This is a genomic window from Flavobacterium ustbae, assembly GCF_003946915.1.
In the GTDB taxonomy this organism is placed as follows: domain Bacteria; phylum Bacteroidota; class Bacteroidia; order Flavobacteriales; family Flavobacteriaceae; genus Flavobacterium; species Flavobacterium ustbae.
On sequence record NZ_RPOC01000005.1, the window covers coordinates 230,686 to 288,356 of the forward strand.

Sequence of the window (57,671 nt, forward strand, 5' to 3'; positions counted from 1 at the left end):
TTTGAAAAATGTTTCATCAACTGATTTTAAATATTGAAAGAGCTTGTTCAATTTTGCTTTATCTGCTTCGTCTTCTACGCCATAACTTTCAGAATCTGGAACTTCTCCCATTGACATAAAATTAAGATGCACTAACTCTTTGTCTGCTTTTCCTTCGGGAATAACAGAAGTTTTTAGCATTATTTTTCTACTTGTATCCATTTTATTTGCTATTAATCGGTTATTTTTATGAAAGGATCCCAGTAATAATATCCTAAAATATTGCTGCTTCTGTCCAAAATCATAAAATAGAAAGTATAAGTCATTTCTCCAGGACTTAAAGCTGTAGAATCCCAAAAATAATTCTTGATTTCCTGAATCTTAGGATGTAAAGGATCACTCATAACAGGCAGAGGAACTTTTACATCGGCAAGCAAAGGCATTGGCGGTGAAATGATTAAATCTCCAGATTTCAGTTCAAATTTGTATAACAAACTGCAATACACGCTTTCCATAGATAATGTGGTTGATCGCCAGCGAATTTCGTCCAAAGTCTTGATTTTTATTTTTAATTCTTTTGAGGCCTGTCCGAAAGAAACAAACTCTGAATTTGCGATTAAAAATATTAAAGGCGCCGGAATTACTGTTGGATTGGTAGCTGTTCCTCTTGGATACTTTTCTACCAAAGTTTCACCATCAAGCACAATTAAAATATCAACAATACTCTGAAGTTCATTTGTGTTTTGATTACTCATAATAGAAAAATTAATCTGTAATTTCGATAAATGGATCCCACCAATAGTATCCCTGAATATCACCAGAACGGTCTACGATCATAAAGCTGAAATGATAGGTAACTTCACCAGGTTCTAAAACCGTACAATTCCAAAAATAAGTTTCGATTGTCTGAGTTTTTGGCACTGTTGGATTTGAAGGATCAGGAAGCGGAGTCTGATCTTTTGCCAATAATGGAAATGGAGGTGAAATTAAATTTCCGCCTGAAGTTGCCACAAATTTGTATAGCAAAGCAGAATAAACCGCATTTAAAGAAAGTGAAGTTTCTCTCCAGCGTATTACATCTAGTGTTTTGGCGGCAATTTTCAATTCATTTCCTGCGTTCCCAGAAATGGCATCGGCACTTTTTGTAATCATAAAAATCAAATTCGGGTCTGTAATTTGAACTGGATTATTAGGATCGGTATTTTTACCGAATTTATTAATTATAGTTTCAGCATCAACTGCTACGAGTACATCTATTATTTCTTGTGTTGAAGTCATTATTGAATTTATTAAGATTTTTGTTGATTAAATGAATAGTGGATCGCCACCCAATTGTAAAGAAACATTGAGGCTCGCATAATCGAGTTTAAAATCGGAACTGTCAGTCCAGGTAATGGGGCTTACTGCATTAATTAATAATAAATCTATTGCAGGCGAATCATCTGTATTTACGGCTTCAATTACATCGGGAACAATCATATCTAAGCCTAATACAAGTCCAGCGATTAATCCCCCAACAATCAATGTGGCACCACCTGTTACAATGGTGAGTATAATCATGGCTACGGCAGCAACAATGGCAATTATGAGCTGCGTAATAATCGAACCTTCAGATCTATGAATTACATGCTGAATATCTGCCGGTTGAGACTCAACAAACTTAAGTGTCTGCCCTTTTTTTGAATCTCCCAATTCAACTTTATACCAATTTGTAGCAGTACATTGTGCTGTAATTCCAGCAGCAATTTCAGTTTCAGTATAACTTTGTAGCGTCAGAATTTGTCCGTCAGATTCTACACTCAATTGTTTTAAGACAGGCTGATAAGTAGAGCCGTCATGTTCTACAGGTTTAATATTAACAGCAACTCCATCTTTAAGATACAATTTGGTTCCAGCATCGTTCAATAAAAAATTAGATTCGTTAAGCCCAGGATACGCTTGCTCAATTGCTGGTCGTATTACATCTGCCAATGTTCTTTTTTGAGAAATAAGAAAACCCGCTTTGCTTTTTTCTGGAATAATATCATTAGAGATTTGATTCGCAAGATCATCTCCGGTTCTGTCTCCAGTCATAGTTAAAACTCCCAAAAGACAATCTTCTAAATTTTTCCCATCCAAAAAGGCATAACTGCTATAATTTGGGGTCACAAATTCCCAAGTACCTTTATCAACCATTCGGTTTAGGTCTACAACAGTAAAAATATGGCTAAATGTATTCAGATTATCATTTAACCACGATTTTAAACCTTCCTGAATTATAGCTTCAGAAACGGTTCCTAAATCCTGACTTAATTCTAAAGAGACCAAAACCACTACAGGTTCTGATTCTGAACTGCTGGTTGTTTTGAGAACCAACGCATGTGGATTACCGCTTGAAGCATTCTTCACTTTCGAATCTTTATGCGGTACATAATGCATATTAACTTCCATTATAGCAGTTCCTGAATCACATGTGACTATTTTTCCTGAACCAATATAGGTCAAAACAATTTTTGAAAGCGGAATTGAAAAACGAACATTCTTTCCTGATCCGCCTTTGCAAATTTGCCAGTCTCCAAAATTAGAGGTCAAAGAAAAATCAGTTTCTGAATAATTAAAATTAGAAGGAGATGATTTTTTGTCGACGATCGCTTTATTAGCATCTGGCACCGGGATACCAAAAGAAGTATCCCAGCCAAATGTATATACTGCATTACTATTACTAGCCAACATCGTTATTGTTTCGATTTTGTTTTTAAACCGACTTGTAAAGAGGAAGCCAATGTTGCGTTTTTTAAATCGTAACCATCAACACCAGGCCAGCTGTAAGGAACAATTGCATCATCTGCAAATTCATCAAAACCTGGAACATCTTCCCATTTGCCTTTTGCCATCGCTTCCATAGCGGCTTCTATAGCGGCTTGAGTAGCTACTCCTGCGCCAATTAGACCAGCAATACCTCCCAAAATTTTCCATCTTGTCGCTGTAAAAGCATTTTTAAATGCCGGCCATCCGCCTCTGGCTTGTTCAAGTCCATTTACCAGTGCGTTACCTTCATTAAATTCTTGTTCAACTTCAGATATATCTTCAAAAGCATCAGCAAAGGCATCAACTCCAATTACAGCAGAACCAGCATCTTCTGCAACCTCAACAATGGAGGCTGCCGCTCGAATTCCGTCAATAAGAGGTGCCACTACAGCAATCAAGCCAACAACTGCCATTACTGCATCTTCGACAATATTCACTGTGATTGATGCCTTTGTTTTAGTTACATTTACGGTCATATTTTTAGTAACCTTGTCAAACCAGAAAATTTGTTTTCCTCCTATAGCTTTTAATCCTAAAGATACTTGCTCCGTATAATTAATATGAACATCATATTCCCAGCTTTCAGGATACAATAAATCTATAAATTGAATTTCCAAATAACTATTAATCAAACTCATTTTAAACTGTTGTTTTTCGATCGTAAAAACCATTGAGTTGTACATTTTTATTTTGGTCGCGTCTTTATCATCAAGCTCCAAAAGGTATTGTGTTTTTAAATCTGGACTTGCCAAATACCAGCTTAATCCCTTCGCCGATACATGAGCAGCATACCCATTTACCATAATTCCTGGATCATAATAGCCTTCTCCTTGCTGACCTGTAGAAATCCATTTCCCTTTTAGTTCAGCAACTAATGCATCTGATAGTTTGTTGTTATCCAAATCTGCGATGTTGCTAGAAGATATAGTAGCAATAACGGTATCATCTTTTTTAAAGCGTCCCCAAGTCAATTTTTTGTTATTGGTAACAGTAAGTCCATCATTTGCAATATCAAATGATGTCGCTGCTTCATTATTAAAAATAACTTGAGCGCTGCTTAACATCATATTTTTCATAAAAGCTACGCCACTTATCAGGAATCCAGCGTTGGCACCATCTTTATCCGGAATTGCATTTGGAGAAACCTGATGACTAGCTGGAGAAGTATTGCCCTGAGTCATTGTTAAAACTCCAAAGACACTATTTTCCAACGTTCCGTTATCAGTAACAGCGTAACTTGTTCCAGTTGGTTTGATCCACTTGTATTTGTCACTATTTGACAAAGCAGGACTTAAATCCAGAGAACTAAATACATGGTTAAATTCTCCGATATTGGTATTAAACCATTCACTAATTATTTCTTGTAAAACTGCAGCTGCAATACCATCTGTTTTATTGTTTTTAATTGTAACGATTACTACTGCAGGCTCCTCTTCACTTATCGAATTTTCTAGAATTTTAAGGTTATTTTTCCAAGAATCTTCAAATTGATAGACTTGCAAAAATTCACTTTGGTATTTATCTTTATAAAAGAAAATATAATAATTTGCTTTCCCGTCTGTAATTACCCAGTCTTTATCAATATTAATAACTTCTACAGATGATGCTGGAGACAAAGTTTTGCCATGAGAGGTAAATTCAGCTTTAAGACCATCACTTAGAGAACTGTTATTTAGAGCATCTTTTATAGGATCTATTTTCTTATTGTCTCCTATAGAAAAAGCAAACTGATCAGGATTAGGAACCCATTGCATTCCTACCTCAATAATAACTTCATATCCTTTTACATCATATTTTTTTGAAGGGCCTGCATTAAAATTTCCACTTACAAAAGGACAATTCATTCTAATATTTTTACCGTCTCCCCCTATGGTTAATTGCCAAGGACCTAAAACCCCTGTCAGGTTGTAATTTGGATCATCTGTCGCGACTTGAGAAACATTTTTTGCTTTATCGTCTATTTTTGCCCAGCTATTGCTAATAGCTACATTGGCATCATTAAACCGAATCGCAAATACGGTATCCCAATCGTTGGTATCTGCATTTTTGTTCACTGGCAGTTCTTTCACTACCTCTGGAGCTGGGGCTGTTGGTGCGTCTGTTGTTGTGAGAGTGTTCATGTTGATTAATTTTTTGATTTGTTTGTTAATTTAGATTTCCGTTTACAAATAAGGCTCCGTTTAAACCGGCATCATTTGATATAAATTTTTCTCCGTCTTTAGTAGACCAATTAATTACATTCGAAAGATTGACAACTGATCCTGAAACGGCATCACTCAGATTTGAATTAATGTTTCCGATTCCCACATTATTTACTTCATCAGAAAAATCATTTATGCTATCTACAATAACTGAAATAAGTCCAGGCAAAGAAGTAATTCCAAGAGCAACCAGAATAAGCCAATCGTACCATGGAATATCTTGATCATGATGTGTAATGGGATTTGAGTCACCTAAAAATGTAATAGCAGCGTTAGAATATTGTAATGGACTGGTGTTTTGGCAACTCCAAGAATAGCTAGCGTTAGGAAGTTTTCCGAGTCCAAAAAAGAATTTTAACGGTCCTCCTCCCGATGTAATAGTTTTAAGACCATTTCCTGAATCACTTGCTGTAAGTTTGAAAGAACTTGCTGTAATAGTCCCCTTTTGTGTTTTAACATTAAAATCACCATTATTATGAATTACACAACTCTCATCTGTGCTTACATCTGTAGAAAAATTTCCAGTAGCGAAAGCACTTTTAATCGAAGGCAAAACAACATTCTGAAAAAATGATTCTTGAGAAACTAATATAATCGAGTTACTATTTGGCACCAAAGCCATTGAATCAAATGCGGGAGAAACGGGCCATTTTTTATCTGTAAGATTGCATAAAAAGCAAAGTGCATCATATGTTTTTCCAGTACTGTAATAGTAAATCCATTTGTAGGGAGATAGCCAAGAAGCAACTTTGCCTGGTTTTGGGAATACATCTGCAAAAATATAATTGATTTTCTCTCTGTTTTCAAACAAAATATTACTGGTATAACCGCGTAAAAGCCCAAGTCCAATTGTATCTAAATGCTTATCTGGATCCAAAATTTTTACTACCGTCACATATCCTGGATTATGAGGATCTGTGGTCGATGTTGGAGAAAAAATCAATTTTGTTATATCACCGCTTCCAGAAGTTTCTTGTATGTCACTCGAACCTAACCACCCCAACGTAACTTCAATTAATATAGTTACATTTTCAAGATCATAACTGTTAGAAATTGGACCTTCAATAGATAAATAACCATCAGAAAGAGGCATTGAAAAACGTAATAAAGAATTTTGTCCGCCTTTTATAATCTGCCAAGGATCCATTTTAGCATTCAGTGTTATAACAGAACCGCTTTCTGAATCTGTTCCCGAATATTTTAATTCTAAATCAAGTTTCTGGAGATTAAAAATCAAAATTTTATTGACTTCTTCTGTAGAAATAGCAAATGAGTAATCGTAACCGTATGTTCGCATATTTTTCTTTTTATCTTATTCTGTTATTAAACTTCTTTGAGAACAATCTAACAAGCCATACTACATGACTTTTAGCGATAATTTTTCTGACACCGAGAATGATTTGTGTCATAAAAATGAGACATAAAATTAAGCCTTACAAATGTTTACTATTTTCAGGACATGACATCAAGTATAAATACCTGATTATTAAATTTTTACAATTACATAACAAACAAGTACAAAAAGAGCAGTAAAGTAGAGCAAAATGTAGCTAAATAGTAAATTAGGATTTATACTTTTCTGCTACAAAAGATCGGAATCTCAAAAAGAATTTGGAGTAGAAATCGCTTTTTGATTAATAAAGTTGAAATAGAAATTTAGATTCTGCTATTTTATTTATAAATGAGGATTTTGGTGCTAGGAATGATATTCCGGCAGAAATTAAATAGCGGTAGAGAAAAAAATAATCAACTACAAATATTCCATAGGAATTAAATATCTATTGAAAAAAATAGAACATCTATAAATATTCCGTTAGGAATTAAATATCGGTGAAAAAAATAGAACGCCTATAAATATTCCGTAGGAATTAAATATCGGTGAAAAAAAAATAGAACGCCTATAAATATTCCGTTAGGAATTAAATATCGGTAGAAAAAAAAATAGAACGCCTATAAATATTCCGTTAGGAATTAAATATCGGTGAAAAAAATAGAACGCCTACAAATATTCCGTTAGGAATTAAATATCGGTAGAAAAAAAATAGACCGTCTAAAATTATTCCATAGGAATTAATATCGGTGGAAAAAAATAGACCGCCTAAAAATATTCCGTGAGAATCAAATATCGGTACAAAAAAAAAATAGACCTCCTAATAATATATTCCGCTAGGAATTAAATATCGGTAGAAAAAATAATAGACCGCCTAAAAATATTCCATTAGGAATTAAATATCGGTGGAATAAAATTATGTTACAATTTTATAATATGCGTAACGTTTTTTTCGACAAACTCAATCAAGTCTTTTATTTTTCTTTCTTCATAATCTTTTTTAGAAACGGAAATAATATAACCATTTCGTTCCTTTATGTAGAAAAACAAAAAATTTTTAGTCAGGATTACTTTTTCAATTTTAGACCAATTGTGTATTAGCCCCCCCATAGGCGAACAAATTGAGATTTCAGAGCTTGTAAAATTAAATCGGTACTTGTTTAGGAATCTTTCAAACTTCATCAATTTTTTTGTAAGCTGAAAAATCACTTTGCAAATGGTATCAGCTAAAGCATATCCAATTACAATAAAAAGAATAATGAGAATAGCACTTCTAATAAGCCATTGAACAAAATCAATTCCTTTATTAATATTAAAAAAATCAATTATTATTGTTAAAACCAGAATTATAAAAAAAGCAGTGACAATTCTGTCTTTAAACAAATGCTTAAAATACATTTTGTTTAATTTCTTAATTTCATTGATGTTCAATTCAAACTCTAATGAAAAACTAGAACCATTCATGGTATTTTTTGTTTATTAGTAATCTTCTTGGAATAATACAGTACAAAGATATTTTTAAGCAGGGTGTGTTTTTGCACTTTGAAGATTTTAAAATATCAGATTAAGACAGTTTTTAGAATAAAGAGCATAAGAAAAAAATGGTGTCTGAAAAAAGATAGAAAATCTAGTTTTTTACTATACAAAAACATCTAAATAAAACTCCTCTAAAAATCAAAAAAACAATAACATAAGACAAAAAATAAACATCTATTTATTTTATTTTCAAATAGTTAACAAAAAACCTTATTATATATTTTTAATACAATTAATTGGTTACATTTGACAAAAAAATTTAAAATAAATACACAAATTTCTTACAAATAAATAATGCTAGCTGAAGAAAATCTTAGAGAAAAAATTAAAGAATTGAGTTGCTTGTATGAAATCTCCAAAATAATATCCGATTCTAATTGTGTTAATCCTGAGGCATTATCTAAAATTATTTTAGCGACAAAAAATGCTTGGTTATTTAATGAAGATGCCGTAGTAGAACTCCAAGTAGATTCTTATAGTTTATCAACTTCGAACGAAAAAAACTTTCGAATCTTTCAACAAAGTAACATCCTAATCAATAAAATAGATTACGGTTACATCAGAGTATCTTATCCTGATTCTTTATATTCTCAAAAAGATTTTGCAGCAGATGAGCAAAAACTTTTAGATATGATTGCGCTTGAGATTGGCAATTATGTCGAGAAATATCAAATTTTAGAAAGAAAAGCAGCGCTTCAGAAAATAATTGAACGTATAAATCGTTTAAATCTTTTAGGAGAGCTCACAGCTGGCATGGCTCATGAATTGAACACACCTTTAGGAAATGTTCTAGGGTTTGCCGAATTAATTAAAGACCAAAATTCAAATCCTGAAATTGATACTGAAATTTCTGTAATAATAAATTCCGTTATATATGCTCGAGAAATCGTAAAAAAGTTTTTATTTTTTTCTAACGAAATGCCACAAAAATTTGAGGTACAAGAAATTAAACCTATTGTAGATTTTACGATATCATCATTAAATCCAACTTTTCAAAAAAAACAAATAAAAAACAAAGTTATATATAAAAACGAAACTATTACTGCAAAAATAGATGCTGTACAAATTACACAAGTTCTTTTTAACCTGCTTATAAATGCTATCTATGCCTCTCCAGAAAAAAGTTGCATAACAGTTATAGTAGAAAATGATAGCAAAAATTTATATCTAAAAATAGAAGATCAAGGAACTGGAATTCCTGACAATATCAAACAAAAAATATTTGAACCATTTTTTTCGACAAAGCCTTATCATAATGGAAATGGTCTCGGTTTGAGTGTTGTACACGGCATTATCAAAAATCATAACGGAGAAATTATAATTCATAATAACGTTCCAACAGGAAGCATTTTTACCATAAGACTGCCTTTAAGTTAAAACGAAATGAATAAAAAAGAAAATATACTTATTGTCGATGACAATAACGATATGTTAGATTTAGTCGAGCGTCAATTAAAAACTTTTAAATATCATACCTACAAGGCATCTTCTGTAAGTGAAGCCATTGAAGTTTTAAAAAATTTCAATATAGACTTGCTGATAAGCGATCTAAATATGCCAAATATCAATAGCTCCTGTTGCACCTGTCGCTCCAGTTGCACCTTTAAGACCGTCTAAATATTCTGTAATGCTTTTTCCGTCGTTGCCAGGAATCTCTTTCCAGATCTCAAAAGCAGATTTTCCGTCAGCTCCTGTTGCTCCTTGTGGTCCTGTTATTTCAGTCCAAGTTCCGTCAGCATTCTGAACATATACCTTTTTGGTCTTATTGTCCGTATAAATATTAACGCCTTCGCCTGGGTAGCCAGCTTCTCCTCTATTTCCAGGAGCTCCGTCTCCGCCAGCTAAGCCAACTTCTCCTTTATCTCCCTTATCTCCTTTGGCACCAGTTATTTCAGTCCAAGTTCCGTCAGCATTCTGAACATATACCTTTTTGGTCTTATTGTCCGTATAAATATTAACGCCTTCGCCTGGGTAGCCAGCTTCTCCTCTATTTCCAGGAGCTCCGTCTCCGCCAGCTAAGCCAACTTCTCCTTTATCTCCTTTATCTCCTTTGGCACCAGTTATTTCAGTCCAAGTTCCGTCAGCATTCTGTACATATACCTTTTTGGTTTTATTGTCCGTATAAATATTAACGCCTTCACCTGGGTAGCCTGCTTCCCCTTTGTTTCCAGGAACTCCGTCACCGCCAGCTAAGCCAACTTCTCCTTTATCTCCTTTATCTCCTTTGGCACCAGTTATTTCAGTCCAAGTTCCGTCAGCATTCTGAACATATACCTTTTTGGTTTTATTGTCCGTATAAATATTAACGCCTTCACCTGGGTAGCCAGCTTCTCCTCTTTTTCCAGGAGCTCCGTCACCGCTTGCTAAACCAACTGTTCCGTCTTTTCCATCTTTTCCGTCTTTTCCGTCTTTTCCGTCTTTTCCGTCTTTTCCGTCTTTTCCTGCTGTACCACTTCCACTAATTGGTGTCCAAGTTCCATCAGGCTTTTGTACGTAGACTATTTTTGTAGTGTTATCTGTATAAAGAATCACATTCGGTCCTGGATACCCTGGTTCTCCTTTTGCAGGAGGCACGATATCACCAGAACCACTAGTAGAAATTTCATCGGTTGTAGACAATTTTCTCCAACGTCCATCGTACCAGTAGTAATACCCTGGCTTGATATCTGAAATTAGTTCAGTGTTAAAAACCAACAAACTATTAACATTACCATTAGTTATAGTTGTTTTGTCAGTCGAATTTTTAAGCGCAACTCTCGGAATCATAATACCCTTGTCGTTGGCAAAAACTTCTAACTGTGTAGAAGGATTTGGATCCAGTTTTCCTACTCCTACCTGCGAGTAGGCTGAATATGCACCCAAAACAAAAAATAAAGGCAGTAATCTATTCTTCATTAGATTTGATCATTATGAATTATTAATTATTTAAGTTAATATTAGAAGTAGCAAATTTTCTGAGCAACTGAAAATGTATAATATAACTATTTGAGTCAAAGCCATTTTTTTTCGAAATAATTCTCAACAGAATTGTTTCTTTTTCTTTAGAGGCAATAAATCGTTTATCATATTGTTTTTCAATAGCATAACAGTTTTATTTTGTTACAACTAAATGATGATTTTTTATCATCTGAATTATGGTGCAAAGTTCCAGACAAATACTACTTTTATTGACCCATAAAAGTTTTTAAACTAATAACTTAAGACATTCTTAACAGATTTGATTACATTCAATACCTTGTTCTTTAACTACTTACGATATTACTTCGATCAAAACTGCCCTATTTTACAGGTATTCACGCTAATAAAAAGGAAAGATTTATGTTCTTTTTATCTTTTTTCACTATCCATACTTTTAGTTTATTTGCACTATATTTAAAGTATATATTTGCATTTAAAAGAATAGTAATGATACTAATCTATAGTTCATTATTGATAAAAGAGAGAGGCGTAGAGGAATTTTCGAGTTGCTACATAATAGCATTCTAGATTTTAGATATCTAAGCGTATAGATACTCGGTCTGGATTTGTCACCTTAAAAGCAACAAACGTAAAGGCAGATTAAAGGTAACTGCCACTTCTAAATTGGGTAGAAGAATCATAATACAGTTTCTTAACAAAAAAAAAAATAAGCAATATCAAAGCTTAAAGACTTTGGTTCAATTATATATTACCTTTTTTTCTTTTTTTAAACGTCTTGAATGCTGTGTTGGTTAAGGAAAAAATTAAAAAGCCTGAGAATAATTTTCACAGGCTCTTTTTGGGTTCAGATCATTCATTTTCTCGATAAAAATTGTTTCGAGTCCTGTTAGCACAATTTTTATCAAGGTATTTCAAATGAATAGCCACTTTTTTAGTGTGCTTACAATTTATATGACAACGTATCGCTTTTGATACCTTCGAACTTCGTTCTTGTCGAGTATCTAACGTTTTATAATGCAGAGGGACAAATTCAAATTTTATTGAACCTTCTCTGGTAAAGGTAATTTCCAAGTACCATTAACGGCATTAGAATCTGGCCCATAAATTCTCATTACAAAATTGAAATCTTGATTTTTAGGAGTTGGAAGCCAATTACTCTCTTTATCTTTTCCTGGAGAAGTTGCATATAAATAAATAATTAGGTCTCCGTTAGCTTCATATTTTAAACCTTTTGTGTTCTGGCCTATAGAATAGCGTTCTATCGGATTTGGAACTAAAAATCGCTTAGGCAGATTATATAATGTTATACTCCAAAAATATTTTGCCTTTGGAAGCTGCTGTTTCGAAAATCGAAGTACATAATTATTTTTTCCGTTTAATTGATTCTTATTATTGTCATCTTTAGTTCCGACATAAACAGCTTCTTCTTTTGTGTTTCCATAAAGCCCCATTGCAGCTGCTATAGCACGGTTTAGATAATTATTTTTAAGATATTCTCTTGTGCCAAATAAATTTCCTGCATCGGTAGTTTTACTTACACCGGCTTCAAGTTCTTGTTTTGCGTCTGCAATTCCTTTCTCAATAGCTTTGGCGGTTTCTTCATCTAATTTAGAACTGTCAAAAGGTACTCCTGGTACAATTCCGATCTTAGCAAACTGTGCTCTCAGTTCTTTTTCGCTACTATCCTCCTTTGTATATTGCAATAAGGCATTTAATACATTAATAAATTCTGGAGAGCTATAATCTGATTCATTCCAGACTGGGAGTGGCATATTATACTTTTTAACAGCTGGCGCTGCTTGGTTTGTATATTGATGCAATGGAATTAATTTATATTGATCCTGAATTTTTTTAAGATTAGGAATATCACTTGGACTATCCAATTCTGTACGTCCAAGTAGAAATATTAAGTTTGTTTCAGATTGCAGCACTTTATCAATTCCAGCAGGTTTTTCACCTTTCCAATCTGGTCCTGCAATTAGATATTTTCCTCCATTATTGCCAGATACACGTGAACCTAAATACTCATAATTGAAAGTATACAGATCTATAAATTGCATTACAAAGTAACGGTTTCCTTCAATTTTTGGGATTTGAAGCACAAGCGGTTCATCTGAAACATCAAGAGCAGCCATTGAATACGGAGTATCATTATTTATTGTAACAACCAAAGTATCCTTAGGCGTAGCACTAGCTGTTGAACTTTTAAATTTATTAAAACCTCCAACAAATGTTTTAGAATCTTTATTAACTGCATTGGCATAGATGGTCTTATAGTTATAAAACATTGGATATCCGTATATCCAGGCCTGTTTTGCAATTGCAGTAATAGAGTCCGAAGAAATTGCTTTATTTCCCGTAGCTGTGCTATCTTTTGAAGGATCTTTTTTGCAAGCCGTCGCCGCTAAAAATAGAATGGATAGCAAATAAGTTATTTTTTTCATAATCTAAAAGAATTTGTACACTCAAATTTAGATTTTAAAAAAAGACTTTAATTTATCAAATGATAAAAATTGGTTGCAAATTATAATTTGAAACCAATTTCTATCATTTAAGGCTAACAAAAAGCATCTCATATAAATAAAATCTTTATTGCAATAGCGGAAAAGATCTAATAAAAATTCTAATGAATTGTGATGTTTCTATAAAAAACCCGCCTTTATAACTTTAAAAAAGCGGGCGGGTTTTAGGAACATTGGGGGCTGTTCTTTAAATTTTAGAATTATATTTCAGACACAATTTTTACTAATGTCCATTTTATTCCCAGCGGATTTTTGATGATTTTATTTAACACATAGAAACATAGATTTTTTAGTCTCAGTTAAAGGATATCAAAAAGAAACTCGTTTCTTAACACATAGCTATGCGTTTTAATAGTAAGTGAAACGCCTTCTTAGCTATCCAAAACCTATGTTTCTATGTGTTAAATTCTTTTAACACAGATTTAATGTTTTTTAAAGTTTTGAGAAAAATCATTTTAATGCTTTTAATCTGTAGCAAAAACTACTTATACGTTTTCCTTCAATTATTTTAAAATTGAAAGTATTTTATGAAACACTTCATTATTTTCATAAACTCCTTGAAAATCTTGTGAATGCGGGCCATAAGCAAAAATTGGAACCATCGTTGCAGTATGATCATTGGTTATAAAATCTCCTTCTATTTCATGCTTTTTCACATTTCCCTGCGGAATACCAAATCCTGATGTTTCATGATCGGCTGTTACAATAACTAATGTTCCTTCATTTTGGTCTGCAAACATTAATGCTTGTGCGATCGCAGTATCAAAATCTATTGTTTCGGCAACAATTCCAGCAGCATTGTTAACGTGCCCAAAACTGTCAATCTGCGCACCTTCAACCATTAGGAAAAAAGGTTTTTTCTTCTTGCCTAAAAATTCCAAACTGTATTTTGTTGCATCTGCCAATAATTCGCCTCTTCCTTCTAAAACTGATGGAACTCTGCCCTGAGAAATAAAAACACCAACAGCATCACTATTTTCTGTTTGCATGTCTTTAACCGAATTCAATATTTTAAATTTAGAATTTACTGTAGTATTTTTAAATTCATTGGCTCCTCCAGCCACAAACAGGTTCAGTTTACTTTTTAATAAATCTTCTGAAATTCCTTTTGCATCAGATCTTTCTTCTCTGTGCGCATAAAAAGAAGCTGGCGTTGCGCCGGTAATTTCGTCTGTAGAAATTACGCCGGTTGAGAAATTTCTTTTTTGCAAAATTTCTGAAATATTTGGAATTGGTTTTCTCAAACTATCAGTTCCAATTGCTCTGTTATTGGTTTTCTGACCTGTAGCCAATGCGGTTCCAGCAGCTGCAGAATCGGTTGTAAAATCATCTGCTGATTGAGTTTTTATAAAACCAATACTCTTTAATTGCGTTAAAGACAAAGTTCCGTTATTGGCTAAAACTGCAGATGAAATTTGCGATAATCCATTTCCGTCTCCAATTAAAAGAATGACATTTTTTACAGGCAGATTTTTTTGATCTGTTTTATAAGTCGGAATATAAACTTTTGACGAAGTAGTAGCTGTTACAAATCTTTTAGGGAAAGATTCCAGATATTGAACGCAATTATAAGGTTTGTCGGTGTTTATAATAGCTACGCCTAAATTTAAAAAAGCTTTCCAGGCACTTTTTGTATCTGGACAGCCCCAAAATCGGAATGGTTTATTTAATGCTTTTCCTTTTGCAACAACACCGCTTACTCGATTATAATCATCATGTGTCAATCTTCCCAATCCGTTCCAAACAGAATATTTTTTGAAATCTACACTGATCATCGCAACTTTTTCCCAATTTTCTTTAGAAATGGTTTTATCTATTTCTTGGAAATCAAAGAAAATAAAACTCGGATATTTTATATATGTTGAAGCGTCTGGCCTATTTCCAGATATTATGATTTTAACATCATTATTATTGCTTATACTTTCATATTTTTTTAGAATCGAAATAAGCTTATTAAGAGTTGGTTCAGCTTCAGTCTTTATATCTATTAATAAAAATAATTGGTTTGCTTTTTTATAATTCATTTTTAAAGCCGTTTCTAAAGGCTTTAAATACAACTCTTCTAAAGTTCTAGAAGTACTAATGTTTTCTTTATTATGAGCGACATATAAATTATTGTCTTTCAAAAAAATATCGGCTTCGATAGATGTTGCTCCATTAGAATAGGCATCCCAAAAAGGAATAGTGTTATTGTAATCATTATGCGAATGCACTTTGACTGGATTCTGAGCGTGCAAATGAATTTCCACAAAAAAAGAGAAAAACAAAAGACTGAATATAAATGATGATTTCATTTTAGAATTTATTACTGAATTTTAGAAAAAAAGAGTAGGTTTTGGGGGCAAAAAAGGGAGGAGTATCGAGCTGCTATGGCAGACCGTAATTCGAAAAATGCAAAAAGCTTTTTGGGATCAAGCCTTTGTAATGTATAATAAAAACAGGGCTTTTTTATCAGCCCTGTTTTAACAACTAACACAAAAAAGACTGCCAATTTTTATTTGGTACAGTATTAAACGGCAGCCTTTTAATTCAATATAAAAAAAACAAACTTAAACTAGTATCCTTTATTCTGTACTAAATAGCCAGGAGTATTAGACGCTCCATCAATTGCTACTTGCGGAATTGGGAACAATCTCTTATTTACATCTGTATCCGATTTCTCTGTCCATTTATCTTCAAAATGGCTGAAACGAATCTGAGTATTTCTTCTTAAACCTTCCCAGTAAAATTCGAAACCGTATTCTCTATACAAAATATCTAAGTTGATTGCCGGAAGCGCCGCTGGAATTGGAGCACGAGCTGTTCTTGAAGTTCTTACTGTATTCATGTCTGCTAATGCACCTCCGTTATCACCTTTTCTTAATTTAGCTTCGGCACGCATCATATAAATTTCAGCATATCTTAAAAGAACCATATCTACACTACTGTAATTATTTCCGTCTGGAGAAGTATGGCTAAATTGGTATTTAGAAACTCTATATCCAGAATAGTGCATACTACCTTCTTTAGTAAAATCAACTTTCTCTGTCAAGTTTACATAACCTACATTTTTATCTGGTCCGTTACCTTTAATTTGTTTAACTGGATAAATTCTATAACCGTTATCACATTTGTAGAAAGCTCCGTTTGCATCTTTTCTTGCTGCCCACGGAATACCTCTCATAATTCCTCTGTCAATTTCAAATTCTTCTGCGTTTACACAATAGTAATGATTCTCATCATTTAGCGGTGAAAGTCCAGTAAGGTCTTTCAAATTAGCTGGAACTTTTGCATTGTTTTTATAGAATCTTGAATCAGCATCTGCTGGATCTACATTTCCATAAGCACTTACCCATGTTTGGTAAAAATCAGATGTAATTGCTGGACCGTCAGTTCCATCGGCATTGATAGATTCTGGTCTTGGAAACATTGATCCTGGAATTGACCAGTATGCCCAACGGTTGTGTTCGTCTTTTAAAACACCACGCTGATCCATTGCAAAAATTACTTCTTTATTCGAATTGTTATCATCATCAAATAAATCAAAATATTCTGGAGATAAACTGTATTTACCTGAGTTAATAATGTTATCTGTATATTTAATAACCTTGTCCATATCTGCTGCTGTAAACTGAGGTGTTCCGTAAGGATCACGATAAACAGCTGCATTAAGATTCAATCTCGCCAAAAGTCCCCAAACTGCACCTTGAGTCATTCTTCCTGGACCTTTAGTATTGTTGATAACATCGGCTACTGACAATAATTCTTCTTCTATATAAGTAACAGCATCTTGTCCGCGAAGAATTTCTGATGTAGTAGAAGAAGATTCTTTTTTAAACACCAATCCCCAGCTGTCTAATGTCATCATATTTAAATAAGCTCTAAGGGCTTTCATCTCGTAAAGTGCTCCTTGTGCTTCTGTATTTCCGTCTTCTGCAAGCGGAGTCAATACTTCAATAGCTGATAATGTTCTTGAAATATTTTTAGTCAGCTCATTCCAAGTACTTGTCACCAAGTCATTTGTAGGTGTAGTAGTATGTGCATGCACTGCTAAATATTTACCTCCATCGTACCAGTCTGTACCTCCTCTGTAAGGTAAGATACCTTCGTCACTTGCAATTAACTGTAATCCAAAATTGTTTGTATGTATCCAAGTTGCTTTTAGCTGACCATAAGCTGGTGCAATTGCCCCACTGATAGCCTCTGCCTGTCCTGCACCGTCTAGGGATTCGTCCAGTACGTTTTCTTCTAAATCTGTACAGCTCCAGGTAAATAATAAACCTAATGCAAGAGCTGCCACTATTATTTTATTTTTCATGTTTTGTTCTTTTTTATTAAAATGCTACGTTTAAGCCAAATACGATAGTTCTGCTTCTTGGGTAACTGAAATAATCAATACCAAAAGACTGAATATCACCAACTGAAGTTCCTGTGTTAATCTCAGGATCAAAGCCACTGTAGCTTGTAATTACAAATAAGTTTTGTCCTGTAATAGAAAGACGGATATTGTCCATTACGTTATCCAATCCAATCGATTTTGGACTTAAGTTATATCCTAAAGTCGCATTGTTTAATCTTAAGAAACTACCGTCTTCTAAATATCTGGTAGAAACTGTATTAGAATTTGTAGAAGCTTCGTTTAAATATTGTGTAGCTCTGTCTGTCGTATTAAATGAATTGGCTAAACTTCCTCTGTTGAATGATGTCATTGCCACGTGGTTGTAAATTTTATTTCCTTGTGCTCCGTTGAAATTAAAGCCTAAATCCAAGTTTTTATATTTAAAATTCAAGTAGAATGCATAGATATAATCTGGTAATGCACTTCCTGCAACAATACGGTCATCGTCAAGAATCTGTCCGTCTCCATTTGTATCTGCAAATTGGTTTAATCCGTCTGGACCAATTCCTGTAAAGTCAAGCATGTAGAAAGAACCGATTGGCTGCCCATTAAGTACACCATTAATTGTAGCTCCAGACTGTCCGCCTCCTTGCGCTCCACCTGTAGTCAATATTTTATAAGGAGAGTTTTCTACTTTATTATTAGTGAACGAAATGTTTCCACCAATACTGTACGAGAAATCTTTAGCTTTATCACTGCTGTAATCTAACGCTACCTCAATACCATTGTTTTTGATCTGCATATTTGGAATATTTGTCCAATATTTAGATGTTGGCTGAATAGGATCTGTAGGCGCTACTTCAAGTAAAATATTTTCAGACACTTTGTTGAAATAATCTACTGTTCCAGATAATCTGTTGTTGAACAAACTGAAATCTAAACCTATGTTAGCCTGTGTTGAAACTTCCCATTGGATGTTAGGATTAGCCAAACGTGTATAGATTGAACCATAAGGATATCCTGCCAAGTCTGTAGCCGATGGATCTAACGGATACGTGTCGCTTCCTGTATTACTTTCTGTATAACTTGCTTTTGTAATTTTTGAAGGAATCTCCTGAGAACCTGTTTGTCCCCAACTCGCTCTAAGTTTTAGATTGTTTAATGTTTCAGATTCTTTTAAGAAATCTTCTTTAGTAATATTCCAACCTAATGCAACAGATGGGAAATATCCGTATCTATTGTTTTTACCAAATTTAGAAGAACCGTCGGCACGCATTGTTGCTGTAAGCAAGTATTTATTATCGTATCCGTAGTTTAATCTTCCAAAGAAAGACTGAAGCTCATTTTCTACTGCAGATGATGACTGAGTTGTACGCTCACTTGCTGTTTCAATCTGATTTTTTGGCTCTACACCATTATCAGGGAAACCAGATAAATTATAACTTTTCTGATATACTTGTATTTTCTGATACGACTGACCTGCTAAAACCGTGAAATTATGAGCATTCTTATCGAAAGTATACGTTAAAGTATTCTCATACAAAACGTTATTATTATTTGTAATTACGTTATTTAAAGACCCTAAAGTAGTATTAGTTGCAGACGAATAAGGTAAAACTTGAATATCTCTCTCAGACATTGAATAATCTACTCCAAGATTAAATTTGTACGTTAATCCTTTTATGAATTCGTAAGATGGAGCAATATTAGCCAAAATACGATTGTTGTTTGTTTCATCAGAGTAAATTCTCTCACTGATTAAAGGATTTAAAACATCATTACTTAAGTTAACATTTGGTTCTCCGTTAACATATAATGCATCTGTAGGGTTCATTGTTAGCATGTTACCTACTACAGTTCTTGCATCTGGTCTTGAGTTTTCAAATTTAGTTGCTGTTAAATTAAACGCAACATTAAATTTATCGTTTAATGCTTTTTGAGTTAGATTTAAACGTCCAGAATAACGTTTTAAATTACTGTTTCTTAAAACACCTTCCTGATTGTCTCCACCAACAGAAGCAGAATAAGTAGATTTATCTGTTCCACCACTCATCGAGAAGTTAACGTTTTGAGAAACACCTGTTCTAGTCAATTCATCTTGCCAGTCTGTGTTGGCACCGCCATCTTGTAAATTTCCATTTACAGCCACAACTTGTCTTCTAAATTCATCTGCACTAAAAACATCTACTTTATTAGCTAAAGAAGAATATCCAGTAGTTACATTAAGATTCATTTGAGTTCTGCCGCTTTTTCCTTTTTTAGTAGTAATTACAACTACTCCGTTTGCTGCTCTAGAACCGTAAATTGCAGATGCAGATGCATCTTTAAGCACTTCAATACTTTCTATATCCTGAGGGTTGATAAAGTTTAATGGGTTTGAGGCAACACCATTATTAGTATTATCTAAAGCAAAACCATCAACTACATACAGAGGAGTAGTTCCAGAACGTAAACTTCCAACTCCACGAATAATAATATCTTGATTTGCTCCAGGCTCACCACTTGCGGCAACAACGTTAACTCCGGCAACTTTACCTTGAATTAACTGTCCTGCATTAGCAACAACTCCTTTATTAAAATTTTCAGCTTTTACAGAACCAATTGCTCCTGTAACATCAGATCTCTTTTGAGAACCGTAACCTACAACTACTACTTCGTTAAGAGTACTTACCTCTTCGGCCAATGAAACAGTCAAATTTTGAGCTCCAGAAAAAGAAACCTCTTTTCTTTGAAATCCTACATAGGAAAAAACTAAAACACCTGAATTTTGCTGTGATTTAATTACAAATTTCCCATCAAAATCTGTTGTCACAGCTCCTCTTGGTTCTCCCTTAATAAATACAGAGACTCCAGGAACTGGTACTTTTTCAACATCAGAAACTACAGCTCCCGATACATTTACTTGTGCATAGGAATATGACATACATCCTAAAACAAGAATTAAAAATGCATAAATTTTTTTCATTTAAAATACTTTTTTTGTTTTGCCAAAAGTATCTTAACGATCCCTCCAAAAGGAGGATTTTTGTTTTTCAAAAGAGGACTTTTAATTCAATTTAGGATAGAATTAACATCAAAAAAGGGGTGTTTTTGTTCATTAACTTTGCCCTAACTTTCTATAAATACAGTGCTAACAAAAAAAAACTAGACAGAAAGCTCCTTATATTCCTTCGGACTCTTTCCAAAATACTTTTTAAAAGAGCGTCCAAAGTATTTTGGGTCATTATAACCACACTCAAAACTGATTTCTGAAATGTTCAACTTCTTTGTTTTTAACAAGACTTCTGCTTTCTGGAGACGAAGTGACATTAGTATATCTGAAGGTGACTGATTTAAAGTTTCTTTAAATAAGCGATAGCATTTCACTCTTGAAATCCCTAATTCGTCTGCCAATAATTCTACATTAAATAAAGGATTCTGCAATTGATTTCTAATAATTTCTAATGCCTTTTTTAAAAGTTTTTCATTTGCAGTTATATGCTCATTGTTTTCTGTTAAGATTTCGAATATTTTCTGCTGAATTTTATATTCTCTTGCCGGTTCTTGATTCTGATGTATTAAACTGTCTACTTTTTTCTTTATAAACGAGGCACGAGCCGGAAGTTTAATATGAGTATCAATACCTAATTCTAACAACTCCTCATCGAGTTCGTAATTAATATCTTCAGAAATATAAATAAGTGGTATTTTTAGAGTTGTATTTTCTTTATTTGATTTTAAAAAATTAAAAAGCTCTTTTGAAAATTCTGCCTGATAAAAAACTATGGCCGAAACTTCACTATGTTTGATTACAGCATTTAGATTTGAAACCGAATTTTCAAAAATCAAGTTGTAATTTTCGCTTTCCAAAACCTGATTTGCCACAGGATTATTATAGGCATCACCAACAACTAGGAGACATTTTTTATCTTCAGAAAATTGCTCCTGAGAATTAAAATTTTTCCACGAAATGGTTTCTTTTAAATTTAAATCCTCAGCAATTTGTATCGGAATACGCAAAACTGCCTTAAAATGTTCTTCGGATGTCGACAATATTTCTCCTTCTAGATCTTGCAATAAAACCTGCAACGCTCTAAAATAAGGGCTATAATGAGAAATATTGTACCAATTATTCTTTAAAATAACGCTGTCTGAAGTGGTTTTGATTTCTAGATAGCCTTTTTCATACCCAATCATAATCTTTAAAGTACTGTCTTTATCAGAGTATTTGCTTAAATCATTAAAAAAATATTGAAGCGAAAGTTTTAAACGAAGTAAATCTACTGCTGCAAAGCAATCCATGTTCGTTATCTCGCAATTGAAATTGACCTGATTTATTTGCAGGTCTTTCTTTAATTTTTCAACATTATTCTTTAATACTGGAAACAAATCTGTTGCCGTTTTCTTCAAAGGGCCAAGTTCTTTAACATGTTCCAAGTAATTCCATTCCGATATAAGATTGACTAATTTGCCCGACTGAAGTGTCAAATCTTTGTGCGCTTCTGTATCCTTTTTAAAGGAACTGGAAATTTTAATTATTTGCGAAATTGGTTCCTGAAATTCAGCAAGCATAAACGTTTTGAATTTCTCAATTTCAAAATTTTCATTTTTTAAATTGCTATGCAAAATCAAGAGTTTCTCTTTTTGCTCTACTATTTTCTTATTCTTTTGATCTAGTTCTTCGTTAATTTCTTCCAGATTTTTTTTCTGATTTTCGATAACTGTCGTTCGTGCTTTTACGAGATCTTCCAAATATTTTTGCTGAGAAAGAACCGCTTTATTTTTAAGATACATTACAACAACACAAACAATAAGCACCGAACCAATTAAAAAAACATAAAACAATCCAGATTCATAAAAAGCTGCTCCAATATGAAGTTCAAAAAAAACAGGTTCTACAACGCCATTCTTACCTTGCTTTATTAAAAACCGATACTCGCCAGATGATAAATCTGTATATTCAATTTTATTATTTGATGGCAATAAAACCCAGTTTTCATCTTCTCCTTCTAATTTATAGTAGATGTTAGCCTTTTTATCTCTAGGAAAAAGAATCGGTATAACTTCTATTTCCAATTGATTATTGCTAAAGCTCTTTTCGATAGTTTTTAGATAATCTTCGGTACCATCTATTTTAAGCCTAATTTTTGCTTTCGAATTGTCGTAATATAGCGTATTTGGATTAAAGTAATTCAATCCGCCAACTCCACCAAAAAACATATTGCCTTTAGAATCCTGATAATAAGCTCCTTCAGAAAACTCTGGAGCTTGCCATCCGTAAGATGGATTATAAGAATCAACGCCGTAATTCTTTTTATCGATAGAAGCAATTCCTTTAGTAGTGCTAACCCAAATTTTGTCGCCATTGTCAATAAGTCCGTAAACCATATGGCTCGGAAGTCCGTCGTTTTCTGTGATATTTTTTATCAGCCCCTTCTTTTTATTAAAGATACTGACACCGCCAAGAGAAGCAATCCAGTAATTATCGGTTTGTTCGTCTATAAAAACAGAATAAATGCTATTGCCTAAGATTCCTTCATTTGCAGTAATATTTTTTAAAGTACCTGTATTTAAATCAAATACAAGCACTCCATTGTTTTCTGTTGCCAATATAAGATTGTGATTGTTTTTTCTAACGCATCGAATATGATATTTGTTTAGCAATTCCTGACCTCTAAATTTTTCAAATTTTCCTGACAGCATATTAAATTTTGCTAGACCTCCCCAGCAGCCCATCCAAATCTGTTTGTTCTGGTCCTCGCACATAGAATAACATCTGGCAATAGACAAACCTGGAATACCGCTATTTTCAATACTTGTAATTCTATTGTCTTTAATTCGTAAAATACCTTTGTATGTTCCCGCCCAAACTGCTCCGTCACTTGCCGTAAACAAAGTTCTTACACGCTCCCAATCTGGAGCAGAAACAGCTTGATCAATTTTGAATTTTGTAAAAAAGCCATTGCCTTCATTAAAATAGTAAATCCCTCTAGTATAAAATCCGAGCCACATTTTTCCTTTACTATCTTTGGTAACGGCTCTAATTGTTTCGGCGGGTAGATTGGGCTGCTTTACAGGATGCGGTGTTATCAAATTTATTCTCTCAGAACCGGTATAGGCCATACTTAGACCACCGTCCTTTTGCCCAAGCCAGATATTGCCGAAATCATCTTCATGAAGTGTTTCTATTTCGTTACTTTTAAAAGAATATGGCGTATATAAATCGGAGGTAAAATGCTTTATATTATTTACTTCGGAGTTATTGGTAATGATATATATTCCATTTTCGCGAGTGGCAAACCATATGTTGCCTTCCTTATCTTTTAAAACACCATTGATAATTAGTTTTGGATATTTTCTTAGCAGTATATTTTTAAGGCTGGTGTAATCATTTGACTTTACTTTGTTATAAGGAATTACAGAAAAGGATTTATTCTTGAATTCAAAATAACCATCATCTGTCTGAACTACTATATTTCCCTTTTCAGACAAATGAATATTTTTCGGAATACTTTTAAATTTGAAACTTTTAAACTCCTGTTTTCCTATATATTGATTAATATCTCCTTCTTTTGTAATGAGCCAAATATTGCCATCAGCATCTTTTTCTAATTTGGTAATGTAGTTGCTAGAAATGGTTTTATCGTTATTCTGGTCGTTTTTGTAAATCTTAAAACTGTAGCCATCAAAATAGTTTAGACCATCCCAAGTAGCAATCCATAAGCCTCCATTGCTGTCATTTTCTACATCATTTACCGAGTTGTTGGACAACCCTTGATTTGTTGTAAAATTTTCGAACTTAATCTCTTGCGCAAAGGCGAATACATTACAAATAAAGAAAAAAAATAAAGACCTGATCATTGTGTAGCATTTTAACCCGCAAGTATACAATCACAAGGTAAATGGAATATAAAGTCTAGGTTAAATTAAAAATAGACAGGCCAATATATGCCGTAAAACAACGGAGCTGTACTACTTTTCTGCGATAAAAAACTAAAATAATATGAGACAAAATATTTTATCGGTAAAGTCTTCTGATTTTCTTAGAACCTTTCTGCAATAATGAGATTAATTATTTTCTAAAATTTTATCCTCAATACGGAAATAATCAAAATCGGCAAAACCTCCGATTGTTTTGGAAGCATAATTAAACAACCCAAATCTATAGCCCATAAAATGAGGAATTGTATAAGGCATTTTTATAGCTTTTCCGATACCAATCCATTTTTTTCCGTCCAAACTGTAATAAAATCGTCCCTGATCTGCTTGGTTTCTAAAATCACATTCAGCTTTAAAATATATTTTGGTTTGATTTAATAAAACACTTTCAATTTCTTGATAACTTCCTTTTTCGGCATCTGCCATAACGATTTTTTTTACTCCATTATCAACTTTTACGCCAACTAAACCATAATCCTTTTGCAGCAGCGAAAGTCCAGCAAAGTCACCGCTTTTCATATTTGAAAGATCCACCATAGTATTTGCTGAACATACCGGTCCAAAAGTTCTTTGTGTCAAAATATTTTTTATCTGCGTAAAACTGCTGTCTATTCTAGCTGTTTTTAATCTTAAATAACCTTTTCGTTCTTTTACAGACCAATGTGCATTATCCGGATTATGATTCCACTGCCAAACCAAAGGCAGATCATTTTCTCCTTTTCTACGGGTAAATTCATCAGATTTTACAATTCCCGGAATAAGGCTTTTATTTGGCGGAAGATCTAAATTTGATGGCACTTTCCCGTTTTCGCCCAATACTGGCCAATCGTTTTCCCATTTTACGGGAACTAAATATGGAATACGGCCTACGCCACCCGCATCTTTAAATAAATACGAAAACCATCTGCCATCTGGAGTATCTACAAGTCCGCCCTGTGCAACGCCTAAATTCTGCAGTCCTATTTTTCCTTCCCACGGACCTGTAATGTTATCAGCTCTGTGTATAATTACGGTACGCATACCGTCTTTTGGCCAACATATATTAAATAAATAATATTTCCCCTTAATTTTAAATAGCTGCGAACCTTCTGCCGGAAGCATTATATCACTTTTCGCAGGCGCATTGGCATTTTCAATTAATATTCTCTTTGTTTCTTCTTTAACTTCTGATAGATCCTCTTTCAATTCTACAATTTGAAGCTTTCCACCGCCCCAAACCAAGTAAACTTTGCCATTATCATCGAAGAAAAGCGAATGGTCATGATACGAATTGTTTAAAACCGTTTTCTTCCAAGGCCCTTTTTCGATATCTTTTGTTGAAAAAATATAGGTTTTGCCCGTAGTTCCTGAAAAAGTGCTCACATAATACACCTTATTATGATAACGCAAACTACTCGCCCATGAACCTCTTCCGTAATCATTTTTTCCATGATCTAAATTCAGCCGATCATCATTTTTTTCTAAAATTTGGTAAGCATAATTAACTAGATACCAATTCACTAAATCTTTAGATTTCATAATTGGCACTCCAGGATTCATATGCATTGTTGTACTGCTCATATAATAAGCATCATGAACCCTGATTATAGATATATCGGGTACGTCTGCAAAAATAATAGGGTTTTGAGCTTCGGTTTTTTGAGCTTTAATTGTCGAAACACTCCATATAGCAACCAAAAAAGCATATATAAAATCTTTTGTTTTCATCTTATTTTTTTATTCTCAGTTTCTAAAATAACTAAGAGTTCACATGCATTTGCAATTTGAGTAGAATAATAGTTTTTCTATTCTAATACGCTATCGCTTTCAGGAGCTCCAAGATAAGAAGTTTTTAAGCCACCAGTATCGATTAATACTTTTTGAAGTACAATTCCTGGGTCTAAAACCCTAAAACGAAGAATATGTCTTCCTGATTTCAGAATGTTGTGTTTGGTCGAGGAATGAATTATATGTTCTGCCTGCCATTTTCCTAATTCGCCTTTATAGTGTCCATTGAAATTTACACGTTGTGGATTTTCTCCATCAAAAGATATTTCATATCGAAGCCCTTTATTGCTATTAAAATTTAGCGTTGGAGCCAGCAAAAGTTCTACAGTACATTCTCCTTTAGAAGAAAAATCAATCTCATATTCTACAAAAATGTTTTCTTGTTCTGAAGGATAACTATTTTGCGGAAATATAGTAATGCCACTCAACGTTTTTCCAAAATTGGGAATTATTTCCCAATGTGATTTTTTTGAATTATTCATTTTCGAAAAATGTTCTGCATCAATCGACACATAACCCTCTTTCTCGACAAATACTCTTGGCGCAACAATTTCATCATCTGAAAGATATTTTACATCAGGAAGAATGTTTTTTGCAGAATCGTGCCAAGCTTTATAGCCTATTCGCATTTGATCCATCATATGTGTCCATTTGCCACCCGAAATTTCATTATTATATTTATTTTGAAGAATAGAATCTCGTTCAAATTTAGCTTTAACCTGATCGGCATAATAATTGGCAAGCTTATTTTTAGCTTCTGCCATTTTTCTGTTTTTTGCTTGAGCAAAATACATTTCATAGAGGTTCGAGCAAGCATCTATTGGATATAAAACCAGCTGAAAATAGGAATCTTTATATTCATTCGGAAGTTCATTATAAATTCTATAAGCGTCTAATGCTAGATTTTTATAGTCATTTACAACGGTTTCAAATTCATTATAATTTTCCAAAGAATACGTTTTACTATCTAACATTTCTGGAGTAACACGACGATTGTATTTGGGATATGTATCTAATAATCTTGCGATTTCTTTTGAGAATTTCTCTCCAAATTGTTGTGCTGCCCACTTCTCTGTATACTGAAAGAGATTCTGAGAATTAAATTTTTCAGGATTCCAAGCCATGTCTAGAAAGAAACTAATCGGGAATTCCATTGGTTTTAAATCGCCCACATTTACAATCCATATTTTATCAACCCCATTTTGATAACTCAGATTCATTTGCTCCCAAACTCGCTGTATCGGACTTATATTAATCCATTTAGAATTTCTAGGTCCGCCCACATAATCAAAATGATAATACATCCCGTATCCGCCTTTATGCAAAGGCTTAGACAAATCTGGAAGTTTGCGTACATTTCCCCAATTATCATCGCAAAACAAAAGAATTACATCGTTAGGAACGCGCATTCCCTGATCGTAATAATCTTGAACTTCTTTGTACAATGCCCATACCTGCGGTGTTTTGTCTGCGCTTTTTCCTGTTTCTTTTTCTATAATTTTGCGCTGTTCCTTTACAATATTTTCAAGCAGGCTTATATTAGTGCCTTCGCTCATTGCTTCGTCTCCATCACCACGCATTCCAATAGTCACTAATTTTTCCCAGTTTTTACTTCGCTGAATTCCCGTTTTCCAAAATTCATCTAAAACTGTTTTGTTTTTGGAGTAATCCCAAATATTAGGCAAATTGTTTTTTTTAATATAACGTCGCCAGTCTGTCTGTGCCAAAGCCATTGGTTCATGATGAGAAGTTCCCATCACTATTCCCATTTCATTTGCCAATGAGCCATTCTCCGCATCATCATCATAAAATGCATTTCCCCACATTGCCGGCCACATATAATTGGCTTTTAGCCTAAGTATTAATTCAAAAACTTTTTCGTAAAAATGGCTATTAAATCCACCAAAAGTAGCTTTTGCCCAACCGCTTAAAGCTGGCGCTTCATCATTAAGAAAAATTCCTCTATACTTTACAGCTGGTTCTCCTTCTGTGTAAATTCCCTTAACGAAATAGATATTTTCTTCATGCTTCACTGGCACATCTGCCCAGTAATACCAAGGAGAAACACCAATCTGTCTCGACAATTCATAAATTCCATAAATAGTGCCTCGTTTATCGCTTCCTGCAACTACCAGCGCTTCTTCTACTCCTTTAAAAGGATTTTTAACCTGCTGTATGATAAATTTTTCATTCTTTCCTTTAAGTTCTTTTCCTTCTATCTTTTTCTGTTTAACTAAATCATCAATAATCGAATTAGATCCTATCATTCCAATTATAATAAGCGGCGACGAAACATTTGGATGCTGATTTAAAACTCTAGGGCGCTGACCTGTAACTTTTTCAAAATCTGATTGAAGATGATTTACAGCACGTAGAATTCCAGAATCTAAATTTGGATTTACAAAAAAAGAAAGACCTAGAGACTTTTCTTTTAGCACCATAACATTCTGATTTTTATCTTCGGTTATAAAAGGCTGCGTGGCATTTGCCATATTACTTAATAGAACAAAGATTACTGTAAGTAGAAATTTAAAATAATTTTTCATTTAGTGTTTCTTATTGGTTTCAGATTGAATTTATTAAAAACAAAATCTTTCAATTTGCATTAAACGGTTCTTTTTCGAATGTATAACCTTGTAACCAAAGCATTTTTACGGCATAGCGTTTTCCTAACTCTTTATAGCCATCTGAATTAAAATGTAAAAGATCTGCTGCAACTGTACAGCCTTTTGATGAAATAATATAAGATGTTGGTATCGTGATTGGCAATGTGGCAATTATGTTATTCATGCTCGCACATTTACCATTCTGATCTTCATTTACGGTTTCACCAGAAAGCAAAGGCACTTTTTTAGGGTCAAGATTCAGATCTTTTATTAAATTATCATAAACTATTTTGACTTTTTTTGGCCAAAGCGTGTCGCCGGTATTAGATTCTCCCTGATGCAATAAAATACCTTTTATTATACCACTTTTCTGTGCAATTTTTGCCATTTCGACCAACCTTGTATACGGACTTCCGTTATATTCTTTGATTATTCCTACCATCCAGTCTGGAGCAGTAGCGATATAACTTTCTTCTTTATCTTTATCAAAAAGCTCTATTTTACATCCGCCAACTGCAACATTGACAATACCTACTTTTATATTTTTAGGAAGATTTGCCACCATCGTTCTACCAAAATTATCTGTTAGAGTTAATCCTGTTTTACACCGGCACAGTGGCGGAATTGCAGTATACCAATTACCCATTTCACGATTCAAATCTGGGCAGTTTACAGCTTCTAAAACCTGGAAACGAGGATCGATATTCATTTTATCCTGAGATTCTATTGGTGCAGCTCCTTCCATATTTGATTGCCCAAAACTCAAATAGATATGAAAATTTGGATCTTGGGAATGTGCGTTTTGCGCTATCAAAATAATAGCCAATGCAAAAAATCTTATGATTGCGTTCATGTTATTTTTATAAATTTCGTTAGAAAACAGTAGAGCTTTATATCAAATCTGGCACTTCAAAATTCTGATTCTATTTAAATAAATTTAAATCTATCACTTCTCCCATTCGACGGTATCCAAGTTCATTTGGATGCAGAAAATCGCCGTCATGCATATCAGGCAAAATGGTTTTAAGATCTGTTTTGGAAGCCATTTCGCTGTCAAAATCTATAACAGCATCAAAGTCATTATTCCGAATCCAAGCGTTTACTATATCTCTAGCTTCTTGTTTAAATGGCGCATCGTAAAATGATTTTTGAAAAGGTAAAATCGTACATCCATACACTTTGATTCCTTTGGCATGTGCTTTATCAATCATAATTTTATAGGCATCTATAATTTCTTTTGTTTTTTGAGGCACTTCTTCGGCACGCTTAATTCCTCCTATATCATTTATTCCTTCTAGAATTACAAGCCATTTTACACCAGACTGCGAAAGTACATCTCGATCAAATCGGTCTAGTGCTGTAGGGCCTAATCCCCCTTTTACCACGCAGTTTCCGCCAATACCTAAATTTAGCACTCCTATATTTTCTTTGTTTTTATCTGCCAATAATCGTGCTGCCAAAATATCTGTCCACCGATTCTGTCTGTTAGTTCCCGAACCGCGTCCGTCTGTAATTGAATTGCCTAAACATACTATAGCAGCAGTTTTTTTGGAAGCCATTACGTCCAATCCCATTATAGAGTACCAATGATCTGTTTTTACTGCACCTTCAAAAGACACATTGTTAACATTATCTCCCTGCAAAATATAAGAAGTTGTTCTAGATCCTGGATGTCCCGTTGTTTTTTGAGATGCTGTTCCGTAATAAATAGTAATAGCCAAAAGCTGTCCGGGTTTCAATTGAAAATTAAGCACATCTGAAAATACTTCCTTTCCGGGTTCTATTGTTATTTCTTGATTTCCATTAAAACTTAATTCTTTTTGTGTGTTTTTATCAATTTCTGGCGCATTCAGCACATCGGCTATACTAACTTTTTTTAAAACCGTAGCTTCATCACTAAATAAATTTGAAAAACGAAACCGAATATGCGCTCCACCTATTGAAACTTTTACAATTTGACGAAGGGTATTTTCTGCTAAACCGGGCGGTGGTGGCATATTGTTTGGCTCTACGAGCATTTGCGCGCACGCCCACGATCCTACCCAGTTTTTAGAAACTGACAATGTAGAAGAATTCACCTCTTGAGTCGTTTTACATCCTGCAATTAAAATAAAAAGGCTGAAAAACAATCCATATTTTAAGTATCTCTTTATCATACAATTTTAAAAACTAATTCTAATTTCTTATTTCGGATTTGCATCATTGGATGCCGTTGCATATAAACCTATTAAAGCTCCTGTAAATCCTCCAGCTACATTTGTCGAAAGAATATCTCCTGAAATCAAACTTCCCAGATTTTTAAAATCAATACCATTCAAAGCGTAGCTAAACTGATAGTTATCTCCAACTGCTTCTACCTGAAGACGTACTGTTCCTTTAATGTCTATTTTTGAACTTGCAATAATTTCAGACTTTCCATTTTCTGTTCTCTCCAATACTATATAAGTGTCTTTGTCTTTTTGGGTTATGCCAAAAACATAATTAAAACGCTCGTTTTGCAGACATACAATTCCTGCAAGATCTTTTTCAGATTCTGGCTTATAGTCTAGTGCTGTAGAAAATGAAAAAGTGTTATGCTGCTGTCTGTAAAATAATGTTGACGTTGGTTTTAGTTCTTTTATACTTACTGGAAATGGATTAATCTGTAAGCCTTTTTTAACAATCGAAATAAAATGTTCTCGTGGCCCGCGCAATCCAATCCATCTGTAATCTAATTTTTCTGAAGTAAAATTCTCTGTAAACATAAAATTGCCATTAGGAAAAAAGCCATCACGACCTGTTTTGTTTACCACGCCTTTTGGCATTTTTAATTTTGGTTCTATTGGCACTAAACCGTTTTCAAATACAGGAAAAGTTCCAGACCAGTCAACTGGCAACATAAAGGTTTCGCGTCCTGTGTTTACTCTATCTTTTTGATTTGGACGAATTCCTAAAAATACGCCATAATATTTATTATCGGGCCCTAATACTAAATCGGCGTGTCCTACCCAGTCTACTTTATTGGGTCTGTTTTGCGGAAAATATCTTTGTGTAAGAATCGGATTATTTGAAGAGGGTTTAAATGGCCCTTTCGGACTTTCACTCATAAAAACGACTTCGCTATGATTTCCTCCTGTACCGCCTTCAGCACACATCAAATAAAAATGGCCGTCTTTTTTATATAAATGAGGAGCTTCTATCCAAATGGGCTTTTTAGAAAGATCTACACCGCCATTAACTATAATTTTATCTGTTCCAGGAATGACCTTATCATTTTCTAAATCATAGTCCCAAACTTTAATTACACGATGCCCGTTATACAATTCTTTTCCTTTATCTGGAGCATCGTTATGTACTACATATCCTTTTCCGTCATCATCAAAAAAGATACTCGGATCGATTCCGTTAAAATCCAATTTGATTGGGCTTCCCCAACCTTTTTTCGGGTCTTTTGTTTTTACTATAATGTTGCCCATATTTCCCGTAAAAGCAGTTACAATCATATAAAAAGTATCATTGTGCGGATTATACGTAATTCCTGGCGCATAAATTCCTGCACTTATTCCCGTATCATGCGGATTAAATTCAGAAACTTTATCCAATACGCCTCCTAGATCTGTCCAGTTAACTAAATCTTTAGAATGAAAAATCGGCACTCCAGGAAACATGGCAAAAGAAGAGCAGACCATATAATAATCATCGCCCTTTCTGGTAATCGCTGGATCAGGATAACATCCTTGTAAAACTGGTGAATAAAATTCATCTTCTTTTAACGGATTGTTTTTATACACCTGATCATCTCCTTTGTAAATGACGTTTGAAAAAATAGGAGACTTTCCTTTTTTTATTTTTTTTGAACTGCTCTGCGCCTGCATAAGCAGTGAGCATAACAGTGTAACCGCAGATAAAAAAAATATTTTTTTATTTTTCATTGCTTATTATTATAAAAATATTTTAAAAAAAATAGTAAAAAGCCGAGAGCAGAACTCTCGGCAATAAACAAAACTAACCAAAAATGAAAAATTAGTATCCTGGATTCTGATAGGCTGCCTTTTCATCTGCAGACATTTCCATTCCGTCCATTTGCGCTTGTGGAATCGGTCTCAGATAATGATGGGCATCAATTGTTCTCGTCACAACCTCTGGAGTATGCTGTCCGTAGTTAGATCCTCCTATTGAGTACTTGCCTGCAAGCTCATTCCATTTCTGAGTTCTTACTAGATCATACCAGCGATATCCTTCTCCAAAAAATTCTCTTGAACGTTCTGCAAGTATATAGTTCACATCAACCACTGTTGGAGTTGCGCTTGTCATTGCTGCGCTATTGTCTGCTGATTTAGCGATATTTCCGTTATTGTCCCATTTCCATTTTCCTGCTCTAGCTCTTAGAACATTTACAAGAGATCTAGCGCTTAAGCTACCTGTTGCTCCTTTAGCCGCCGCTTCTGCTGCCACAAGATAAAGCTCAGAGAATTTTGCTACAGGAAATGGTCTTGTACTTGCTGCATTTGGCTGCCCAAGTCCTCCCGCATTATCGGTTCTGTAAGGTCCCAATTTCCAAAATCCAGGATAAACAATTCTGCTTATTCCTTTTGGAGAGATAACATAATCTGCTCTGCCTGGCAAAACCCCTGCACCTACTCCACTATCTCCTTGTCCCGAAGGATAAGTTATTGCTGTTGCAGGCTCATCATTAAGGAATGTTAAAATAGCATCGCCTGGCCTAACTGTTAGACCATTTGCATTGGTTAAGGAGGCAACATTCGTTAACCCAGTTCCCAATAGATTCCAATTTCCTCTAAAAACGGTTGTGAATGTTCCGTCGTATCTAGAATCGTTGGTTTTATCTGCAAAAGTATTCGTAAATACTTCTATAGGAGGAGCCATTCTCGTCCACGGACGTCCTAAGAACTGGTTTGCTTCTCTCTGTACCGAAGAAACTGCAGCACTTCCGTTTTTACTTCTTATAGCAGTATAGTTCCATGTTACCATCCATCCCGAAAAGTTATCTGGAGAACCTCCATTTCCGTAAGTAAGACTTGATCCGTTATAATATTCACTGCTTTCGGTACGGTCTGCGTACAGCATTACTTCTTTATTTCTGTCATTTGATCCTGAATTAACTTCGTAAAATGAATCAAGCAATGCATACGGTCCTGGATTATTAATTCCTTCTACGGCCAGATTATAGGCTTCTTGAAAGTACCATTGTGCATTATGACCGTCGGGATCTGTTCGTGCAGCTTCAGGGTAAGTTGGTATATTATTAGGATTTTCAAGCCACCAAGCATAAGTAAGATACGCTTTGGCTAAAAATAAACGAGCTACTGTTTTTGTTACCGTTCCAGTTAAACGAGGCGCATCTGGAAGTTCTTTGACAGCCGCCACTAGATCTGGAAAAATAGCTTTTGTATAAACCTCAGGCACTGTATTACGTTTAGAATATCTTGAAGGCTTACTATTAAACTTAAGCTCTCCTGCACCTAAATCTAAAGGCACTCCTCCAAAAGTCTGCACTAATAAAAAGTAATCAAATCCTCTGAAGAATTTAGATTCTGCAACAAGATTGCTTGCAATTCCAACAGCAGCAGCATTTTCTATAATTCCGCTGGCAGTATTAATGTCGTAATAAGAGTTGTTCCACAAAACATCTGATCGACTCGACATAGGAGTAACTACGCCAACTCCTGACAGGTCATGATCTTTAAAATTTCCGTCGGCACTTTGTGCATACGTTGCTTCATCTGTACCAGTCTGACATGCATTATAAAAATAAGCTTGCCCATAAATCCAGCGCAGATGAGCATAATGTGAGGTTAATCCCTGTATAACACCTTGCTCTGTTTTGAAATAGCTAGGCTCATAGAAATCATGCGGTTTTTCTTCTAGTATATCAGAGCAGCCGGCTAAAGAGCATAAAACCGCTGACCCTATAATTAAATTTTTTAAAATATATTTTTTCATGTCTGTGTCTTATTAGAATGTTAAATTAAGCCCGAATAAATAGTTTCTGGTTGAAGGCGTATTGGTACCAATAACAGAAAATCTTCTTTGATAAGAGGCAACGGCCTGATTTTCGTCTCCAAATGAATTCGTTTCAGGATCCATTCCCGATTTATCATGATAGGGAGAAAATAAAACAAATGGATTCTGTGCCGTAAAATATACCCTTAATTTATCTATGCCTAAATTCCTTGTAAAATTCTGGTCAATGGTGTATCCTAGAGTAAGCGCTCTAATTTTTACATAAGAGGCATCAAAATATCCCATAGTGGACATGTATTTAGGATTGTCACCACTTCTAATACCTCTCGGATTAGGGAACTCAGCATCTCTATTATCTGGTGTCCAGTAATCAACGTCCACATTACTTCTTCGTCCGTTTAATAAATTCATATAACTTGCTCCGCCATAAAGTGTGCTAATTAAAACTCCTCCACTTTTAAAAGCTCCTACAGCACTAAAATCAAATCCTTTATAAGTTACGTTCGTATTGAAACCTCCTTGAAAATCAGGATCAGTTTCTATAATCTGGCGGTCACTTGCGTTTATAGCACGTGTTGGCGAACCATCTGCATTAAAATCTCCTGTATATTTCACTTTAATTGATCCTACGACTGTTCCCTGTTGGTCAATTCCTGTAGGTCCTGGCTCATAAATTGACATATGGGGATCGCCTTCTTGCCAGATTCCGACCTTTTCGTAATCATAAATAGAATTAATATTATACCCAACAAACCAGTTATTGCCTTCGTCACGGCTAGCTCCAGAAGCTAAAGCCACCAGCTTGTTTTCATTCTTATAGAAATTAACTCCAACAGACCAAGTCACTCCATTAGGATTATCCAAAATAACTCCGTTTAATGAAATTTCGTAACCTTTGTTTTCTGTTTCTCCCACGTTAGCCACATAACTGTTTACTCCAGATGTTGCAGGCAATCCAACACGTTGCAATAGATTTTTTGTATTCGTTTTATAGTATTCTACTGTACCTGACAAACGGTTATTAAAAAAACCAAAATCTAAACCATAGTTCCATGTCGTTGAAAACTCCCATCCTAAACTAGGATTGGGCAATTCTGTAACATATACTCCTGTAGAATTAGTACTTCCAAAATTGTAAGGTCTTGTACTTAAAGCTCCTAAAGTTGCATAAGGCGAAACGGCCTGATTAGATGTTTCTCCGTACCCTGCTCTCAATTTTAATAAATTAATATGTTTAACGTTTTTAAGAAACGATTCGTTTGAAATAGTCCATCCTGCAGATACTGCTGGATAAGTTACCCATTTGTTGCCTGGAGAAAGTCTTGAAGAACCATCAGAACGTACAGTACCTGATATGAAATAACGATTGTCATAAGAATACATTAACCTAGCCATATACGATATAAGTCCCCATTGTGTGTAATCTTGATCGGCAGGATTGATAACAGCTTCTTCTTCGCTTTGCCCTAAATTGTAAAACTGAAAAGCGTCTGAAGTAATACCATTTCTGCTTACTCTTGAACTTTGTCCTGTAAATTGCTCGTTTGAATACAATCCTACAAAATTGACAGTGTGTTTCTCTGCAAAAGTTTTATCGTAAGTCAACAGATTTTCTAAAAGCCATTGCGTAGACCATCCATTGGTAATTGATGCGTTTGATAATGTTGAAGGATTAACATCAAATACGCCCTGTCCTTCATAATATCCTGCGTTGGATGTACGGAAATTCAAACCTGTATTAAGTCTGTATTTCAAGCCGTCGATACCAGGAATTTTTACTTCGGCAAAAATATTATTGTAAGAACTAAAAGCTCTATTTAAATTAACGTATGCATCTCCTAAATTTTTTATGGACTGTCTCGTGTAAACCCATTGATCATCTGCAGCCATACTTACCGTTCTCTTCAAACTCCCGTCTTCATTATACGGATTTGCAAGAGGCGAAGTTGCTAAAATATTGCCCGTTCCGATATTATCACCGTTAGTAATACTGTAATTGCTGTTGGTATTAAATCCCATGCGGATTGACCTATTAATCTGCTGATCTAAACCTGCTCTAAGAGTAAAACGCTCATAACTTTGTCCAGGCAGAACAGACTCTTCTTTATAATATCCTAATCCAGCATTGTACGCACCAGCTTCGCTTCCTCCTGAAACGCTTACATCATGGCTAATCATTTCTCCAGAACCATAAAGAAGGCTCTGCCAATCTGTATTGGTATCGCGAGATTCACTAACGCCGTCTACATAAAGGCCAGTGTAATCACGAAGGGCGGCAAACTTCTCTCCATTCATCATAGGATATTTAGACCAAGCTTGTTTGATACCACTAAATCCATTATAATTAAATGTAGCTTTCTGATTTTTACGTCCTTTTAAAGTCGTTACCAATATTACACCGTTTGCACCTCTTGATCCATAGATAGCAGTTGCAGAGGCGTCTTTTAGAATGTCTACAGACTTAATATCTGAAGGATTTATATCTCCAATAGATCCCGCAAACGGAACTCCGTCTAGAACAACCAGCGGATCGTTACTGCCTGTGAGCGATCGTGTCCCACGTATTCTAATTTGCATCGCTGCTCCAGGTTTCGAAGAAGTTTGCGTCAATTCAACTCCGGGCAGCCTACCTTGAAGCGCTTGCGTAATATTAGCCGCAGGAACTTCGTTCAATTCCTTGCCACCAAGAGAAGCTACAGATCCCGTAACGGCTTCCTTAATTTGTGTTCCATATCCGATTACCACAACCTCTTTTAAGTTGTTTGCATCTTCTTCAAGCTTTACATTGATATTTTTTTGCCCGTTTACGGATACTTCTTTGCTTTTTAAACCGATGAAACTATAGACAAGTACCCCATTGGCTGGTACATTTATAGAATAAGTACCATCAAAACTGGTACTAACTCCATTTGTAGCGCCTTTTAAATTAACATTCGCTCCTGGAATCGGCCCGCTATCATCACTTACTGTTCCAGTAACTGTCGTCTGTGCTTTAGATTGAAATGAAAACGCAAACATCAGCATAAAAAAACAAAAACATTTTAAACGTTTCTGTTTACTTACAATAAAATGGTTAGTCATAAAAATTGATTTAAATATTAAAATTGGTTTTAGTTAGTAAGCTTTATTTAACATAAAATGAAGTCAGATAAATATCATATCATAAATGTATCTATCACAAATATAGAAAAATATCAATCAAACACAATCGGTTGTGTAAAATATTTTTATAAACTACAAAAAAATAGTCTTAAAAAAACAAACATTATACATAATTAAAGACAAAATATTAAATATTTATCAAATTTCACTACAACGTTGTAGTGAAATTTGATAAATAACACGTGTTTTTGACCAATTCTTAAATAAAGCATAAAAAGTTAAAATTCTTTTCATTCTTATTTTTATAGAGGTTAAAACTTACTAATTTGAACAATATGCAATTGCAGATATCCAGTAAATCGTATACTTTAAGAATAATTATACTGATTAACAAGCATTTAATCTATATATTACAGTCTGAAACAATCGATTGCACATAAAAAAACTCCTATCGTAAAATATACGAAAGGAGTTTTAATAAAATTGTCTGTCAATTTTAAATTCTAAAAGATTTATAACGTTCTTAAGCTATCATATCATAGATTTAAAAGGAAATTTTTAAAAGTTAAATTTCATATTCCAAAACATTTCATATTTCGACATGTTTAGACTATAAAATTTAGGCGCTCGATACGAAACTCCTTCTTCTTTTTCATCTAAACTTCGAACCAGTTTTCTCTGCAAAATCTTTCGTCTAAAATTAGTTTTATTGATTTCAATGCCTAGTATTTCTTCATACAACTGAATAATTTGAAGCAAAGTAAATTTTTCGGGCAAAAGGTTAAATCCCAACGCGCTGCAGCACATGTTTTTTCTCAGCTCTTTAATTCCAAAATCTAAAATAATGGTGTGCTTTTTATCCAAACCTGCCGTATCATTTATTTCTACCCAAGCAACGTCAGAATGCAGCTCTTTTTCTTCAAAATCTCTTTTATTATTAGTAATCATGGCATAACAACCAATTGAAATTCCATATTGAAAGGACAATAAAGAAGTGTAATCAAAAGCTTTTAGCTGCTCTAAAAAGAAATCATCTGAGGGAATATGTTTTTTTACAATTTTTTGTGCAGCTTCTAATATCGATTCTCCTTCTTTTAAAATGCTACTGGGCAATTTCCAGCTAGCATGCTCAACGTCATTTTCATTTTTGATTAGCAAGACTTTTAGTTTCTTATCTTCAAAACAAAATATTATACAATCAATCTCTATATTGTTTGTATGATATGAATTACAGCAAATTCCCTTCTCTGACTTCTCTTTTTTCATAGAAAATAAATTAAATTCTCTAGTCAAACAATCTTTTAATCCTGTACGGATCAATCGTAATAATCGAACCGTCTTCGAGATAATCGATCTTGGTTACTTTCATACTTCTTAAATGTGTAACGCCTTTCGACAAACTCGAATCATGATAAAATAAATACCATTCGCCTTCAACCTCACAAATCGAATGGTGCGACGTCCATCCCACAACCGGATTCAGTATTCTGCCCTGATATGTAAATGGCCCGTATGGATTGTCTCCAATTCCATAGCAGATAAAATGCGTGTCACCTGTAGAATAAGAAAAATAATATTTGCCATGGTATTTATGAACCCACGAGGCTTCAAAAAACCGACGATCATTATCGCCTGCAAGAAGTTCATTTCCATTTTCATCCAAAATCTTAATCTCTTTAGGAGCTTCGTCAAACTCCAACATATCTTCCCGAAGTCTTGCTACAATTGGCCCTAACTGCTTGTCATTGGCCTTTGGCTCTTCATTGTTTTCATCATAAATATTATTTCGGTATTTCTGAAGTTGTCCGCCCCAGATGCCTCCAAAATAAATATAATGCCTGCCATCTTCGTCTTCAAAAACCGCTGGATCAATGCTGTAGCTTCCTTTTATCGCTTCTTTTTCTGGAATAAAAGGCCCAACTGGCGAATCGCTAACCGCAACTCCAAGCTGAAAAACTCCACTGCAGTTTTTGGCGGGGAAATACAGATAGTATTTTCCATTTTTAAATGCAGCATCGGGCGCCCACATTTGTTTTTCGGCCCAGGCAACGTCATCTACATGCAACGCGACACCATTATCAACAGCATTAGAAGAGATATCTTCCATCGAAAAAACATGATAATCTTCCATTCCGAAATGGTCGCCATTATCGTTAAACGGAATTCCCGCATCAATATCATGAGAAGGATAAATATAGATTTTACCATTAAATACATGTGCAGAGGGATCGGCAGTATAAATATGAGATACTAAAGGCTTCGAAATAGCCAAATCATTAATTTCCTCAAAATTAATGTGTTCAATGCTGTCTTCAGGCATATTCTATTATATGTTTTTAATTAATTCAATTTCCTTATTCCGCTCCAATCAAAATAGGAAATGCGGAAAAATACCGATATTTTCTTCTGTGATTAAACTTGAGTTTTATAGCAAATCTTTTCTTGTTTTTAATTGTCTTTTTCAACCGTTGGCTCTTCTTTAGACAAATAGAAAATATTCTAGTAAAACTCCACAACGCTTTTCATTACCAGAGAATGGGAAGAACAATTTTCTGTCAATTGAAAAAGCAAGATGTAAAACAATCGGTTGTGTAAAATTAAATAAAAAAATATACTATGCAAATTTAATTTACTTTATTTAAAGCATTAACACATCACAATCGATTGCTGTCAATTTTATAAAAACTTTTTATGCCTCTAAAAATCAATAAACACAATTCAAAATTTATTTAGTTTTAATGCTAAAAAAAACTGCTATTACATAAAAATGCAATAGCAGTTTATCCTTTTAAGAAAGAAATTTTAAACTTTCCTTGAAGATTCACGAACAAGAACCTCTGTGTTAAGAAAGGTTATTTCCTTTGCTTCTTCTTCTTTATGAGATTTAATAGTATCTATAACAATATTTGCAGCTGCTTTTCCCATTTTCTCAGCAGGATGTGTAACTGTAGAAATATTGGGTTCTATTATCTCCGAAATTGGATCATTATTAAAACCAATAACGGCAAAATCCTGAGGCACTTTAATCCCTTTCTTTTTTGCAGTTTGTACAGCACTTACGGCGAGAATATCTCCTGGTGCAAAAAGTCCGTCTGGTGGCGTTTTTAAGCTAAACAGTCTATTACAGGCTTTGACTCCATCATCATAAGTCATTGTTTTCAAATTTATAATTAGCTCTTCTTTGAGTGGCAGGCCATGGTCTGACAGTGCATCAATGTACCCTCTTTTTCTTTCATTGTAAAGATTACCAAATTCTGCTCCTGCGGTCATATGTGCTATTCGTGTACAACCTTGATCTATAAGGTGTTTTGTAGCTTTATAGCCTGCAGTATAATTATCAATTACTACTCTAAAAGTATTAAATCCTTTAGGAACACGATCTACAAATACGAGCGGAATATTATTGTTTGAAAACTGCTGAAAATGAGTGGTATCTTTCGTCTCCATAGCCAGCGAACAAATAACGCCAGTTACCCTACTGCTATAGAGTGATTTCGCCATTTTAACCTCTTCCTCATACGAATCATGCGATTGCATAATTATAACCGAGTAGTCAGATTTTCTTGCCGCAATTTCAATTCCGCTAATAAGTGATGATAGGAATGGCTGGGTAATAGTCGGAATTAAAACCCCAATTGTTCTAGATTTATTACCTCTTAAACCCGCCGCCAAAGTGTTTGGGACAAAGCCCATTTCTTCTGCCGTTTTTTTTACTTTTTTAATGGTTTTATCACTTATACTATGGTGATCTTTCAAGGCTCGCGAAATTGTAGATGTTGCTAGATTAAGCCTTTCCGCAATATCATAAATTGTTACATGTCTATGCTCTTCCATAACTTTATACTATAAAGTAAATATAGCTATAATTAAAGAATCAATAAAAAAATCTACAAACGTTATTTTATCAATTATTCTAAATTTCAATTTATAAAAAATATAAAGCATAATATTTTTCTTAAAAAAATTAATTAAAACACACAAAAACAACTTTTTTATCAATTAAAAAATTCGCAGTTTGATTTATTTTTCTTTTCTTTACGCAATCGGTTGTATTTTATAATATTCTAAAACTTCAATATTTTATCCATTAAAACAAAAGTCGCTTTATGAAAATAAAAAAATTAAGATATCACATTCTTTTGCTAATCGTGTTCTGCTGTTCAGCACAAAATAAAAAGTCCGAATATCCATTTCAAAATATTGAGCTTACATTTGAAGAACGGGTAGAAAATTTAGTTAGCCAATTAACATTAGAAGAAAAAGTAGCGCAAATGCTAAATGCTGCTCCAGCAATACCGAGACTTGGAATTCCTGCTTATGACTGGTGGAATGAAACGCTGCACGGAGTAGCAAGAACGCCGTTCAAAACAACTGTTTTTCCGCAGGCTATTGCGATGGCGGCAACCTTTGATAAAAATTCGCTTTTTAAAATGGCAGATTATTCGGCTCTAGAAGGCAGGGCGATATACAATAAGGCAGTTGAGCTTAAAAGAACAAACGAACGTTATCTGGGACTTACCTATTGGACTCCAAATATTAATATTTTTAGAGACCCTAGATGGGGACGCGGACAAGAAACCTATGGTGAGGATCCTTATCTTACAGCAGTCTTAGGTGATGCTTTTGTAAAAGGCCTTCAGGGCGATGATCCTAAATATTTAAAAGCTGCTGCCTGTGCAAAACACTATGCTGTACACAGCGGACCAGAATCTTTACGCCATACTTTTGATGTTGATGTATCCTCATACGAACTTTGGGATACGTATCTCCCAGCTTTTAAAAAATTGGTAACAGAGTCTAATGTAGCTGGAGTTATGTGCGCCTATAACGCCTTTAGAACTCAACCCTGTTGTGCAAGTGATATTCTTATGAATGATATTCTAAGAAAAGAATGGAAGTTTAGCGGTTATGTAACATCGGACTGCTGGGCTATTGATGATTTTTTTAAAAACCATAAAACGCATCCTGACGCAGAATCAGCTTCTGCAGATGCTGTATATCACGGAACGGACATTGATTGCGGAACTGATGCTTATAAATCTCTAGTGAGTGCTGTTAAAAATGGAAAAATTTCTGAAGAACAAATTGATATTTCAGTAAAACGTCTTTTTATGATTCGTTTCAGACTGGGAATGTTTGATCCAGTTTCAGCCGTAAAATATGCGCAAACTCCTAGTTCTGTTTTGGAGTGCGATGAACATCAAAAACATGCTTTAAAAATGGCTCGGCAATCTATCGTACTGCTTAAAAATGAACAAAATACTCTCCCTTTGAGCAAAAAACTTAAAAAGATCGTTGTTTTAGGTCTAAACGCCGAAAATTCAATTTCTATACTTGGAAATTACAACGGAAACCCATCTAAACTCACTACAGTTTTGGATGGAATCAGAGAAAAAGTAAGCCCTACTACAGAAGTAATTTATGAAAAGGCAGTTAATTTTACTAATGATACTTTACTCGTTTATAAAGATCTGAAGAACCGTTATTCTTATGAAGGCAAACAAGGTTTTAAGGCAGAATATTTTAATAATAAAACATTGTCTGGCAAACCTGAAATTACAAAAACGGAATCTGAGATCAATAATTTTTGGCAAGAAGGAGAAATCGTTGGAAATAAAATTAAAGCGAACAATTTTTCAGCCCGATACACTACCAATTTTAAAGCAGATGAAAACGGAATTATCACTTTTGAAGTTCTAGCAGATGACGGTTATAAATTTATAATTGACGGAAAAGAAGTTTTAAATGCTTGGAATAAAAACCGATGGGGAGCAAAAACGTATAAATTGCAAACCCAAAAAGATAAAGTTTATCAACTAATATTGGAATATTGGCAAGGTGAAGGAAAAGCCGAAGTAGCGCTAAAAACAGGTAATTTTGAAAAAACAGATTTCAGCAATTTAATTGAGCGCCATAAAAATGCCGATGCATTCATTTTTGCAGGAGGTATTTCTCCGCAGCTTGAAGGAGAAGAAATGCCTGTAGATGTTCCTGGATTTAAAGGAGGAGATCGTACTTCTATCTTACTTCCTGATGTGCAGACAAAACTTTTAAAAGCGCTTAAATCTTCAGGAAAACCAGTCGTTTTTCTGATGATGACAGGAAGTGCTATAGCTGTACCATGGGAGGCCGAAAACATTCCTGCCATACTCAACATATGGTACGGCGGACAATCTGCAGGAACAGCTTCTGCCGATGTTATTTTTGGTGATTATAATCCTGCAGGTCGACTTCCTGTAACTTTCTACAAAAATGATTCTGATTTGTCTTCCTTCATTGATTACAAGATGGATAACAAAACCTATCGCTACTTTAAAGGTACTCCGCTATATGGCTTTGGCTATGGATTAAGCTATACAGAATTTAAATACAGCGAATTGAAAGCTCCACTCAAAATCAAAAAAGGACAGCCTATAACTATTTCTGTCAAAGTTACTAATTCAGGAAAAATGGAAGGAGAAGAAGTTGCGCAACTGTATCTTATGAATCAAAATTCATCTCTAAAAGCGCCTTTAAAAAGTCTTAAAGGCTTTGAAAGATTTAACTTGAAACCTAATGAAAATACGGTTGTAAACTTTAACCTTTCTCCAGAAGACCTTTCTTATGTAACAGAAAATGGAAGTTTAAAACAGTATGGAGGTAAAATTCAAATAGCTATTGGTGGTTGTCAGCCTGATGAAAAAAATCAAGTAAAAAACAATATTATAACCCAAATGATAGAAATAGAAAATTAACTATTCTTATGACTTTTCTGCTAATAGCGTTTTACCGCTAAACAATTTAGTTACAATTTAAAAAGCTTTATCTAGTAGAACAATAGCTTAAAACAGTTTGCTCAGCCAGAAGGATATGTAACAATTCGGGAAATTATAGCTATATTTACCAGTACAAAGACCATTTGGGCAATATACGTTTGAGTTTTCAGGACAAAGACAATAATGGCGCTGTTAACAGCGGAGAAATTGTTCAGGAAAACAATTATTATGCCTTTGGGTTGCAGCATAAAGGATATAATGGCGGTATAAATGGTGTGGATACTAAATCCCTGTTGGCGCAACCACCTTTCTCGTGAACACAAAGAAAATCGACAAAGAGAAATCAAATAAATACTAGTCGAAACCCCGCCATTGCAAGGGTTTTGTGCTTTTAAAAGGTTTGCAATTTTTTGAAAGAATGCACAAGCTCTCTCAAGTATTCCAACTGAAAAGCTGCACAAATATTTCTGACTTTGCAGATTTTTTATTATTATTTTTTAAATCCTAATTCCAAAGATTCCAAGCTACATTAGCTTTTATCTCTTTTTTTTCCTAACTTGTAAATACCAAACCAAAAAATATGTCTTTACAAAAGCCCATTCTTATCGTTTTAGCCTTTCTACTTTTTTCGTGCAACAACAAAAAAGAGCAGGAACTCATCAAGAGAGAAAATGAACTTTTACAGCGTGAACAGCAGTTTGCAGACAAACAAGCTGAATATGAATCTTTATTGAAAATGAAAGACAGTCTTTCGGAATTAGTACAGACCAAAGACACGATTACTGAAATTAAAAACTGGCCAGAAAATCTTGCAGTAGACTGGAACAGCAAAATGGTCTGTAAAGAATCTAACTGTAGCAATTATGTTATTGGTGATCAACGCAGCGAAACTTGGAAATTTGCTTCGGATTCTACTGGCATTTATGTCAATGTTCTCAATAACAACAAACTGATTCGCGTATTTAAGGCACAATACAGTCCCGAAAAAGTGCTATTAGAGTCTGTAAAAGACAGTACCGTTAAAAATATGACCAAATTTAATGTGACACTAAATGATATTAAAAAGAATGTCATAAAAGGTACGCAAACCATAACTGGACAGGACAACTGCAAAGCAGTATTTTCGGTTGAACTAACTCCTATCCAAAAAAAATAACGAATGTTTCTTAGTATACACCATATCACCCTGCCAATAGAGGATCCTCTATTAAAATTTCTAATAGAACTTATTATCATATTATGCATACCCTTATTGCTTAATAAAATTAAAGTTCCCCATCTTCTCGGACTTATTATTGCTGGGGCTCTAATTGGTCCAAACGGATTTGGCGTGTTATCCCGAGACAGCAGTGTAGTTGTTACGGGAACTACAGGACTATTGTATATTATGTTTCTAGCTGGTCTTGAAATTGATATGGGCGATTTTAAGAAAAATAAATGGAAAAGCATCACTTTTTCTATTTATACTTTTGCGGCGCCATTTATACTCGGCTTTTTAGGCGGTTATTACATTCTGAATTTTTCTCTGCTTACTTCGGTACTTTTTGCAAGTCTTTTTTCTTCTCACACTCTGGTAGTCTATCCGATGATTAGCACTATGGGAATTTCTAAAAATCTTGCCGTAAATATAACTGTTGGCGGAACAATGATTACTGATGTTCTTTCGCTTCTTGTCTTGGCTGTAGTGGTCGGAATGTCTCAAGGAGAAGTCGGCACGGCATTTTGGCTCAAATTATCTGTCTCAATGGTTTTGTTTACCCTGATAGTTCTGCTGGTATTTCCGATTATTGCGCGCTGGTTTTTTAAGAACGTATCAGACAAAATATCACAGTATATTTTTGTGATTGTAATGATTTATCTCGCGGCATTGCTTGCAGAACTTGCCGGAATTGAAGCCATTATCGGAGCCTTTTTTGCAGGTCTTGCTCTTAACAGGCTTATACCGCATACCTCATCATTAATGAATCGCGTAGAATTTGTAGGTAATGCTATTTTTATCCCTTTCTTTCTTATCAGTGTAGGTATGCTGATTGATTTTAATGCTTTTATTCAAAGTTGGGAAACGCTTGGTGTGGCAACAATCATGCTCATTGCTTCTATTGGTGGTAAATATGTAGCAGCATATTTAACCAAAAAGACTTTCAAACTTACTAATGATGAAGGACAGCTTATCTTCGGACTGAGTTCGGCATCCGCTGCTGCGACTCTAGCTTCTGTTATGGTTGGATATAACATTATTATTGGTGAAACGGCAACTGGAGAACCTTTAAGGCTTTTAAATGAGCATGTGCTAAACGGCAGTATTCTTCTTATTCTAGTTTCTTGTACAGTTTCATCCTTTGTTTCGATGGCTAGTGCACAGCGTATTGCACAGGCAGATAATGACAATACGGTATATGGAATTAATGAAGAGACAGAAAATATACTACTTGCGCTTAATCATAAAGATACAGTAGAAAAGATGGTAAATCTTGGAATGATGGTTAAAACAAGTAAAAACAAACAGCTCTTTGGGATTAATATTATTAATGAAGATGCCAATGAATCGTCAGTAAAAAATGCTGAAAAAATATTGGGCGATGCCGTAAACACCGCTTCGGCGGCAGATGTAAAACTCAATGCTATCACGCGTCATGATACAGATGTAGTACGCGGAATTAATAATGCCATAAAAGAACATAACATTACAGATCTTATAATAGGTTTGGAAGAAAACAAAGGTTTTTCTGCCTCATTTATCTATAATCTTTACAATGGTTATCTTCATAACAAGAATATCAATTTAATGGTTTATCATGGAGTTCAACCTATTGGAACTATTAAAAAATATATTGTCCTAATCCCTTCTGAAGCAGAAAAAGATGCTGGTTTTTTTCATTCGATGCTTAAAGTTTGGAATATTGGCCGAAATTCTGGAGCTACAATCAGTTTTTATGGGAATGAACGCACAATGCAAATTTTAACTCGAATTGCCAAAAAAGCAAATATTGAAGGAGAATTTAATATTGTACAAACCTGGTCGGAAGCCGAAAATGCGGCTTACAATTTAAAAGAAGACGAAGGGCTTATTATTCTTATGGCAGACAGAGGAATGCATTCTTATTTCCCTCAAATGCGTGAAGTGCCAGAATTACTGAATAAAAACTTGAATAATAATAACTACCTGCTGATATTTCCTTTTTCTAAAACACTAGAAAATACAACTGAAAAAAGAGCGGTAAGCAATGTTGATGATTTTGCTGAAATTGGAAAAATTATCGGAAAGATTTTTAAATAAAACTATATTTTAATTTTTATACTTTTTAAAGCGATTGATTTTTATCAATCGCTTTTTTTTATTTGTTCAAATCCATTCGTAACTATTATATAAAACCTCATTGTAATAATATAAATATCACGTAATCAGGTTTAGTACTTTTAAAATAATTAAAAAAGAGCTTAAGCAATTTAGGCTTTAGTATACATTAAGTAAAACATTAAAATAAAGAAATCATGGAAGATAATAAGCACAAGATAGAAAAAAATGATGATGAATCTATCAATGAAAATGCAAACAGTTCCTACAGCGGATCTGGCGATATGCAGCCTGGAGGAAGTACAGGTGAAGCAGGTCGTTTAACTGATTATGACAACCAAAATACAGAAGAAACTTCCTCTGAAAAGAAAAACAGTAATACGGAAGGAAAAAGCATTGAAGAAGCAACAGATCCTTCTAAACTTACTAAACTTTAAGTATAACATTAAAACTAAATAGTATGTCAAGAGAAAATTACGATAACTACGATCAGGAAGATTTGAGTTATCACGCAGCAGACCATTCGGCAAGCGATTCGATTAATTCTGAAACAATGGAAAAAAAAGATCCTGCTATCAATCAGCATCAGAATGAATCACAGAGACACAAGCACACGCCAGAGTATCAAGAAAGAGATGAAAATGATACTTCAGATCCATTCTTTCAAAAAAATGCTCCTATAGCACAAGATTTAGATGAAGATCTAAAAGATGATGATGATGACGATGATGATGTTTTTGACAATGATGCCAACAGAAGAACTTTAGACGAAACTAAAGCTGATGAAGATAAAGATGATTATTAAATCGCTTAAAAATCAGAAAAGTTTAAAAGAATAAATCCTGAATAGAATACTAAATAAGAATTCTTTTCAGGATTTATTTTTAATATGCTTTATCAGCAATTACAAATAGTTAGCAATTAGTCTGCAACATATTTATTATTCCAATACAACATCAGTAAAAGTGTTACAATTATACAAGAAGCCGTTCCTTCAAAAAATAAAGAAAGGCAATAAGACGTTACAGAAGGTTCTCCTCCAAACATAAAAGCTTCAGATAATGATTTTACGTAATGATCGCCTCCTTTTGCATAACTATAAATAAGCAGCGCTACGATACTTACAACAACAGCTGTAAATGAAGTAACCATAGCTGAGATGGCATTTGGAACAAATTCGTTTTTACCTTCAGCGAGATTCATTTTTAAAGTTCTATTTACACCATATATAATGAAAAGAACATTTAGAAGTCTTAGATAAAATAAATTGGAGAGATTTAAAAGTTCCATTAAAAGAAAGTACAGTGCAATTCCTGCAAATATTAAAAATCCGTTGATAATTTCTTTTGGCAATTTCATAATTACAATTTTTTAATTCGACAATAAAAAACTACTAAACAGTTTATTACAAATTAACTTAAGAAAAACTCAAAACGATTTTACGATTACTTTTTAAACTTATAAAATACCCATTACCATTAACGGCTGCCTTGTTTATTTTTTGATTGAATCTGTTCTAACGTTCTGATTTCCTTTCTGAGTTGATCCTGCTGTTCCAGAACCTGTAGTACCTTCTCCTGTGGCTCCTGTTGTTCCGTTCTGTCCATTTTGGTCAGAATTCAAAGTAGCAGATGAATCGAGTGCTGGCCCGATTGTATCAACCGACATATCCATGCTGTCAGTTTCTGTTTGATAATCATTTGGATCTGAATTGTTATTTTCATTCTTTTTGCAAGAAAATACAAAAGCTATTACAACGAGTAGCATAACAATAGTTTTCAAAAATGTTTTCATAATTGTATGTTTTTAAGATTACACATAGGATCAAAAATAAAGTACTCATTATCAATATATTTATATAATTCATTCTAGTATTTACAGAAGTTTTAGTCGTATTTTCTTGTAGAAATGAAAAATCTATAAATCAAACATTTAATCCTGTAAACATAAGTTTTACAAGAGTCGGAAATTTGCTTAGAAACTGAATATAAGCATCTTATTCAATGATGACTCAAAACATTTTAATAAAAACAAATAGCTATGAATACATCAACATTTACTAAAAGTTCAAAACCATTATTAAAAAATAATGTGTCAAAGCTTGAAAGAGTTTTAATGGTTACAAGTGGCGCTTATCTTTTATACAACGCATTATCGAAGCAAAACAAAAGCATTACGCAAGCAGGAGCTGGCGGAGCGATGCTTTTAAGAGGAATTTCAGGATATTGTCCAATATATGATGCTGCGGGACATTTAATGAACGACAAAGCTTCTAATGTAAACATTAGAGTCAATAGCGTAATTAATAAACCTGTAAGCGAAGTATATGATTTTTGGAGAAATCTAGAAAATTTACCAAAATTCATGAATCACCTTGATTCTGTGAGATCTATAAGTTCTACCATTTCAGAATGGACAGCAAAAGGACCAGCTGGAATTGGAAAAATATCTTGGAATGCCGAAATTATTAGAGATGAAAAAGACAAACTTTTAAGCTGGAATTCTATTGAAAATTCTACTATTAAAAATACTGGAAAAGTTGTCTTTAAACAAAAAGGAAATGCAACAGAATTGGATGTTACTATTTCGTATCACGCACCTTTGGGAATTGCCGGCGAAAGCGCTGCTAAACTTTTAAATCCTTATTTTGAAAAGTTAGTCAAAGATGATATTTCTAATCTTAAAGTTTATCTGGAAACAAATCAACAATAAAAAATGCTACTATTCTTGTATCTATTTTTTGTTCAAAACGCCTTCATTTATGAGGGTGTTTTTTATTTTATTGAATAAACAAACCGCTAGTAATCAATGCAAAAACTATAAAAAGCAAAATAAATCTTATAAAGTATTTTTTGATAAAATTTTGACCTTTGATAAAATGATCAATTACAATGAAAAAATTCTTTAGAAATAACGGATTAGGTATCTGCTTTTTAGTTCTCTTTGTAGCATCTTTAGTAGGTCAGGTACTTTTAGGTTTTGAAGAACATAACAAAGAACTGATCGACGAAGGAACAAGTGCTATAGCATTTGGTGTTTATCTCACTTCTGGACATTTTTTCCAATCAACTTTTGAAAATTGGGAAAGTGAATTTTTACAAATGACTTTATTTGTTGTTTTTACCATTTTTTTAAAACAGAAAGGCTCTTCAGAATCCAAAAAAATAGATGAACCCGAAGAAGTAGACCGCGAACCTGATTCTGAGAGAAAAGATGCGCCTTGGCCTGTCAAAAAGGGCGGTTTTATTTTAAAAATATACAAACATTCACTTACTATTATACTTCTGCTTCTATTTATAATATCATTTGTTATTCATTTTTATGGAAGCCTTAAAGACGAAAATGAACAGCTCTTTAGAAAAAATCAGCCATTAGAAACCACATCTTCTTATCTAGGAAATTCAAGATTTTGGTTTGAGTCTTTCCAAAACTGGCAGAGTGAATTCCTTTCTGTGTTTGCTATTATAATGTTATCAATATATTTTCGCCAAATTGGCTCTTCTCAGTCCAAACCTGTTGATGCTCCTCACATGGAAACAGGAGGATGATTTTTTACACTCCGATTCAAAAATTACAATTTCATGACTAAAAAGAGCTTTATATGAATACAATTTCGCCGTGGACAATAAATGCGCAAACCGATATTGACAGCAGTAATGCTTTAATTACTGTAGAAAAATCGGGATATACTTTTGAACTTTACAGCTGTCGCGATTCTTTTTGGATTGTTGCCATTGGCAAAAAAAAAGAAAGAATTGCTTTTCGTGCTGCGTATGCACTAAATAGCTTTTTTGAAATTAACAGCATCAGCGAATCTGAAAAAGAAATAATCGTAAAACTGAAAACAGAATTAGGCGATTACGAAATAAACATTAATTTTCCCGAGCCCGATTCTCATTTACTGCATTACAAAACTAATTTTAAAGCCAATTCGTCGATTTTGATTCCGTTTTGGCCTCACGATATATTGCCTTTAACCCAAAATGGAAATATTGAAAACACATCCGGAAAAATTCATGTTAAACAAGTGGGCACAAGATCTGGATTATTGTTTGCAAGTATCACAAAACCTAAAAAAAGCACTTTATTCTACTTTCAAAATCTAACTGCCATAGCTGCTTATTGCGAAGCCACAGAAACCTCGCTAAGCGATGCAGTAAACGGAACTTGGCCAGAAATTGGTTTTCAGCTTCCTATAACTATTGACAAACCTATTCCTGCAGGCAAAACATTTATTATTTCAGATGCCTATGTGCTATTAGGCGATGAGGTAAAAAATGATCCTTCAAAATTGTGCATAGATTATCTGGAAAATCTTGCAATCATTTATAAACTCATTACGCGCCCAGAAACTGAATACCATAACTGGATCGAAATTGCTCAAAAAACGATATCAGATTTGGAATATAATAAAGGCTGCTGGACACAAACTAACGGTATTCCGTACCTTAACGCTTACTTATGCGATTACGAAACACCAGCAGAGAGCATGGTACAGCTTGCCGTTTTAACTCCGCTTAAAGAATATGAAAGATGGAGTTCTGAAAGTTATCGTTTATCTGAAGATTTACGATCTGGCATATCCAATTTTTATGATCCAAAAATAAAAAGCATTACGCGCTGGCTTCCTGCACTTCATAATAAACTAGACCAGTCTGAAGAACAAAAAAAAGACACCACAATGGATTCCTGGTATTTGCATCATCCGCTTATTAACCTCGCAAGGCTTGCCATTTCCGGAGACAAAAATGCAAAGAAACTAGTTTTAGATTCGATAGATTTTGTGATAAAAGCCGCGCATCATTTTAAATACGAATGGCCCGTGTTTTATAATATTGAAACCTTTGAAATTATTAAAGAAGAGACCAAACCTGGAAATGGAGGTGAAAAAGATGTTCCTGGCGCCTATGCGCATTTAATGCTTTTAGTTTATCAGCTTACAAAAGAAAAACGTTATTTAAATGAAGCTAAAAGAGCTGCAAAACAACTTACACAATGTGGATTTGATATCTTTTATCAAGCTAATAATACTGGTTTTTCTGCAAATGCCTTATTGGAACTTTATAAAATAACCAATAAAGAAATTTATTTGAAAACCAGTTATATGTGCCTTTCAGCATTATTGAAAAACGTGCAGCTCTGGGATTCCCAATATGGCTTTGGAAAAAAGTATAATAATTTTTTCTCTATTTTTCCTTTAAATGATGCTCCGTACACTGCCGCGTATGAAGAAATGGAAGTTTATTCTATATTGACAGAGTACATGATACAATCTAAAGATGTTAATATTTTGCCTGGGCTTAGAATTTTGCTTCCAGAATTCGTAAAATATGCAATTAGTAGAATTCCATACTATTATCCTGTCTTTCTTCCCAAAGAAATGATTTCAGAAGAGGTAAAAACTGGAGAAATACAGTCTAATTTATTTGCTCCTCTTGAGGATTTATATGTTGGCTGGGAAAAAAGCGGGCAAGTGGGCCAAGAAATTTACGGTGCTGGAGCCGCTTTTGCGATTGTACCAAGACAATATTTTAAAATTGACGATAATCTGACCATTTTTATTGATTATCCTGTTGTGAGTTTTACAAAGAGAAAAAACAGTATTTTTATTAAACTTAACGGAAACAAAGAAATGTATTGCGATTTAATTATTATTTGTAATAAAAGTAAAAAAAATGTAGCGGTATTTCAGGATGATATTCCTTTAAAGCCCATACACAATACTGGCAATAAAAAATATAAAATTGCAGGCGAAGGAAATATTAAAATAAACTGGTAATTAAAAAGGTGAAGTTTTTCTTTAAACTTCACCTTTTTTCAATTACTTCCAAGGATCCAAAACCACTTTAACACATCCATCTTCTTTCTTTTTGAAAATATCATACGCATGTGAAATTTCAGATAATGGCAATCTGTGCGTAATAATATCGTCCAGTTTTACCTTTCCCTGAACCACATATTCTAAAAGTTTGTCAATATGTTTGTGCGCAGGTGCCTGACCTCCTTTTAAAACGATTCCTTTATCAAAAAACTGTCCTAAAGGAAAATTATCATAATTGGCAGGATAAACTCCTAATATAGATACTATACCATTTCTTCTAACGGCACTCATACAAGCTTCTAATACTTTGATAGAACCTTTTTCAAAATTGATTGTCGCTTTTATACGGTCGGCTATATTTCTGTCTGGTTCAAAACCAACTGCATCAATACAGACATCTGCTCCTCTTCCGTTGGTCATTGCTCTAATTTGTTCGATCACTTCTTTTGGACCGTCTTCCCAAAGTAACGTAACAGAATCGGTTGTAGCTTTTGCTTTGTCCAATCGGTATTGAAGTGTGTCTACAATAATTACCAATCCAGCACCTCGAAGCCAAGCACTTTTTGCTGCCATAATTCCAACAGGTCCCGCTCCAAAAATAGCGACTGTTTCTCCGCCCTTTACTTCTCCCCAATCTACACCTGTGTAACCAGTTGGAAAGATATCAGTTAGAAAAAGCACTTGCTCATCTGATAAATCCTCCGGTACCATTCTTGGACCATAGTTAGCATAAGGCACTCTAACATACTGTGCCTGACCACCATCGTAACCGCCATACAAATCGGTATAACCAAAAAGTGCGCCTCCTTTTTCTGTTAAGATACCACCTTCTGGACCATAATGTTCCGGATTACTATGTTCGCAATTTCCAGGAGAATCATGATCGCAGAAAAAACAGTTTCCGCAAGCAATAGGAAATGGAACAACAACACGGTCGCCACGTTTAAGATGTGTTACCGTTGATCCCGTTTCTTCTACAATACCCATAAACTCGTGTCCCAAAACCATAGGCCGCGGTTGCGGAAATCCTCCTGAATATATATGGAGATCTGAACCGCAAATTGCTGTAGAAGTTACTTTTAAAATTATGTCGTCTTTTTCTTTTAAAATTGGATCATCGACTGTATCATATTTGATGGATCCTGGTCCATGAATAACTGCTGCTTTCATAATAATAATCTTTAAATTTAAGTATAGCTAATTAACTATAAACAAAACAGTTGCGATTACAAGATTAATTTCAATTCTTACAAAATATTATAACTATAATTAAAATTATCTTTAAAACATTTTATGATCCATGAAATTGAAAAAAATAAAAGCCTGTTTAAAAAAAACAGGCTCATTAAAGTAAAATATAACACTTTATGGTTTTGTACTGTTAATACTATCTCTCGCAGAAGACTTTGCAGTTCCTTTCTTTTTGTCTGCAGGTTGTTTGGTATCAGTCTTTTTTGTAGATGGATATTGTTTATTCTTTTTATGATGAACAGTATCCGTTTTAGTTGTAGACTTTTTCTTCTGCTGAATGGTATCTTGTGCTGAAGCTAAGTTAAAAGCTAAAAGCATACATCCAATTAAAAATAAATTTTTCATAATAAATAATTTAGGTTAATACATTGTTTATAAAACACTTACATAGGTTTCACTGCAAATATTGTAAAGAAAACCAGTATTTTTTTACACTATAAATATCTCATTCTTATATGATTACCATAATATGACTGCCTTCAATTACTTTACAAAAAACAAAAACTTTTTAATCACACGATATCTATACATGGCAAGATAAAATCCAACCTCAACAAACTGTAAATTATATAATTACACTAGCAGTGTGTTATAAATTTAAAATAAAAGACAATCCTATTTTTACAGTATCACCATTTAAGAACTTTTAAAAAATAGAGATATGAATTTAAATGAAAGAGAAAATTACGGTTCAGAAGAAAAGTATTTTCAAGACGACGAAACACGATACGAAAATGACCATCAATATGATGATATCGATATTGATGCACCACCTTCAGACCATTCCATAAGCGATAATGCAGAACCAGATTACGGAAATGAATTTGATGAAAATGAAATCAAAAATCAAAATTTGGAAGAGGATACATTTGAAGACGAAGATGATGAGGATGATGAAGATGAAGATGAAGACGAAGACGAAGATGAAGATGAAGACGGAACAGATCCAAATCGAAATCTCTAAAAAGCAGCACCCGTTTAAGAATTCTTAAACGGGTTCTTTTTTTTTGTAACCTTCAGAAGCGAAATATTATAAACTTAACACCTTACTGGATCAAGGTATTATGAGATCTAAAAGATTCGAAAAACTCAAAAGCTCTTTTTTCTGCATAAGAATATGTCGAATCACGAAGCGGAAAAGCGCAATGCCCGCCGTATTTTGGCGTTTCTAAATAGACAAAAGCACTACTTTCGGCAATCGTTCTTGGGTAACATCTTTCACTCAAAAAAGGATCGTCGAGCGAATTTATAATTAAAACCGGTGTCGTGATATTTTTAAGAGAAAACTCTGGAGAAACACGATCATAATAATCGTCTTTACTGGCAAAACCATGCAACGGCGCGGTAAAATACTGATCTACTTCGTCAAAAGATGTAATTTTATCTATCTGATCGCGGTTGATGAAATCTGGAAATTGCGCTGCTTTGTATTTTAGCTTTTTCTTGATGTCAATGGTAAAATTCTTTAGATAAACTCTATTAAAGCCTTGCTTAAGCACTTCTGCACTGGTAGCGATGTGAGTTGGAACAGAAATAGAAACGGCAGCTTTTATACGCTCATCAATTTTTGTCCAGCCTAGATAATTGAGCAACTGTACGCCTCCCATAGAATATCCGATAAGATAAATATCCTCAGCTCCTTTTTGAAGAGCAAACTGAACCACCTCATCAAGATCGTCAACAGCACCATGATGATACAATCTTGGCAGACGATTCATTTCTCCACCGCAAGTACGATTGTTCCATGCAAAAACCGAAAAACCTTTCTGCTGAAAATAGGCCGCACAGCTATTATTATACGTTCTTCGCGAGTCGCCTTCTAAGCCATGACACAAAATAACCGCTTTTTTGGGATCATTTATAAGGTAATCGATATTGATAAAATCGCCATCTTTTAACTCATGTTTTTCTCTACTATATTCAGGAACTTCAAATCTTTTGATCAAGGCGGCATAAATGGTAGAAACATGCCTATTTCGATGAATAATAGAAGGAGAATTATATTCTGATTGTTCAATTAGTGGCATAACGAAAGTTTTAAGAGTACCTTAATACAAATCTAAGAAATCATTTAATATGTAACTTAATTCTTTCTTTCTATTTTATTGAAATAATTTTGTGATCGAATTTAAAATCCAAATAGAATTTAAGATAAAACCATTAAAATAAATAATCCATTTTTAAAAAACATTACAAATGCTACAGGCGCATCTCAAAGAAAACAAATTGTTAAATGTGCTATAATACCGCTCTTGTCCCGCCAACTCTGGCTTGAATGTTTACTTTATTCGTATATTTGCAAAATCGATTTTTAAAAAGTAAAATCCTTTAAATGTTTGAACTCTTACCAGTAGATCCAAAAACGATATTCCTACTATATTTTTGGGGCAATTTATTTACCTGCATTCTAATCTTCAGTTTTTCTTTTTCGTATGCCACTAGCGACAACAGAAAAACATTAAGATGGTTTGGCTTAGGTAAATTAATACTTACTGTTGCCTGGATTTTGGCGCTTGTGCGAGGCATTATTCCAGATTTTGTTTCTATTAACCTTGCAAATTCAATGATTTTTGGTGCTTGCTGTTTTGAGACAATCGCCA

Annotated in this window: 41 protein-coding genes (2 of these 41 only partly in view); 13 read left to right on the forward strand and 28 right to left on the reverse strand. The window is 34.0% G+C overall.

The genetic code is table 11. The features are described 5' to 3' along the window. From EG814_RS09625 to EG814_RS09655, 7 genes are all read right to left on the reverse strand, one after another. Positions 1-201, reverse strand: the 5' portion of a protein-coding gene (locus EG814_RS09625; protein ID WP_125721292.1) for a hypothetical protein. It extends 126 nt beyond the left edge of the window; the window shows 201 of its 327 coding nt (coding positions 1-201); the start codon lies at positions 199-201; its stop codon lies beyond the left edge, outside the window. An 11-nt stretch (positions 202-212) separates the two neighbouring features. Further along, on the reverse strand, positions 213-734 hold the full coding sequence (locus EG814_RS09630) for an AidA/PixA family protein (protein ID WP_125721294.1): 522 nt from the start codon (positions 732-734) through the stop codon (positions 213-215). Between the two features lie 10 nt (positions 735-744). Next, positions 745-1,257 (reverse strand): inclusion body family protein, encoded by a 513-nt coding sequence (locus tag EG814_RS09635; protein ID WP_125721296.1) that lies wholly within the window; start codon positions 1,255-1,257, stop codon positions 745-747. Between the two features lie 27 nt (positions 1,258-1,284). Then, positions 1,285-2,691 (reverse strand): TULIP family P47-like protein, encoded by a 1,407-nt coding sequence (locus tag EG814_RS09640; RefSeq protein ID WP_125721298.1) that lies wholly within the window; start codon positions 2,689-2,691, stop codon positions 1,285-1,287. A gap of 2 nt (positions 2,692-2,693) precedes the next feature. Then, positions 2,694-4,886, reverse strand: a complete 2,193-nt coding sequence (locus tag EG814_RS09645) for a TULIP family P47-like protein (RefSeq protein ID WP_125721300.1) — start codon at positions 4,884-4,886, stop codon at positions 2,694-2,696. Positions 4,887-4,911: 25 nt separating this feature from the next. Then, complete coding sequence (locus tag EG814_RS09650; protein WP_125721302.1) at positions 4,912-6,264, reverse strand: TULIP family P47-like protein; 1,353 nt, start codon at positions 6,262-6,264, stop codon at positions 4,912-4,914. 954 nt (positions 6,265-7,218) lie between these two features. Then, the gene (locus EG814_RS09655; protein ID WP_164515306.1) at positions 7,219-7,680 is read right to left on the reverse strand and encodes a YcxB family protein; all 462 of its coding nucleotides are present in this window, start codon (positions 7,678-7,680) and stop codon (positions 7,219-7,221) included. Positions 7,681-8,127: 447 nt separating this feature from the next. On the opposite strand from EG814_RS09655, the gene EG814_RS09660 reads away from it, so the two are divergent. Together EG814_RS09660 and EG814_RS09665 are read left to right on the forward strand one after the other, a co-directional pair. After that, complete coding sequence (locus EG814_RS09660) at positions 8,128-9,210, forward strand: sensor histidine kinase (protein ID WP_125721306.1); 1,083 nt, start codon at positions 8,128-8,130, stop codon at positions 9,208-9,210. Positions 9,211-9,261: 51 nt separating this feature from the next. After that, the gene (locus tag EG814_RS09665; protein WP_235830949.1) at positions 9,262-9,450 is read left to right on the forward strand and encodes a response regulator; all 189 of its coding nucleotides are present in this window, start codon (positions 9,262-9,264) and stop codon (positions 9,448-9,450) included. Here EG814_RS09665 and EG814_RS09670 read toward each other — a convergent pair. From EG814_RS09670 to EG814_RS09745, 16 genes are all read right to left on the reverse strand, one after another. Then, positions 9,382-10,728 carry a collagen-like domain-containing protein gene (locus EG814_RS09670; RefSeq protein ID WP_125721310.1) on the reverse strand — a complete coding sequence of 449 codons (1,347 nt, stop codon included), beginning with the start codon at positions 10,726-10,728 and terminating at the stop codon, positions 9,382-9,384. The two genes, EG814_RS09665 and EG814_RS09670, sit on opposite strands and share 69 nt — an antisense overlap. Before the next feature lie 1,061 nt (positions 10,729-11,789). Then, positions 11,790-13,196: a DUF1254 domain-containing protein gene (locus EG814_RS09675; RefSeq protein WP_125721312.1), complete on the reverse strand. Its 1,407-nt coding sequence runs from the start codon at positions 13,194-13,196 to the stop codon at positions 11,790-11,792. A gap of 581 nt (positions 13,197-13,777) precedes the next feature. Further along, complete coding sequence (locus EG814_RS09680) at positions 13,778-15,568, reverse strand: alkaline phosphatase (protein WP_125721314.1); 1,791 nt, start codon at positions 15,566-15,568, stop codon at positions 13,778-13,780. Positions 15,569-15,828: 260 nt separating this feature from the next. Beyond that, the gene (locus EG814_RS09685) at positions 15,829-17,571 is read right to left on the reverse strand and encodes a RagB/SusD family nutrient uptake outer membrane protein (protein WP_125721316.1); all 1,743 of its coding nucleotides are present in this window, start codon (positions 17,569-17,571) and stop codon (positions 15,829-15,831) included. Between the two features lie 16 nt (positions 17,572-17,587). After that, positions 17,588-20,557 (reverse strand): SusC/RagA family TonB-linked outer membrane protein, encoded by a 2,970-nt coding sequence (locus EG814_RS09690; RefSeq protein WP_125721318.1) that lies wholly within the window; start codon positions 20,555-20,557, stop codon positions 17,588-17,590. Positions 20,558-20,736: 179 nt separating this feature from the next. After that, positions 20,737-24,432, reverse strand: coding sequence for a two-component regulator propeller domain-containing protein (locus EG814_RS09695; protein WP_125721320.1), 3,696 nt, complete (start codon positions 24,430-24,432; stop codon positions 20,737-20,739). Positions 24,433-24,639: 207 nt separating this feature from the next. After that, positions 24,640-26,217, reverse strand: coding sequence for a glycoside hydrolase family 43 protein (locus EG814_RS09700; RefSeq protein WP_125721322.1), 1,578 nt, complete (start codon positions 26,215-26,217; stop codon positions 24,640-24,642). A 77-nt stretch (positions 26,218-26,294) separates the two neighbouring features. Next, positions 26,295-28,823, reverse strand: coding sequence for a glycosyl hydrolase 115 family protein (locus EG814_RS09705; RefSeq protein WP_125721324.1), 2,529 nt, complete (start codon positions 28,821-28,823; stop codon positions 26,295-26,297). 49 nt (positions 28,824-28,872) lie between these two features. Then, on the reverse strand, positions 28,873-29,736 hold the full coding sequence (locus EG814_RS09710; RefSeq protein WP_125721326.1) for a sialate O-acetylesterase: 864 nt from the start codon (positions 29,734-29,736) through the stop codon (positions 28,873-28,875). 70 nt (positions 29,737-29,806) lie between these two features. Then, positions 29,807-31,039: an SGNH/GDSL hydrolase family protein gene (locus EG814_RS09715; protein WP_125721328.1), complete on the reverse strand. Its 1,233-nt coding sequence runs from the start codon at positions 31,037-31,039 to the stop codon at positions 29,807-29,809. Between the two features lie 27 nt (positions 31,040-31,066). Then, a complete protein-coding gene (locus EG814_RS09720; RefSeq protein ID WP_125721330.1) occupies positions 31,067-32,794 on the reverse strand; it encodes a glycoside hydrolase family 43 protein in 1,728 nt (575 codons plus the stop codon). Positions 32,795-32,885: 91 nt separating this feature from the next. Next, positions 32,886-34,826 (reverse strand): RagB/SusD family nutrient uptake outer membrane protein, encoded by a 1,941-nt coding sequence (locus EG814_RS09725; RefSeq protein ID WP_125721332.1) that lies wholly within the window; start codon positions 34,824-34,826, stop codon positions 32,886-32,888. A 12-nt stretch (positions 34,827-34,838) separates the two neighbouring features. Then, complete coding sequence (locus tag EG814_RS09730; protein WP_125721334.1) at positions 34,839-37,928, reverse strand: SusC/RagA family TonB-linked outer membrane protein; 3,090 nt, start codon at positions 37,926-37,928, stop codon at positions 34,839-34,841. A 579-nt stretch (positions 37,929-38,507) separates the two neighbouring features. Then, positions 38,508-39,215: an NUDIX hydrolase gene (locus EG814_RS09735; protein ID WP_125721336.1), complete on the reverse strand. Its 708-nt coding sequence runs from the start codon at positions 39,213-39,215 to the stop codon at positions 38,508-38,510. Between the two features lie 19 nt (positions 39,216-39,234). Further along, positions 39,235-40,269 carry a glycoside hydrolase family 43 protein gene (locus EG814_RS09740; RefSeq protein ID WP_125721338.1) on the reverse strand — a complete coding sequence of 345 codons (1,035 nt, stop codon included), beginning with the start codon at positions 40,267-40,269 and terminating at the stop codon, positions 39,235-39,237. A 482-nt stretch (positions 40,270-40,751) separates the two neighbouring features. Continuing rightward, a complete protein-coding gene (locus tag EG814_RS09745; RefSeq protein ID WP_125721340.1) occupies positions 40,752-41,783 on the reverse strand; it encodes a LacI family DNA-binding transcriptional regulator in 1,032 nt (343 codons plus the stop codon). Positions 41,784-42,055: 272 nt separating this feature from the next. Between EG814_RS09745 and EG814_RS09750 the strand changes: the two genes are divergently transcribed. From EG814_RS09750 to EG814_RS09770, 6 genes are all read left to right on the forward strand, one after another. Continuing rightward, positions 42,056-44,683, forward strand: coding sequence for a glycoside hydrolase family 3 protein (locus EG814_RS09750; protein WP_125721342.1), 2,628 nt, complete (start codon positions 42,056-42,058; stop codon positions 44,681-44,683). Positions 44,684-44,847: 164 nt separating this feature from the next. Next, positions 44,848-45,021, forward strand: a complete 174-nt coding sequence (locus EG814_RS21015; protein ID WP_164515307.1) for a hypothetical protein — start codon at positions 44,848-44,850, stop codon at positions 45,019-45,021. Positions 45,022-45,284: 263 nt separating this feature from the next. Beyond that, positions 45,285-45,860, forward strand: coding sequence for a hypothetical protein (locus EG814_RS09755; protein WP_125721344.1), 576 nt, complete (start codon positions 45,285-45,287; stop codon positions 45,858-45,860). A gap of 3 nt (positions 45,861-45,863) precedes the next feature. Then, entirely contained in the window at positions 45,864-47,981 is a 2,118-nt protein-coding gene (locus tag EG814_RS09760) for a cation:proton antiporter (protein WP_125721346.1), read from the forward strand. A 215-nt stretch (positions 47,982-48,196) separates the two neighbouring features. Next, a complete protein-coding gene (locus EG814_RS09765; RefSeq protein WP_125721348.1) occupies positions 48,197-48,436 on the forward strand; it encodes a hypothetical protein in 240 nt (79 codons plus the stop codon). 23 nt (positions 48,437-48,459) lie between these two features. Then, complete coding sequence (locus EG814_RS09770) at positions 48,460-48,804, forward strand: hypothetical protein (protein WP_125721350.1); 345 nt, start codon at positions 48,460-48,462, stop codon at positions 48,802-48,804. 116 nt (positions 48,805-48,920) lie between these two features. Here the strand turns inward: EG814_RS09770 and EG814_RS09775 are convergent, their stop codons facing one another. Continuing rightward, entirely contained in the window at positions 48,921-49,358 is a 438-nt protein-coding gene (locus EG814_RS09775) for a hypothetical protein (RefSeq protein ID WP_125721352.1), read from the reverse strand. Between the two features lie 135 nt (positions 49,359-49,493). Continuing rightward, positions 49,494-49,793 (reverse strand): hypothetical protein, encoded by a 300-nt coding sequence (locus tag EG814_RS09780; protein ID WP_125721354.1) that lies wholly within the window; start codon positions 49,791-49,793, stop codon positions 49,494-49,496. Between the two features lie 246 nt (positions 49,794-50,039). Between EG814_RS09780 and EG814_RS09785 the strand changes: the two genes are divergently transcribed. The 3 genes from EG814_RS09785 (at position 50,040) to EG814_RS09795 (ending at position 53,778) form a co-directional block, all read left to right on the forward strand. Then, positions 50,040-50,711, forward strand: coding sequence for an SRPBCC family protein (locus tag EG814_RS09785; RefSeq protein ID WP_125721356.1), 672 nt, complete (start codon positions 50,040-50,042; stop codon positions 50,709-50,711). A gap of 179 nt (positions 50,712-50,890) precedes the next feature. Continuing rightward, entirely contained in the window at positions 50,891-51,547 is a 657-nt protein-coding gene (locus tag EG814_RS09790; protein ID WP_125721358.1) for a DUF6766 family protein, read from the forward strand. Positions 51,548-51,600: 53 nt separating this feature from the next. After that, positions 51,601-53,778 (forward strand): hypothetical protein, encoded by a 2,178-nt coding sequence (locus EG814_RS09795; protein ID WP_125721360.1) that lies wholly within the window; start codon positions 51,601-51,603, stop codon positions 53,776-53,778. A 42-nt stretch (positions 53,779-53,820) separates the two neighbouring features. Here the strand turns inward: EG814_RS09795 and EG814_RS09800 are convergent, their stop codons facing one another. Both EG814_RS09800 and EG814_RS09805 read right to left on the reverse strand, forming a co-directional pair. Continuing rightward, positions 53,821-54,990 carry a zinc-dependent alcohol dehydrogenase gene (locus tag EG814_RS09800; protein ID WP_125721362.1) on the reverse strand — a complete coding sequence of 390 codons (1,170 nt, stop codon included), beginning with the start codon at positions 54,988-54,990 and terminating at the stop codon, positions 53,821-53,823. Between the two features lie 195 nt (positions 54,991-55,185). Then, on the reverse strand, positions 55,186-55,416 hold the full coding sequence (locus EG814_RS09805) for a hypothetical protein (RefSeq protein ID WP_125721364.1): 231 nt from the start codon (positions 55,414-55,416) through the stop codon (positions 55,186-55,188). Positions 55,417-55,732: 316 nt separating this feature from the next. Here EG814_RS09805 and EG814_RS09810 point away from each other — a divergent pair, with 316 nt between their 5' ends. Beyond that, positions 55,733-56,035, forward strand: coding sequence for a hypothetical protein (locus EG814_RS09810; protein WP_125721366.1), 303 nt, complete (start codon positions 55,733-55,735; stop codon positions 56,033-56,035). A gap of 82 nt (positions 56,036-56,117) precedes the next feature. Here EG814_RS09810 and EG814_RS09815 read toward each other — a convergent pair whose 3' ends face one another. Continuing rightward, positions 56,118-57,098, reverse strand: coding sequence for a YheT family hydrolase (locus EG814_RS09815; RefSeq protein WP_125721368.1), 981 nt, complete (start codon positions 57,096-57,098; stop codon positions 56,118-56,120). 305 nt (positions 57,099-57,403) lie between these two features. Between EG814_RS09815 and EG814_RS09820 the strand changes: the two genes are divergently transcribed. Beyond that, positions 57,404-57,671, forward strand: partial view of a sensor histidine kinase gene (locus EG814_RS09820; protein ID WP_125721369.1) — the 5' portion only. It continues 1,103 nt past the right edge of the window; only the first 268 of its 1,371 coding nucleotides appear in the window; it begins with the start codon at positions 57,404-57,406; its stop codon lies off the right edge, out of view.

Excerpts from the sequence above, each read along its gene's own strand:
- EG814_RS09640 (WP_125721298.1), bottom strand. The coding sequence starts at position 2,691 with ATGTTGGCTAGTAATAGTAATGCAGTATATACATTTGGCTGGGATACT.
- EG814_RS09810 (WP_125721366.1), top strand. The coding sequence starts at position 55,733 with ATGAATTTAAATGAAAGAGAAAATTACGGTTCAGAAGAAAAGTATTTT.
- EG814_RS09660 (WP_125721306.1), top strand. The coding sequence starts at position 8,128 with ATGCTAGCTGAAGAAAATCTTAGAGAAAAAATTAAAGAATTGAGTTGC.
- EG814_RS09690 (WP_125721318.1), bottom strand. The coding sequence starts at position 20,557 with ATGAAAAAAATTTATGCATTTTTAATTCTTGTTTTAGGATGTATGTCA.
- EG814_RS09705 (WP_125721324.1), bottom strand. The coding sequence starts at position 28,823 with ATGAAAAATTATTTTAAATTTCTACTTACAGTAATCTTTGTTCTATTA.
- EG814_RS09815 (WP_125721368.1), bottom strand. The coding sequence starts at position 57,098 with ATGCCACTAATTGAACAATCAGAATATAATTCTCCTTCTATTATTCAT.
- EG814_RS09770 (WP_125721350.1), top strand. The coding sequence starts at position 48,460 with ATGTCAAGAGAAAATTACGATAACTACGATCAGGAAGATTTGAGTTAT.
- EG814_RS09800 (WP_125721362.1), bottom strand. The coding sequence starts at position 54,990 with ATGAAAGCAGCAGTTATTCATGGACCAGGATCCATCAAATATGATACA.
- EG814_RS09795 (WP_125721360.1), top strand. The coding sequence starts at position 51,601 with ATGAATACAATTTCGCCGTGGACAATAAATGCGCAAACCGATATTGAC.
- EG814_RS09725 (WP_125721332.1), bottom strand. The coding sequence starts at position 34,826 with ATGAAAAAATATATTTTAAAAAATTTAATTATAGGGTCAGCGGTTTTA.
- EG814_RS09805 (WP_125721364.1), bottom strand. The coding sequence starts at position 55,416 with ATGAAAAATTTATTTTTAATTGGATGTATGCTTTTAGCTTTTAACTTA.
- EG814_RS09685 (WP_125721316.1), bottom strand. The coding sequence starts at position 17,571 with ATGAAAAATAAAATAATAGTGGCAGCTCTTGCATTAGGTTTATTATTT.
- EG814_RS09765 (WP_125721348.1), top strand. The coding sequence starts at position 48,197 with ATGGAAGATAATAAGCACAAGATAGAAAAAAATGATGATGAATCTATC.
- EG814_RS09735 (WP_125721336.1), bottom strand. The coding sequence starts at position 39,215 with ATGAAAAAAGAGAAGTCAGAGAAGGGAATTTGCTGTAATTCATATCAT.
- EG814_RS09630 (WP_125721294.1), bottom strand. The coding sequence starts at position 734 with ATGAGTAATCAAAACACAAATGAACTTCAGAGTATTGTTGATATTTTA.
- EG814_RS09635 (WP_125721296.1), bottom strand. The coding sequence starts at position 1,257 with ATGACTTCAACACAAGAAATAATAGATGTACTCGTAGCAGTTGATGCT.
- EG814_RS09680 (WP_125721314.1), bottom strand. The coding sequence starts at position 15,568 with ATGAAATCATCATTTATATTCAGTCTTTTGTTTTTCTCTTTTTTTGTG.
- EG814_RS09740 (WP_125721338.1), bottom strand. The coding sequence starts at position 40,269 with ATGCCTGAAGACAGCATTGAACACATTAATTTTGAGGAAATTAATGAT.
- EG814_RS09730 (WP_125721334.1), bottom strand. The coding sequence starts at position 37,928 with ATGACTAACCATTTTATTGTAAGTAAACAGAAACGTTTAAAATGTTTT.
- EG814_RS09755 (WP_125721344.1), top strand. The coding sequence starts at position 45,285 with ATGTCTTTACAAAAGCCCATTCTTATCGTTTTAGCCTTTCTACTTTTT.
- EG814_RS09720 (WP_125721330.1), bottom strand. The coding sequence starts at position 32,794 with ATGAAAAATAAAAAAATATTTTTTTTATCTGCGGTTACACTGTTATGC.
- EG814_RS09760 (WP_125721346.1), top strand. The coding sequence starts at position 45,864 with ATGTTTCTTAGTATACACCATATCACCCTGCCAATAGAGGATCCTCTA.
- EG814_RS09645 (WP_125721300.1), bottom strand. The coding sequence starts at position 4,886 with ATGAACACTCTCACAACAACAGACGCACCAACAGCCCCAGCTCCAGAG.
- EG814_RS09780 (WP_125721354.1), bottom strand. The coding sequence starts at position 49,793 with ATGAAAACATTTTTGAAAACTATTGTTATGCTACTCGTTGTAATAGCT.
- EG814_RS09695 (WP_125721320.1), bottom strand. The coding sequence starts at position 24,432 with ATGATCAGGTCTTTATTTTTTTTCTTTATTTGTAATGTATTCGCCTTT.
- EG814_RS09785 (WP_125721356.1), top strand. The coding sequence starts at position 50,040 with ATGAATACATCAACATTTACTAAAAGTTCAAAACCATTATTAAAAAAT.
- EG814_RS09775 (WP_125721352.1), bottom strand. The coding sequence starts at position 49,358 with ATGAAATTGCCAAAAGAAATTATCAACGGATTTTTAATATTTGCAGGA.
- EG814_RS09745 (WP_125721340.1), bottom strand. The coding sequence starts at position 41,783 with ATGGAAGAGCATAGACATGTAACAATTTATGATATTGCGGAAAGGCTT.
- EG814_RS09750 (WP_125721342.1), top strand. The coding sequence starts at position 42,056 with ATGAAAATAAAAAAATTAAGATATCACATTCTTTTGCTAATCGTGTTC.
- EG814_RS09715 (WP_125721328.1), bottom strand. The coding sequence starts at position 31,039 with ATGATAAAGAGATACTTAAAATATGGATTGTTTTTCAGCCTTTTTATT.
- EG814_RS09675 (WP_125721312.1), bottom strand. The coding sequence starts at position 13,196 with ATGAAAAAAATAACTTATTTGCTATCCATTCTATTTTTAGCGGCGACG.
- EG814_RS09665 (WP_235830949.1), top strand. The coding sequence starts at position 9,262 with ATGTTAGATTTAGTCGAGCGTCAATTAAAAACTTTTAAATATCATACC.
- EG814_RS09650 (WP_125721302.1), bottom strand. The coding sequence starts at position 6,264 with ATGCGAACATACGGTTACGATTACTCATTTGCTATTTCTACAGAAGAA.
- EG814_RS09700 (WP_125721322.1), bottom strand. The coding sequence starts at position 26,217 with ATGAAAACAAAAGATTTTATATATGCTTTTTTGGTTGCTATATGGAGT.
- EG814_RS09710 (WP_125721326.1), bottom strand. The coding sequence starts at position 29,736 with ATGAACGCAATCATAAGATTTTTTGCATTGGCTATTATTTTGATAGCG.
- EG814_RS09670 (WP_125721310.1), bottom strand. The coding sequence starts at position 10,728 with ATGAAGAATAGATTACTGCCTTTATTTTTTGTTTTGGGTGCATATTCA.
- EG814_RS09790 (WP_125721358.1), top strand. The coding sequence starts at position 50,891 with ATGAAAAAATTCTTTAGAAATAACGGATTAGGTATCTGCTTTTTAGTT.